General features: G+C 74.0%; 43 protein-coding genes. 16 read left to right on the forward strand and 27 right to left on the reverse strand.

Annotated elements, in window-relative coordinates; genetic code table 11:
* From KIK08_RS41685 to KIK08_RS12410, 3 genes are all read left to right on the forward strand, one after another.
* The coding region (locus KIK08_RS41685) for an ABC transporter ATP-binding protein (RefSeq protein WP_308257604.1) at positions 1-1,372 on the forward strand (1,372 nt) is incomplete at its 5' end.
* A gap of 7 nt (positions 1,373-1,379) precedes the next feature.
* Positions 1,380-3,905 (forward strand): ABC transporter permease, encoded by a 2,526-nt coding sequence (locus KIK08_RS41690; protein ID WP_214403234.1) that lies wholly within the window; start codon positions 1,380-1,382, stop codon positions 3,903-3,905.
* 441 nt (positions 3,906-4,346) lie between these two features.
* Entirely contained in the window at positions 4,347-4,586 is a 240-nt protein-coding gene (locus tag KIK08_RS12410) for a hypothetical protein (protein ID WP_214403235.1), read from the forward strand.
* Positions 4,587-4,630: 44 nt separating this feature from the next.
* On the opposite strand, the gene shbA is transcribed toward KIK08_RS12410, so the two are convergent.
* On the reverse strand, positions 4,631-5,239 hold the full coding sequence (gene shbA, locus KIK08_RS12415; protein WP_308257605.1) for an RNA polymerase sigma factor ShbA: 609 nt from the start codon (positions 5,237-5,239) through the stop codon (positions 4,631-4,633).
* Between the two features lie 261 nt (positions 5,240-5,500).
* Here shbA and KIK08_RS12420 point away from each other — a divergent pair, with 261 nt between their 5' ends.
* Entirely contained in the window at positions 5,501-7,237 is a 1,737-nt protein-coding gene (locus KIK08_RS12420; protein ID WP_214403236.1) for an nSTAND1 domain-containing NTPase, read from the forward strand.
* 9 nt (positions 7,238-7,246) lie between these two features.
* Here KIK08_RS12420 and KIK08_RS12425 read toward each other — a convergent pair whose 3' ends face one another.
* A complete protein-coding gene (locus KIK08_RS12425; RefSeq protein ID WP_214403237.1) occupies positions 7,247-7,690 on the reverse strand; it encodes a PGPGW domain-containing protein in 444 nt (147 codons plus the stop codon).
* 79 nt (positions 7,691-7,769) lie between these two features.
* Here KIK08_RS12425 and KIK08_RS12430 point away from each other — a divergent pair, with 79 nt between their 5' ends.
* Together KIK08_RS12430 and KIK08_RS12435 are read left to right on the forward strand one after the other, a co-directional pair.
* Complete coding sequence (locus KIK08_RS12430; RefSeq protein WP_214403238.1) at positions 7,770-9,134, forward strand: cystathionine beta-synthase; 1,365 nt, start codon at positions 7,770-7,772, stop codon at positions 9,132-9,134.
* Positions 9,135-9,391: 257 nt separating this feature from the next.
* Positions 9,392-10,546: a cystathionine gamma-synthase gene (locus tag KIK08_RS12435; RefSeq protein WP_214403239.1), complete on the forward strand. Its 1,155-nt coding sequence runs from the start codon at positions 9,392-9,394 to the stop codon at positions 10,544-10,546.
* A 21-nt stretch (positions 10,547-10,567) separates the two neighbouring features.
* Here the strand turns inward: KIK08_RS12435 and KIK08_RS12440 are convergent, their stop codons facing one another.
* Positions 10,568-10,795 (reverse strand): hypothetical protein, encoded by a 228-nt coding sequence (locus KIK08_RS12440; RefSeq protein WP_214403240.1) that lies wholly within the window; start codon positions 10,793-10,795, stop codon positions 10,568-10,570.
* A gap of 92 nt (positions 10,796-10,887) precedes the next feature.
* Here KIK08_RS12440 and ilvA point away from each other — a divergent pair, with 92 nt between their 5' ends.
* Positions 10,888-12,135: a threonine ammonia-lyase gene (ilvA, locus tag KIK08_RS12445; RefSeq protein WP_250556876.1), complete on the forward strand. Its 1,248-nt coding sequence runs from the start codon at positions 10,888-10,890 to the stop codon at positions 12,133-12,135.
* Between the two features lie 61 nt (positions 12,136-12,196).
* Here the strand turns inward: ilvA and greA are convergent, their stop codons facing one another.
* A complete protein-coding gene (gene greA / locus KIK08_RS12450) occupies positions 12,197-12,691 on the reverse strand; it encodes a transcription elongation factor GreA (protein WP_214403241.1) in 495 nt (164 codons plus the stop codon).
* Between the two features lie 570 nt (positions 12,692-13,261).
* On the opposite strand from greA, the gene mca reads away from it, so the two are divergent.
* The 4 genes from mca (at position 13,262) to abmR (ending at position 17,274) form a co-directional block, all read left to right on the forward strand.
* Complete coding sequence (mca, locus tag KIK08_RS12455; RefSeq protein WP_214403242.1) at positions 13,262-14,185, forward strand: mycothiol conjugate amidase Mca; 924 nt, start codon at positions 13,262-13,264, stop codon at positions 14,183-14,185.
* 20 nt (positions 14,186-14,205) lie between these two features.
* Positions 14,206-14,520 carry a hypothetical protein gene (locus KIK08_RS12460; RefSeq protein WP_214403243.1) on the forward strand — a complete coding sequence of 105 codons (315 nt, stop codon included), beginning with the start codon at positions 14,206-14,208 and terminating at the stop codon, positions 14,518-14,520.
* 38 nt (positions 14,521-14,558) lie between these two features.
* A complete protein-coding gene (locus KIK08_RS12465; protein ID WP_214403244.1) occupies positions 14,559-16,559 on the forward strand; it encodes a thioredoxin domain-containing protein in 2,001 nt (666 codons plus the stop codon).
* Positions 16,560-16,662: 103 nt separating this feature from the next.
* A complete protein-coding gene (gene abmR / locus KIK08_RS12470; RefSeq protein WP_214403270.1) occupies positions 16,663-17,274 on the forward strand; it encodes an ATP-binding transcription factor AbmR in 612 nt (203 codons plus the stop codon).
* Positions 17,275-17,281: 7 nt separating this feature from the next.
* On the opposite strand, the gene trhA is transcribed toward abmR, so the two are convergent.
* Positions 17,282-17,905, reverse strand: coding sequence for a PAQR family membrane homeostasis protein TrhA (gene trhA / locus KIK08_RS12475; protein WP_214403271.1), 624 nt, complete (start codon positions 17,903-17,905; stop codon positions 17,282-17,284).
* Between the two features lie 166 nt (positions 17,906-18,071).
* On the opposite strand from trhA, the gene KIK08_RS12480 reads away from it, so the two are divergent.
* Positions 18,072-18,842, forward strand: a complete 771-nt coding sequence (locus KIK08_RS12480) for an isoprenyl transferase (RefSeq protein ID WP_408004669.1) — start codon at positions 18,072-18,074, stop codon at positions 18,840-18,842.
* An 80-nt stretch (positions 18,843-18,922) separates the two neighbouring features.
* Here the strand turns inward: KIK08_RS12480 and KIK08_RS12485 are convergent, their stop codons facing one another.
* The 8 genes from KIK08_RS12485 to KIK08_RS12520 all read right to left on the reverse strand — a co-directional run bounded on the left by KIK08_RS12485 (position 18,923) and on the right by KIK08_RS12520 (position 23,632).
* Positions 18,923-19,273: a hypothetical protein gene (locus tag KIK08_RS12485; RefSeq protein WP_214403246.1), complete on the reverse strand. Its 351-nt coding sequence runs from the start codon at positions 19,271-19,273 to the stop codon at positions 18,923-18,925.
* Between the two features lie 125 nt (positions 19,274-19,398).
* Positions 19,399-19,809 (reverse strand): hypothetical protein, encoded by a 411-nt coding sequence (locus KIK08_RS12490; RefSeq protein WP_214403275.1) that lies wholly within the window; start codon positions 19,807-19,809, stop codon positions 19,399-19,401.
* Positions 19,810-20,059: 250 nt separating this feature from the next.
* Positions 20,060-20,446 carry a hypothetical protein gene (locus tag KIK08_RS12495; protein ID WP_214403247.1) on the reverse strand — a complete coding sequence of 129 codons (387 nt, stop codon included), beginning with the start codon at positions 20,444-20,446 and terminating at the stop codon, positions 20,060-20,062.
* A 263-nt stretch (positions 20,447-20,709) separates the two neighbouring features.
* The gene (locus KIK08_RS12500; RefSeq protein ID WP_214403248.1) at positions 20,710-21,093 is read right to left on the reverse strand and encodes a hypothetical protein; all 384 of its coding nucleotides are present in this window, start codon (positions 21,091-21,093) and stop codon (positions 20,710-20,712) included.
* Positions 21,094-21,352: 259 nt separating this feature from the next.
* Complete coding sequence (locus KIK08_RS12505) at positions 21,353-21,736, reverse strand: hypothetical protein (RefSeq protein WP_214403249.1); 384 nt, start codon at positions 21,734-21,736, stop codon at positions 21,353-21,355.
* Positions 21,737-21,995: 259 nt separating this feature from the next.
* Positions 21,996-22,373: a hypothetical protein gene (locus KIK08_RS12510; RefSeq protein WP_214403250.1), complete on the reverse strand. Its 378-nt coding sequence runs from the start codon at positions 22,371-22,373 to the stop codon at positions 21,996-21,998.
* Positions 22,374-22,632: 259 nt separating this feature from the next.
* Positions 22,633-23,025: a hypothetical protein gene (locus tag KIK08_RS12515; RefSeq protein ID WP_214403251.1), complete on the reverse strand. Its 393-nt coding sequence runs from the start codon at positions 23,023-23,025 to the stop codon at positions 22,633-22,635.
* 193 nt (positions 23,026-23,218) lie between these two features.
* Entirely contained in the window at positions 23,219-23,632 is a 414-nt protein-coding gene (locus KIK08_RS12520; RefSeq protein WP_214403276.1) for a hypothetical protein, read from the reverse strand.
* Between the two features lie 318 nt (positions 23,633-23,950).
* On the opposite strand from KIK08_RS12520, the gene KIK08_RS12525 reads away from it, so the two are divergent.
* Together KIK08_RS12525 and phoH2 are read left to right on the forward strand one after the other, a co-directional pair.
* Positions 23,951-25,171, forward strand: coding sequence for a DUF885 domain-containing protein (locus KIK08_RS12525; protein ID WP_214403252.1), 1,221 nt, complete (start codon positions 23,951-23,953; stop codon positions 25,169-25,171).
* A 386-nt stretch (positions 25,172-25,557) separates the two neighbouring features.
* Positions 25,558-26,892, forward strand: coding sequence for an RNA 5'-3' helicase PhoH2 (gene phoH2, locus KIK08_RS12530; protein WP_408004668.1), 1,335 nt, complete (start codon positions 25,558-25,560; stop codon positions 26,890-26,892).
* Positions 26,893-26,987: 95 nt separating this feature from the next.
* Here the strand turns inward: phoH2 and KIK08_RS12535 are convergent, their stop codons facing one another.
* From KIK08_RS12535 to KIK08_RS12580, 10 genes are all read right to left on the reverse strand, one after another.
* Complete coding sequence (locus KIK08_RS12535; RefSeq protein ID WP_308257606.1) at positions 26,988-28,826, reverse strand: ABC transporter ATP-binding protein; 1,839 nt, start codon at positions 28,824-28,826, stop codon at positions 26,988-26,990.
* Between the two features lie 62 nt (positions 28,827-28,888).
* Complete coding sequence (locus KIK08_RS12540) at positions 28,889-29,434, reverse strand: TlpA family protein disulfide reductase (RefSeq protein ID WP_214403253.1); 546 nt, start codon at positions 29,432-29,434, stop codon at positions 28,889-28,891.
* A gap of 22 nt (positions 29,435-29,456) precedes the next feature.
* Entirely contained in the window at positions 29,457-29,987 is a 531-nt protein-coding gene (locus KIK08_RS12545; protein WP_214403254.1) for a MauE/DoxX family redox-associated membrane protein, read from the reverse strand.
* Complete coding sequence (locus tag KIK08_RS12550) at positions 29,987-30,994, reverse strand: MvdC/MvdD family ATP grasp protein (protein WP_214403255.1); 1,008 nt, start codon at positions 30,992-30,994, stop codon at positions 29,987-29,989. The genes KIK08_RS12545 and KIK08_RS12550 overlap by 1 nt, the downstream gene beginning before the upstream one ends.
* Before the next feature lie 10 nt (positions 30,995-31,004).
* Entirely contained in the window at positions 31,005-31,295 is a 291-nt protein-coding gene (locus KIK08_RS12555; protein ID WP_214403256.1) for a hypothetical protein, read from the reverse strand.
* Complete coding sequence (locus KIK08_RS12560; protein WP_214403257.1) at positions 31,295-31,606, reverse strand: hypothetical protein; 312 nt, start codon at positions 31,604-31,606, stop codon at positions 31,295-31,297. Before KIK08_RS12560 ends, KIK08_RS12555 begins: the two co-directional genes overlap by 1 nt.
* Before the next feature lie 137 nt (positions 31,607-31,743).
* Positions 31,744-32,601, reverse strand: coding sequence for a tryptophan 2,3-dioxygenase (kynA, locus tag KIK08_RS12565; protein WP_214403258.1), 858 nt, complete (start codon positions 32,599-32,601; stop codon positions 31,744-31,746).
* Complete coding sequence (locus KIK08_RS12570; RefSeq protein ID WP_214403259.1) at positions 32,598-33,845, reverse strand: kynureninase; 1,248 nt, start codon at positions 33,843-33,845, stop codon at positions 32,598-32,600. Before KIK08_RS12570 ends, kynA begins: the two co-directional genes overlap by 4 nt.
* Complete coding sequence (locus tag KIK08_RS12575; protein ID WP_214403260.1) at positions 33,845-35,284, reverse strand: GuaB1 family IMP dehydrogenase-related protein; 1,440 nt, start codon at positions 35,282-35,284, stop codon at positions 33,845-33,847. The genes KIK08_RS12570 and KIK08_RS12575 overlap by 1 nt, the downstream gene beginning before the upstream one ends.
* A 26-nt stretch (positions 35,285-35,310) precedes the next feature.
* Positions 35,311-35,742: a MarR family winged helix-turn-helix transcriptional regulator gene (locus KIK08_RS12580; RefSeq protein WP_214403261.1), complete on the reverse strand. Its 432-nt coding sequence runs from the start codon at positions 35,740-35,742 to the stop codon at positions 35,311-35,313.
* A gap of 66 nt (positions 35,743-35,808) precedes the next feature.
* Here KIK08_RS12580 and KIK08_RS12585 point away from each other — a divergent pair, with 66 nt between their 5' ends.
* Positions 35,809-36,240 carry a PaaI family thioesterase gene (locus KIK08_RS12585; RefSeq protein WP_214403262.1) on the forward strand — a complete coding sequence of 144 codons (432 nt, stop codon included), beginning with the start codon at positions 35,809-35,811 and terminating at the stop codon, positions 36,238-36,240.
* A 67-nt stretch (positions 36,241-36,307) separates the two neighbouring features.
* On the opposite strand, the gene KIK08_RS12590 is transcribed toward KIK08_RS12585, so the two are convergent.
* Positions 36,308-37,816 (reverse strand): ATP-dependent DNA ligase, encoded by a 1,509-nt coding sequence (locus KIK08_RS12590; RefSeq protein WP_214403263.1) that lies wholly within the window; start codon positions 37,814-37,816, stop codon positions 36,308-36,310.
* Positions 37,817-37,957: 141 nt separating this feature from the next.
* The gene (locus KIK08_RS12595; protein ID WP_214403264.1) at positions 37,958-38,467 is read right to left on the reverse strand and encodes a DinB family protein; all 510 of its coding nucleotides are present in this window, start codon (positions 38,465-38,467) and stop codon (positions 37,958-37,960) included.
* A gap of 148 nt (positions 38,468-38,615) precedes the next feature.
* On the opposite strand from KIK08_RS12595, the gene KIK08_RS12600 reads away from it, so the two are divergent.
* Positions 38,616-39,644 carry a helix-turn-helix transcriptional regulator gene (locus tag KIK08_RS12600; RefSeq protein ID WP_214403265.1) on the forward strand — a complete coding sequence of 343 codons (1,029 nt, stop codon included), beginning with the start codon at positions 38,616-38,618 and terminating at the stop codon, positions 39,642-39,644.
* On the opposite strand, the gene KIK08_RS12605 is transcribed toward KIK08_RS12600, so the two are convergent.
* Positions 39,589-40,995: a class II fumarate hydratase gene (locus tag KIK08_RS12605; protein WP_214403266.1), complete on the reverse strand. Its 1,407-nt coding sequence runs from the start codon at positions 40,993-40,995 to the stop codon at positions 39,589-39,591. The genes KIK08_RS12600 and KIK08_RS12605 overlap by 56 nt on opposite strands.
* 51 nt (positions 40,996-41,046) lie before the next feature.
* A partial coding sequence (locus tag KIK08_RS12610; RefSeq protein ID WP_250556877.1) for a L,D-transpeptidase occupies positions 41,047-41,502 on the reverse strand: 456 nt, incomplete at its 5' end.

Below are 41,502 nucleotides of genomic sequence, written 5' to 3' on the forward strand. Positions count from 1 at the left end.
CCCCACGCCGATCGGCGGCGGCGATCCGCGCGCCAACCGCTACGCCCCCGGGGCGGCGCCCGCCGCGATGACCGGCTCGTACGACCCGGCCGCGGGCACCGCGCGCTACCCGCGTCCCGAGGGTGTGCCCGAGCAGGGCGGCCGCACCGGCGCCTTCCGCGCGGACGCCCCGCAGACCCCGCCCGGGTTCGGGCGCACCGACCACCCGTCGGGCGCGGCCTACCGCCAGGACGTCACCACGCCCTACCAGCCGGACGCGCGCCGCGGCCCGGCAGGCGCTCCGGCCCCCGCCCGTCCCGACCAGGACGCCACCCGCATCGACGCGGTCGTCGGCACCGACTCCGGCCCGCACCTGCAGGTCTCCGAGCTCGTCCCGGTGCAGCGCGCGCCGGAGCACTGGCCCGGCACCGGCCGGCCGATGGCCGGCCAGGAGGCGCAGTGGTCGCCCGCCCCGGAGGGCGCGGGCGGCGAGGCCGGCGGCGAGCTGGTGCCCTGGCGCGACGGCGACGCCGGGGTCCGCACCATCGACCTGGTCAAGGACTACGGCAGCGGTCCCGGCGCCGTGCGGGCGCTGGCCGGGCTCACGGTGTCCGCCGAGCGCAACCGGTTCACCGCCATCATGGGCCCGTCGGGCTCGGGCAAGTCGACGCTGCTGCACTGCATGGCCGGGCTGGACGCCCCGACCAGCGGCCGGGTGCTGCTCGGCCCGACCGACCTCACCCAGCTGCCGGAGAAGAAGCTCACCAAGCTGCGCCGCGAGCGGGTCGGGTTCGTCTTCCAGTCCTACGCCCTGCTGCCCCAGCTCAGCGTGAAGCAGAACATCACGCTGCCGCTGGAGGTCGCCGGCCGCAAGATCGACGGCGCCTGGCTGAAGACGATCGTCGAGGCGCTCGACCTGGGCAAGGTGCTCAAGCAGCGCCCGACCCGGCTCTCCGGGGGCCAGCAGCAGCGGGTGGCGATGGCCAGGGCGCTGCTGCCCCGGCCCGACGTCGTCTTCGCCGACGAGCCCACCGGCGCCCTGGACGCCTCCACCGCGCGCGAGATGCTGCAGTTCCTGCGGACGTCGGTGCACCAGTTGGGGCAGACCATCGTGATGGTCACCCACGACCCGCTGGCCGCCGAGCACACCGACCACGTGCTGCTGCTGCACCAGGGCGCGCTGGCCGCGCAGATCGCCAACCCGACGGCCCCGGTCGTGCTGGAGGCGCTGACGGTGCTCGACCGGATGCCGGCCGACGGCTGGGTGACCGGCGGCTACCGCGCCGCGGCCACCGGTGGCGGCTACCCGGGCGGCACCGGGGTCTACCCGGCCGCGCCGGCCGCCGCGCCCCGGCTGGCGCTGCCGGCCGGTCCCTCCGCAAGACCCGCGTAGGCCACCGGTGCGCGCCGCCGTCCTGCGCGCCGTGCTCACCGAGAGCTGGCGCCGCCCCGGGCGCCAGCTCCTCATCGGGCTGGTGGTCGTGGTGGCGACGGCGTTCGCGGCGGCGTCCCTGCTGCTCACCGACAGCGCGCGCAGCGCGATCGTGCGCGAGCTGGCCGGCACGCCGGAGGCGGCGGCGCTCGTGGTGACCCCACCGGCGACGGCGGGTGCGCCGTCGGTGGCGCAGGCGCCCGTCATCGGGGAGGAACCGCCGCCGGGGGTGCCGGCGGCGGTCGCACAGCGGGTCACGCGCACGCCCGGGGTGGCGGCGGTGGCCGGGTTCGGGGCGGGCGGGGTGCTGCTGTCGGCCCCGGGCGCCCCGGGCGACGGCGAGCCGTGGACGGCCATGTCGGTGGTCGACGGCCCGCTGTCGCGGTTCCCGGTGGTCGCCGGGCGGCTCCCGACGGAGTCGGACGAGGCCGCGGTCAGCGAGGAGACCGCCCGCAGGCGCAACCTGCAGCCCGGCGCCGAGGTGACGCTGGCCGGCGCCGACGGGCGGCCCATCGCGTTCACCGTCACCGGGGTGGCCACCGTGCGCCTGCAGGCGGTCAACACGGTGCTGCTGCGCCCGGACATGCTCACCCGGATGACGGGGGCCGACCCGACCCAGCTCGACGTGCTGCTCGCGCCCGGCGTCACGCCGGCCCAGGTGGGCCCGCAGCTCGCCGCGGCGGTCGGTGGCGCCGCCGTCGTGACCGACGCCGTCTCGGTGCGGGCGGCCGAGCTGAGCAGCGCGTTCGGGTCGCTGGAGGGCATCTTCGCCGCGCTCGCGGTGTTCGGCGGCACGGCGGTGCTGGCCGCCGCGCTCACCACGTCCTGCGTGTACGCGACCGTGGCCCAGAGCAGGCGGCGCACGGTGCTGCTGCTGCGCAGGGTCGGCGCGGGCCGCGGCCAGCTGCTGCGGGCCCTGCTGGTCGACGCGGCCAGCACCGGGTTGCTGGCCGGGCTGCTCGGGATCGGTCTGTCGCAGCTGCTCGTGGACGGCGTGCGGCTGGCGATCCGCCGGCTGATGGGGCAGGACCTGCCGGCGCCCGCGGTGCCGACGGGGCTGCTCGTCGGCTGCGTGGTCGGCGCCGTCGTCGTCACGGTGGTCGCGGCCGTCGGGACGGCGGTGCGGGTCAGCGGTGAGCACCCGGCGGCCCCCGACGAGGGCAGCGAGCCGGTGCACAGCCCGCTGGTGACCGCCGCGCGGCTGGTGGTGGCCGGGGTGCTGGGCACCGCGGCGGCCGCCGCGGTCGTGCTCGCCGCGGGGACGGCCGACCCGACCATCGCCCTCGTCCTGGTCTCCGGGGCCGGGATCGCCGCGTTCGGCGCGGTCGTGGCCGCCGGGCCCGTGCTGCTGCCCGTGGTTGCCTGGTCGCTGGGCACGCTGCTGTCGCCGGTCATCGGCGCGGCGGGCCGGCTCGCCGTGCGCTCCACGCGCAACGCGCCGAACCGCGCCAGCACCACCGCGGCCGCGCTCGTGCTGGCCAGCCTGCTGCTGGCGGTCGTGCTGGTCGGGCTGGAGTCGATGAGCTCCTCGGTGCAGGACCGCATCGAGTCCAAGTTCCCGGCCGACGTGACGGCCGTCGCGGCCGGCCAGCAGGCGCTGCCCGCCGACCTGCCGCAGCGCATCGCGGCGCTGCCGGAGACCGGGCAGGTGGCCGTCGTGCAGAGCGCCACGATGCGCTCGGGCGAGGCCAGCATGGACGTCACCGCCGTCGACACGGCGGCGTTCCCCGCGCTGTGCGACGGAGCCACGGACGCCGGCTCGCTGGCCGACCTGGTGCCCGGCACGATCGCGCTGGACCGGGCGCAGGCGGCGGTGTGGGGCGTGGGCCTGGGCGATCCGCTCACCTTCGACGTGCCGGGTCAGCCGGTCGAGCTGCGGGTCGTCGCGGTGTACCGCTCCAGCGGGGTGCTGGGCCCGGTCACGGTGCACCCGACCGACCTGCCGCGCATCGTGCCCGACCCCCCGACCGACCGGCAGTTGCTGGTCGACCCGGTGCTGGGGGCCGACCCGGAGGCGCTGCGCCTGGCGGTGTCCACGGCCGTCGCCGCCGACCAGGGGGTGCTCGTCCAGGTCCCCGCCGACCTGCGCACCGAGCTGTCCTCCACGATGGACCTGACCCGGGGCGTGGCGTACGGGCTGATCGCGGCGACGGTGCTGGTGGCGGTGTGCGGGGTGGCCGTGGCGCTCGCCCTGGCCGTGCGGGAGCGGCACCGCGAGTCGACGACGCTGCGCGCGCTGGGCCTCACCCCGGCCCAGGCGGTGGCCTCGATCGGCGTGGAGAGCACCCTGCTCGGGCTGGCCGGGGTGGTCATCGGCACCGGCCTGGGCATGCTCTTCGGGGTGCTGGCGGTGGCGGTGCTGCAGGAGCGCGCGGTGGTGCCGGTGGGCACGCTGCTGCTCTCGGCGGTGGCGCTGGTGGCGGTGGCGGCGCTGGCCGGCACCCTGCCCGCACTGGCCGCCGCCCGCCGTCCGCCGATCCCGGTGACCGACTGACGCAGCCGGACACGGCGATTTTCTAGCCCGTTCGCCGTATGTCGTACAGCCATTCAGTGGCTCGTACATCGGATTGTCGAGCGGGTCGCGAACCGGGGCGGTCGAGCATTTCCGCGCATCACGGCTGTGCGGATCGCCGTTCGCCACGCTCGGTCACCGCACGCGGTCGTGTCGTTCAGTACGAAGCGGGCCGAAGGGGAGGATCCGCACGTAGCGGCCGGGGCGCGCACCGACCGCCGTCGACGGTGAATGCGCCCGGGGCCAGGACGGGAAATCAGCGCGCAGTACCGGACGAGTGGTGTTCGGGCGCCCGACTTGCCTGTCCGCGGCAATTCCTGGTGGACTTCATTCCGATCGGCTGTTCGGCTGATTGGTAACGTCCGTCCGGCGGTTCGCCCCCCGGCCCGCCGGACGGACCCCACCCGATTGCGGGAGGCTGCGGTGGACGCGCTGACGCAGGTCGCCGAGCAGGGTGCCGTCCCCGTCACGCACTACCTCGCAGGCGACCGGAACGCCGAGCTGGCCGAGACGGGTCGGGCGCAGGCGGTCTGCGGGCGGATCTTCCTGCCCGCGGCGCTCGCCGCCCCGCTCGGACGTCCCTGCCCGCTCTGCGAGGCCGTGGTCGCGCTGGCCCTCGCCCAGGATCCGGCCGCCTCCGCGGCGGCCGCACGGCGTGCCTGAGGGCCGGCGCGGGGCCGTCCGGTCAGGACGGTCCGCGGGGCGGCTCAGCCCACCGGGCGGTCGGCGATCAGCTTGCGCAGCTTGGCCATCGCCCGGTGCTGCATCACCCGGACCGCGCCGGCGCTGGACCCCATGATCTTGGCCGTCTCCTCGGCCGAGTAGTGCAGCGCCACCCGCAGGACCAGCACCTCCCGGTAGTTCTCCGGGATCTCCCCGAGCAGCGTGCGCAGCTCGTCGACCTGGCTGCCCAGCACCGCGCTCAGCTCGGGGCCGGGACCGGCGTCCGGCTCGTCGGGCATCCCGTCGGTGGGGTCGGAGCGGTCGCGCCCGGCCACCCGGAACGCGTCCACGACCTTGTTGCTGGCGATGCCGAAGACGAACGCCATCACCGGCTTCTCGCCGCTGCGGTAGCGCGGCAGCGCGCCGCACAGCGCCAGCAGGACGTCCTGCGCGACGTCCTCCGCGGTCTGCAGCCCGACCGCCCGGCTGCCCATGCGGGCCCGGCAGTATCCCAGCACCGGCTGGCGGACCAGCTCCAGCAGCCGGCCCACCGAACGGCGGTCTCCCGTCGCGGCCGCCGCGGCCAGCCGGTCCAGCTCGGCCTCCCGGCGCGCGACTTCCCCTCCTGGATCGTCCTGTCTCCCGGCTCGCACCGGCACGCCCCTCCCGCGCGTGGTGGACCCCGCCCCGACGAGCCGCGGCGGGCGGAGCCGCGCCACCGCCCGATGTGCCCTTCGGGCCGGTGACGTGCTCCTCGCCGGCGAACAGTAGCCCGTCGCGGAGGGCGCCTGCGCCTCGAAGGAGCGCCTCCGGCACCATCCGTACGAATTCGTACAGGCGCCGAGTGGTAACGCTGGGTGATATGTGGAACGACTTCAGCCACGCCCGCACACCGTCGTCGCACAAGGAGCCCGATGGCACAGGACCCTCCTACCGGGGCGGACGCCGCCGACCCCGATCCGCGCGACGTCCGCGACCGCGCGGACCTCGCCGCCGCACTGCTGTCGCTCAAGGCGCGGTCGAACCTGAGCTACAGACGACTCGAACGTGTGACGGCCGAGGCACCCGGAGCCCGCTTCGGGCTGCCGTTCACGACGATCCGGGACTACGTCCAGGGCCGCTCGCTGCCGACCCCCGACCGCCTCGACCAGATCGTCTGGGCGTGCAAGGTGACCGACGCCGAGCAGCGCGCGGAGTGGGTGCGCGCGCTGCGCCGGGTCGTCGACTCCGGTGCGCAGACCCACACCGCCGACCCGTACCGCGGGCTCGCGGCCTACGTGGAGGACGACGCCGAGCGCTTCCACGGCCGCGCCGGGCTGGTCGCCGGGCTGGTCGAGCGATTATCGGAGGCCGGAGCGGCCGGCGGCGGCCTGGTCGTGGTCGTCGGCGCGTCCGGGGCCGGCACCACCTCGGTGCTGCGCGCGGGGTTGATGGCCGCGCTGCGCCGCGAGGCGCCGAACCGGCCGGTCCGCTACGGCACGCCCGGGACCGACCCGGCCGGCCAACTGGCCGAGCTGCTCGGCGCCGACCGGCCCCGACCCGGCGCGCCCGCTCCCGTCGTCGTCCTCGACCAGCTCGAACAGCTCTTCGCGGCGTCGGCCCCGGCGCGCGCGGCGTTCCTGACGATGCTCGAGGAGGCGACGACCGGCCCGCAGGGCTCCGTCGTCGTGGTCGGCATGCGCATCGACCGGGTCGAGCGGGCCCGCCGCGAACCGGTGCTGGCGGCCGCGCTCGACGCCGGCCCGGTGACCGTCGGCCCGATGGCCCCCGACGACCTGCGGCAGGCGATCGTCGGACCGGCCACCGGGGCGGGCCGGGCCGTCGGCGACGGGCTCGTCGAGCTGCTGCTGCACGAGCTGCGCGACGGCTCGGCCGGGGGAGCGCACTCCCCGGGGGCGCTGCCGCTGCTGTCGCTGGCCCTGTCGGCGACCTGGGCGAGCGCGGCGGGCGCCGAGCTGACCGTGGCCGACTACCGGGCCGGGGGCGGGCTCGACGGGGCCGCGACCAGGATCGCCGAGGCCGTCCACGCCGGGCTCTCCGTGGAGGACCAGCGGCTCCTGCGCACGGTGCTGCTGCGCCTGGTCCGCGTCGCCGACGACGCCGAGCCCGCCCGCAGGCGGGCGCCGATCGCCGAGCTCGCCGAGCTGGCCGACGCGGCCCCGGTCGTCGACCGGCTGGTGGCCGCCCGCGTGCTCACCCTCGGCGAGGGCACCGTCGAGATCACCCACGACGTGCTGCTGCACTGCTGGCCGCGGCTGGTCGGCTGGCTCGCCGAGGACCGCTCCGGGCACGCGGTGCGCGGGGCGCTGGCCGAGGCCGCGCGCCGCTGGCAGGACGGCGGCACCGACCCCGGACTGCTGCTGCGCGGCACCCCGCTGGCCGACGCCGTCGACTGGGCCGCCGGGACGGCGGGCGACGAGCTGGCCCCCAGCGAGCTGCGCTTCCTGCGCGCCAGCCTGGAGCACGACGCCACCGACCACGCCGCGCAGAGCGGCAGGGTGCGCAGGCTGCGGGTCGCCGTCGCGGTGCTCGCGGTGGTGGCGACGGCGCTCGTCGGCGTCGCCGTGCTGGCGTTCAGCGGGCCGGAACCGATCACCGAGTGCCCGGCGCCGTCGCCGGCCGCGTACGCGGTCGACGCGGTGCCGGGGTGAGCGCCGCGGCTACGCCGGGCGCGAGCGGTCGCCCGACTGCTCGCGCCTGCGGGTCGCGACCCGGCGGTAGCTGTAGACGAGCAGGCCCAGCAGGATCAGCCCGGACAGGATCAGGCTCGACCCGGTGGGCCAGCCGCCCAGCGGCACCCGCGGCCCCAGCAGCCCCCACGCCACGCCCGCGCCGACCAGCACCAGCCCGGCCAGCACCGAGCCCGCGATCCGCAGCGGCGAGGAGACGCTCTGCTCCGCCGCCAGCATCGCCCGGTCCTGCACCGGGTCGACGTACCTCTCGACCGAGGGGAACTGGTTGGACAGCACCAGCAGCCCGGACAGCACGAGCAGCAGGCCGGGACCGGGCAGCACCAGCAGCGCCAGCCCGACCACCAGCAGCACGCCGCCGGCGATCAGCGCGAGGACCCGCTTCGCCGGGTTGGTCCTTCGTCGATCCGCCATCGGAGTGTTCCCCTGTCCTGTCGGGCGGCCAACGTACGACACCCGCTCGTCGTTCCGCGGCGAGTGCGACCATGTCGGCATGCGCTACGTGGAGCACATCTCCGACCTGGTCGGCAACACGCCGTTGGTGCGGTTGGGTCCGGTCGCGGACGGCATCCGGGCCACTGTGCTCGCCAAGGTCGAGTACATGAACCCGGGCGGCAGTGTGAAGGACCGCATCGCCAAGCGCATGGTCGAGGCGGCCGAGGCGTCCGGCGAGCTGCGCCCCGGCGGCACGATCGTGGAACCCACGTCCGGCAACACCGGCGTCGGCCTCGCGATGATCGCCCAGCGCAAGGGCTACAAGTGCGTGTTCGTCTGCCCGGACAAGGTCAGCGAGGACAAGCGCAACGTGCTGCGCGCCTACGGCGCCGAGGTCGTCGTCTGCCCGACCGCGGTCGACCCCGACCACCCCGACTCCTACTACAAGGTCTCCGACCGCCTCGTCTCCGAGATCGACGGCGCCTGGAAGCCCAACCAGTACGCCAACCAGAACAACCCCCGCTCGCACTACGAGGGCACCGGCCCGGAGATCTGGGAGCAGACCGACGGGAAGATCACCCACTTCGTGGCCGGCATCGGCACCGGCGGCACCATCAGCGGCACCGGGCGCTACCTGAAGGAGGTGTCCGGGGGCCGGGTGCAGGTCGTCGGCGCCGACCCGGAGGGCTCGGTGTACTCCGGCGGCACCGGCCGCCCGTACCTGGTCGAGGGCGTCGGCGAGGACTTCTGGCCGACCACCTACGACAAGGACGTCTGCGACCGGATCATCGCCGTCTCCGACGGCGACTCCTTCGCGATGACCCGCCGCCTCGCCAACGAGGAGGCACTGCTGGTCGGCGGCTCGTGCGGCATGGCGACGGCCGCGGCCCTGCGGCTGGCCGCCGAGCTGCCCGAGGACGCGGTCGTCGTCGTCCTGCTGCCCGACGGCGGCCGCGGCTACCTCGGCAAGGTCTTCGACGACCGGTGGATGGCCGGCTACGGCTTCCTCCCGCCCGCCCAGGGCTCCACCGTCGGCGACGTGCTGCGCCGCAAGGACGGCACCATCCCCGACCTCGTGCACGCCCACCCCAACGAGACCGTCGCCGACGCCGTGCACTACCTGCGCGAGTTCCACGTCTCCCAGATGCCGGTCGTGCGCGCCGAACCCCCGGTGATGGCGGCCGAGGTGGCCGGCGCGGTCATCGAGCGCGACCTCCTCGACGCCCTGTTCACCGGCCGCGCCCAGCTGTCGGACCGCCTCGACAAGCACATGTCCGAACCGCTGCCCACGATCGGCGCGGGCGAGCCCCTCGACACCGCCATGAGCGCCTTCGCCGACGCCGACGCCGCCCTGGTCCTCGTCGACGGCAAGCCCGCAGGGGTCGTCACGCGCTCCGACGTCCTCGCCTTCCTCGGCAGCTGACCGCGCACACCCCGCCGTGGCGCCCCCTCGGCGGACGAGAGCGGCTCTCGTCCAATCTGGTTGGACGAGAGCCGCTCTCGTTCGGCCGGGTGGGCTCGCGGCGCGGGGTGCGAGGGGGAGGGAGCGGTGCAGCCGGGGGGCGACAGTGGATCTGAAGGGCAGGTCACGCGGCCGTGCGGAATCCGCCGGGCGGCTGTGGCGCTGTACCCGGTATGCCGGCCCGAAGCGACTCCGACGATGCCCGTAGCGTGACCGCCATGCGCGGCTTCTCGACCAACGCCATCCACGCTGGCCAGGATCCCGATCCCCGCACCGGTGCGGTCATCCCGCCGCTGCACCTGTCCTCCACGTTCGCGCAGGACGGCGTGGGGGGTGTGCGCGAGGGGGGTTACGAGTACGCCCGCAGCGCCAACCCCACGCGCACCGCGCTGCAGGAGGCGCTCGCCGCGCTGGAGGGCGGGCGGCACGGGCTGGTGTTCGGGTCCGGGATGGGGGCCGCCGACGTGCTGCTGCGCACCGCGCTGCGGCCCGGCGACCACATGATCCTCCCGCACGACGCGTACGGCGGCACGTTCCGGCTGGTCGACAAGGTGCTGGCGCACTGGGGCGTCGAGTACAGCACCGTCGACCTTGCCGACGTGGTCGCGCTGCGCGCCGCGCTGCGCCCGACCACGCGGCTGGTGTGGAGCGAGACGCCGACCAACCCCCTGCTCGGCATCGCCGACATCGCGATGGCGGCCGAGGAGGCGCACTCCGCGGGGGCGCGGCTGGTGGTGGACAACACGTTCGCCTCGCCGTACCTGCAGACGCCGCTGGCGCTGGGCGCCGACGTCGTCCTGCACTCGACGACCAAGTACATCGGCGGGCACTCCGACGTCGTCGGCGGCGCGCTGGTGACCGACGACGACGCGCTGGCCGAGCAGCTGGCGTTCCTGCAGAACGCGGCCGGGCAGGTGCCGGGCCCCTTCGACAACTGGCTCACGCTGCGCGGACTCAAGACGCTCGCGGTGCGGATGGAGCGCCACAGCGACAACGCCGAGCGGATCGTCGAGCTGCTGGCCGGGCACCCGGCGGTGAGCGACGTGCTCTACCCGGGACTCCCCGAGCACCCCGGCCACGAGATCGCCGAGAAGCAGATGCGCCGCTTCGGTGGGATGGTGTCGTTCCGGCTGGCCGGCGGGCGCGAGGCCGCGCTGCGAGTGTGCGCGGCGACCGAGCTGTTCACGCTGGCCGAGTCGCTGGGCGGGGTCGAGTCGCTGATCGAGCACCCGGGCGCCATGACCCACATGTCGGTGGCCGGCTCCGCGCTGGAGGTCCCGGACGACCTGGTGCGGCTGTCGGTCGGGATCGAGGACGTCTCCGACCTGGTCGACGACCTGCGTGCGGCCCTCGAGGTGGCCGGGGCGGCCTGAGCGGGCAGTGACCCTGGGGGCTCAGCCCTTGGCGGGCGCGTCGGCGGCGTCGGCGGGCCGGGCGGGGGGAGCGGGGTCGGGGACGACGAGGTCGCCGGGGGCGACGCAGCCGCCGATCAGCACGTAGCTCTCGCCCTGCAGCTCGTACCGGCCGGGGTCGTCGCAGCCAGCGCCCTTCGCGGTGACGAACGCCACGGCCGTGAGCGCGGCGGCCACCAGGAGCGGTGCGATGGCCCGCAGCCGTGTCATGCGTCCTTCCCGGGCCGGCCCCCGCGGCCGGCTCCCGCCCCGAGGCTACCGGGGTCGTCAGATCGGCGTGTGGCCGGTGCGAGGATGCCGCCATGGTCGAGCAGCTGGACGTGCGCGCCGTGCCCCCGGTGGGGATCGACGCGATCCGGGCCGCGCGGGACGTGCTGGAGGGGGTCGCGCGCCTCACCCCGGTGGTCGAGTCCCGGGTGCTGACCGAGCTGTGCTCGACGCCGGTGCTGCTCAAGTGCGAGAACCTGCAGCGCACCGGGTCGTTCAAGGTCCGGGGCGGCTACAACCGGATCAGCCGCCTCGACGCCGACGAGCGGGCCCGCGGCGTCGTCGCGGCCAGCGCCGGCAACCACGCCCAGGGCGTGGCGCTCTCCGCCCAGCTGCTGGGCATCCACGCCACCGTCTTCATGCCCGGGCGGGCCGCGCTCCCCAAGGTCGGCGCCACCCGCGGCTACGGGGCCGAGGTGCACCTGGTCGGGGAGACGATCGAGGGCAGCATCGCCGCGGCCGTCGAGCATGCGGAGCGCACCGGTGCGGTGTTCGTGCACCCCTTCGACCACGCCGACGTCATCGCCGGCCAGGGCACCGTGGGCCTGGAGGTCCTGGAGCAGGTGCCCGACGTCGCGACGGTGCTGGTGTGCACGGGCGGCGGCGGGCTGCTGGGCGGGATCGCCGCCGCGGTGAAGGCCGTCCGGCCGGACGTGCGGGTGGTGGGGGTGCAGGCCGCCGGCGCCGCCGCGTGGCCGGCTTCGCTGGAGGCGGGGGAGCCGCGCGCGCTCGCCCACATGCGCACGATCGCCGACGGCATCGCGGTGGGGCGCCCGGGCGACGTCACGTTCGCGCAGGTCTCCGCACTTGTCGACGACATCGTCACGGTCGACGACGACGCGCTGTCGCGGGCGCTGCTGCTGTGCCTGGAGCGGCAGAAGATGCTGGTCGAGCCGGCCGGCGCGGCGGCGGTGGCGGCCCTGATGGAGCAGCCGCACCGCTTCGCCGGGCCGGTCGTCGCGGTGCTGTCCGGCGGCAACATCGACCCGCTGGTGCTGCTGCACGTGATCCAGAACGGCATGGCCGCCGCGTCGCGCTACCTGTCGCTGCGGCTGCGGGTGGCCGACCTGCCGGGCGCGCTGGCCCAGCTGCTGGCGCTGGTCGGTTCGCTGGGCGCGAACGTCGTCGACGTGGCGCACTCCCGGATCACCGAGGCGCTGCCGCTCGGGCAGGTCGAGGTGGCGCTGGCGGTGGAGACGCGGGGCCGGGAGCACAGCGCGGAGATCATCGCCGCGCTGCGCGACGCGGGCCACGCCGTCCTCGACGGCACCGCGGCGAGCTGAGCCGGAAGCAGCAGAGCCACGGCCCCGGGCGGGGACGTGGCTCTGCCGCGACGACCGGTGGTCAGCCCACGAACGGCTTGGCCGAGACCAGCGTGACCTTCATCTGGCCGCCGTTGGGCAGCGGGTACTCGCGGGTGTCGCCGATGTGCGCGCCCAGCAGGGCGGCGCCCAGCGGCGAATTCGGCGAGACGACCTCCAGATCGGCGCGGCTGCCCTCCTCGCGGGAGCCCAGCAGCACGGTCTCGGTGTCGTCGTCGCCGTCGTAGCGCAGCTCGAGGACCATGCCGGGCTGGGCGACGTCGGAGCTGGTGGGCGCGGTGCCGACCTGGGCGGTGCGCAGCAGCTCCTGCAGCTGGCGGATGCGGGCCTCCTGCTGGCCCTGCTCCTCGCGGGCGGCGTGGTAGCCGCCGTTCTCCTTGAGGTCGCCCTCCTCGCGGCGGGCGTTGATCTCGGCAGCGATGACGGGGCGGTTGGCGATCAGCTCGTCCAGCTCCCCCTTGAGCCGGCCGTAGGCCTCCTGGGTCAGCCAGGTCACCTGCGTCTCCGTCACTGTCATCACTCCTCCAGCCTGTCCGGGTCCTTGCGGCCGCGGACTGCTCGCCCGCGATGGGGTGCCGCCCGTCCGGACACCCCACACCCGACGGCGGCATAGCCCCGAGTAAGGAAAAACACGACCCGCCTGCGGGCCGTGTGCATCTCACGGTAACACGGGGACTGCCGCTCGTCGCAGCCTTTCGACGAACGGTTCGGGCTCCGAGCAAGTTCCCGATCTTGGTGAATGTGCTGGTCAGTGGCGTGCGGATGCTCGGAGCGGTGCGCCGGCACGTCCGTTCGTGCGGCGTACCGACTGCACACCGTAGCGGCGGACGGCACGTCTGGGCCACCTGTGGAGCGAACTCGGGCGGCCGCTGCGCCACTCGATCGAGTGACGCGATCGCGTTGCGGTACGTGACCACCAGGTTGCGGGTGGTACGAGCGGGTGGTGCGGGCGGAGGGCGTTCACGTCGTTCCGGGCACGGTCGGGAAGCAGCCCGGCGGCCGCGGCGTTGGAGTCGTCGAGCAGAGTGTCGGACCGGCCGGGCACCATCGGGCCCGACGGCGAACCGGAAGGACAGCGACGCACCCCATGGCTGAGCCCAGCGCACCCAGAGACCCGAACGGCGGCCCGTTCCGGCTGATGGCCGTGCACGCCCACCCCGACGACGAGTCGAGCAAGGGCGCCGCGACCATGGCCCGCTACGTCGCCGAGGGCCACGACGTCATGGTCGTGACGTGCACCGGCGGTGAGGCCGGCAGCATCCTCAACCCGGCCATGGACCGCCCGGACGTCCTGGAGAACATGGCCGAGATCCGCCGCGAGGAGATGGCGCGGGCCGCCGCGATACTCGGCGTGCAGCACCGCTGGCTCGGCTTCGTCGACTCCGGCCTGCCCGAGGGCGACCCCAAGCCCCCACTGCCGGAGGGCTGTTTCGCGCTGGTCCCCCTCGAGGAGGCCACCGAGCCGCTGGTCAGGGCGATCCGGGAGTTCCGCCCGCACGTCGTGATCACCTACGACGAGAACGGCGGCTACCCCCACCCCGACCACATCAAGACCCACGAGATCTCGATGGCGGCGTTCGACGCCGCCGGCGACCCCGACCGCTACCCGGGCACCGGCGACCCGTGGCAGCCGCTGAAGCTGTACTACTCGCACGGCTTCTCCCGGGCGCGCATCGTGGCGATCCACGAGGCGCTGCTGGCCCGGGACCTGGAGTCGCCCTACGGGGAGATGCTGGAGCAGTGGCCTGCCGACCGGGGCGACCCCGGCCAGCGCGTCACCACCCGCGTCGAGTGCGCCGAGTACTTCCCGGTCCGCGACGAGGCGCTCAAGGCGCACGCCACCCAGATCGACCCGACGAGCCGGTGGTTCCTGCTGCCGCCGGGGATGCTGGGCGAGATCTGGCCCACCGAGGACTACGAGCTCGTCCGCTCGCTCGCCGACACCTCCACCCCGGAGGACGACCTGTTCGCGGGCCTGGACGCGCAGGTGGCGGTGCGCCCGGCGAGCTGACCGGTGGGTACCGTTGAGGTGTGAGTACGGCATCGATCGTCCCTGGTGGCGGCCCGGTCGCCGGTGCGGTGGCCGTGGTCGCCGTCCCGGCGCAGGACCCTGCGCCGCCGGGGCAGGGCCCGGAGTTCGGCAAGGCCTCGCCGGTCGCGCTGGTGGTGATCCTGCTGCTGGCGCTGGCGACGGTGTTCCTGATCCGGTCGATGACCAAGCGCATCCGCAGGCTGCCGGCCAGCTTCGACGACCCGGCGGCCACGGGGGACGCCGACGGCGACGCGGCGCCGTCGTCCGCGGAGTCCGACGTCGCCGAGCCCCGGGGCGGCGACCGCCCGAGCTGACCGGAGCGGGGTCCGTCCCACCCTGACACGCTGGGCCCATGCCCAACCGGCTCGCCGACGCGACCAGCCCCTACCTGCTCCAGCACGCCGACAACCCCATCGACTGGTGGGAGTGGTCCGACGAGGCGTTCGCCGAGGCCGCGGAGCGCGACGTCCCGGTGCTGCTGTCGGTCGGCTACGCCGCCTGCCACTGGTGCCACGTCATGGCGCACGAGTCGTTCGCGGACCCGGCGACCGCGGCCCAGGTCAACGCCGACTACGTGGCCATCAAGGTCGACCGCGAGGAACGGCCCGACATCGACGCCGTCTACATGGCGGCGACCCAGGCGATGACCGGGCAGGGCGGCTGGCCGATGACCTGCTTCCTCACCCCGGCAGGCGAGCCGTTCCACTGCGGCACGTACTACCCGCGCGAGCCCCGCCAGGGCATGCCCGGGTTCCGCCAGCTGCTCGACGCCGTCACGAAGGCCTGGCGCGAGGACGGTGCGCGGGTGCGCAGCTCGGCGGGCCAGATCGCGTCCCGGCTGGCCGACGGGGCGGCCGCGCTGCTGCCGCCGGCCGGCGTCGACGCCGACGCGCTCGACAGCGCCGCGGTCGTCACCATCGAGGCGTTCGACGAGCGCTTCGGGGGCTTCGGCGCGGCGCCGAAGTTCCCGCCGTCGATGGCGCTGGAGTTCCTGCTGCGCCACCACGAGCGCACCGGGTCGGCCGAGTCGCTGCGGGTGGTGGCGACCACCGCCGACCGGATGGCCCGCGGCGGCATCCACGACCAGCTCGCCGGCGGGTTCGCCCGCTACAGCGTCGACGCGCGGTGGGTGGTGCCGCACTTCGAGAAGATGCTCTACGACAACGCCCTGCTGCTGCGGGTCTACGGGCACCTGGCCCGCCTGTCCGACGATCCGCTGCCGCGCCGCGTCGCCGAGGAGACGGCCGCCTTCCTGGTGCGCGACCTGGGCACCGCCGAGGGCGGGTTCGCCTCGGCGCTGGACGCCGACACCGACGGCGTGGAGGGCCTCACCTACGCCTGGACGCCAGACCAGCTGCGCGAGGTCCTCGGCGCCGACGACGCCGCCTGGGCGGCGGACCTGCTGCTCGTGACGCCGGAGGGCACCTTCGAGCACGGCGCGTCGACGTTGCAGCTCCCGCGCGACCCGGACGACCCGCGGCGCTGGGCCGAGGTGCGCGCGAGGTTGTACGCCGCCAGGGCGGAGCGCCCCCAGCCGGCGCGCGACGACAAGGTGGTCACCGCCTGGAACGGGCTGGCGATCACCGCGCTGGCCGAGGCGGGTGCCGCGCTCGACCACCCGGAGTGGGTCGGAGCCGCCGCGCGGGCCGCCGACCTGCTGCTCGACCTGCACGTCGTGGACGGGCGGTTGCGCCGGTCGTCGCGCGCCGGGCGGGTCGGCGCCGCGGCCGGGGTGCTGGAGGACCACGCCTGCCTGGCCGACGGGCTGCTGGCGCTGCACCAGGCCACCGGGGAGCGCCGCTGGCTCGACGTCGCGACCCGGCTGCTCGACCTCGCCCTGGAGCACTTCGCCGACCCGGCCCACGAGGGCCACTTCTTCGACACCGCCGACGACGCCGAGGCGCTGCTGCACCGCCCGCGCGAACTCACCGACAACGCGACGCCGTGCGGCAGCTCAGCGCTGGCCTCGGCGCTGCTGACGGCCTCGGTGCTGGGCGTCGACCCGGCCCGCTACCGCACGGCCGCCGAGGCCGCCCTGCGCGCCGCCGGCACGCTGGCCGTGCGGCACCCGCGCTTCGCCGGGCATTGGCTGACCGCGGCCGAGGCGATGGAGCGCGGTCCGCTGCAGGTGGCGGTGGTGGGCGGGACCGAGCTGCTCGGGCACGCCCGGCGCATCGCCCCGGGCGGCACGGTGGTCGTCGGCGGGGAGCCGGACGCGCCGGGGGTGCCGCTGCTGGCCGGGCGCCCGCTGGTCGACGGCGGGCCGGCCGCGTACGTGTGCCGCGGCTTCGTCTGCGACCGCCCGGTCACCACGGCCGCCGAGCTGACCGCGGCGCTCCTGCTGCAGCCCTGAGGGCGCGGCGGTTCGCCGGGGGAGAACGTCACGCCGCTCACACGATTGCGGTGTAATCTCGTAATCGTAAAGCGACACGGAGGTGGCGATGATGTCGGGACGGATGCACCGCGGGTGGCACGGAGCCGGGCGCGGCGGACGCGGACCGGGCCGGGGCGGCTGGCAGCAGGCCGACCTGCCCGGCGCCGACGACGCGTCGGCCTGGTTGCAGGGCAGGCTGCCCGACGACTGGTTCACCGGGGCGCCCGAGGTGACGATCGACCGCGAGGAGATCGTCATCGTGGGGGAGCTGCCCCCGGTCGAGGGTGAGTTCGCCGACACCGAGTCCGGCCGGGCCGACCGGGCCGCCGCGGTGGCCGGGCGGATCTCCCGGTTCCGGGAGAGCACCCGCGAGGAGCGGATCGAGATCGCCCGCCAGGCCGAGCACCGCTACCAGCGCAAGGTCGCCTGGGGCGCGCGGATCGGCGACGCGGTCGAGCTGTTCACGGTGGCCTCGGTGCCGGTGATGACCCGGCTGCGCCAGCCGGAGCGGATCGTGCTGGACACCCTGGTCGACTCCGGCGTCGCCCGGTCGCGGTCGGACGCGCTGGCCTGGGCGGTGCGCCTGGTCGGCCAGCACGCCGACGAGTGGCTCGGGGAGCTGCGCGAGGCGATGGCCCGCGTGGACGAGCTGCGGACGAAGGGCCCGACGGCGGGCCCGTCGTCCGAGGGCTGAGCCCGGCTCAGAACAGCAGCAGCCAGATCGCGATGTGGTGGCAGATGGCCGCGACGACCGTGGCCGCGTGGAAGAACTCGTGGTACCCGAAGGTGCGGGGCCACGGGTTCGGCCAGTGGGTGGCGTAGAACACCCCACCCACGGTGTAGAGCAGGCCGCCGGTGAGCAGCAGCACCAGGGCCGCGACGCCGCCCACCGCGAGCATGTCCGGGATCACGAACACCGCGACCCAGCCCAGCGCGATGTAGATGGGCACGCCGACCCAGGCCGGGGCGTGCGGCCACAGCATCTTGAGCACGACCCCGGCCAGCGCGCCGGACCACACCACGATGAGCACCCACCGCGTGGTCGCCGACTCCATGGCCAGCGCGGCGACCGGCGTGTAGGTGCCGGCGATGAACAGGAAGATCATCGAGTGGTCGAGCCTGCGCATGATGATGCGGCCGCGGTCGGTCGCCCACGTGCGCCGGTGGTAGAGCGCGCTGGTGCCGAACAGGCCGAGCGTCGTCACGCTGTAGACCGACGCGGCGAGAGCGGCCATGCCGCCGACCAGCGCGGCGGACACGGCGATGAGGGTGGCGCAGGCGGCGATCGAGCCGGCGAACGACCAGAAGTGCAGCCAGCCGCGCATCCGCGGCTTGATGTGCGTCGGGCCGCTCGGGGGTGTCGCCACAGTCCCGGTAGACACGGGGAAGAGCGTACGGGACGAAGCCGTGGGGAGCGTGTCCGTCGGGTGAAGCCTGCCGGCGGGTGGGCGGGGCCGCACCGGGGCGCGCGTAGGCTGTCCGCCCGTGGGCGTGCGCGACCTGCTGTACTCGCTCTACGAGCGGCGGCTGAGCTGGAAGCTCGCCCGCACGCCGGTGGAGATGCGGCCGCGGCACGTGGCCCTCATGCTCGACGGCAACCGCCGCTGGGCCCGTGACGCCGGCTTCGTCGACGTCAACGACGGGCACCGGGTCGGCGCCGCCAAGATCGCGCACCTGCTCGACTGGTGCGAGGAGGCCGGTGTCGAGGTCGTCACGCTGTGGCTGCTGTCCACGGACAACCTGCTGCGCCCGTCGGCCGAGCTGGAGCCGCTGCTCAAGATCATCACCGATGTCGTCGACGAGCTGAGCGGCCCGGCGGCCCGCTGGCGGCTGCGCCTGGTCGGGGCGATGGAGCTGCTGCCGCCGCCGATGGCAGAGCGGCTCTCCGCCGCCGCGGCCCGCACCGTCGACCGCCCCGGGCTGGAGCTGAACATCGCCGTCGGCTACGGCGGGCGCCAGGAGATCGCCGACGCCGTGCGCAAGCTGCTGCTCCAGCACGCCGAGTCGGGCACGACGATCGAGGAGCTCGCCGAGGTGCTCGACGTCGACCACATCGCCGCGCACCTCTACACGTCCGGGCAGCCCGACCCCGACCTGGTGATCCGGACGTCGGGCGAGCAGCGGCTGTCGGGGTTCCTGATGTGGCAGTCGGCGCACTCGGAGTTCTGGTTCTGCGAGGCGTACTGGCCGGCGTTCCGCCGGGTCGACTTCCTGCGCGCGCTGCGCGACTACGCCGCCCGGCACCGCCGCTTCGGCTCCTGACGCCGCTCGCGCGCCGACCCCAGGACACGGCGGAGGGCCCGGACCGCGTCGGTCCGGGCCCTCCGTGGGTCAGCGCGGGATCAGCCGCTGAAGGACTCGTTGTACGAGTCCTCGACCTCGGTCCGCGTGAAGGACTCGTCGACGTTGCCCGACTCCGAGTCGAGCACGTCGGAGACGTTGACGTTGGTGCAGTTGGCCGCCTGGGTCTGCGTGGTGACCGGCGCCACGGCCCCGGTCACCAGCCCGGCCGCACCCAGCACGCTGCTGCCACCGGTCAGGTCCTGGGCGATCGCCGGGCCCTCCTGGGTGGCGGTGCAGTCGTTGGTGACGTTCCCGGTCTCGGTGTTGGTGACGTCGGCGAACGCGACCGCCGAGACGCCGAGCACGCCGGCGGCGACGACGGAGGCGATGATTCCGGCCTTCTTGAGCATTCTGCTGAACTCCTGTGGGAAGCCCCGGCCGAGCGGGGCGGGATGGGGAGCGTCGGCCGGGGCCGACGGGGTGGAGGAGCCGGACGGGTGCCCGGCCCCTCCACGGGGCCGTCAGACGACCGGGATCAGTCGTTGAACGGGAAGCCCGGGCCGAACGGGTCGTCGTCGTCGTCACCGGCGGCCGGGAGGTCGAAGGACTCGTTGAACGAGTCCTCGATCTCGGTCCGGGTGAAGGTCTCCGTGGTGTTGTTCGAGTCGGAGTCGAGCACGTCGGAAACGTTGACGTTGGTGCAGTTCGCCGCCTGGGTCTGCGTGGTGACGGGGGCGACGGCGCCGGTGACCAGGCCGGCCACCCCGAGCAGGCTCGAGCCGCCGGTCAGGTTCTGGGCGATCTCCGGCCCGGCCTGGCCGAACGCGCAGTCGTTGGAGACGTTGCCCGACTCGACGTTGGTGAAGTCGTCGGCGAACGCCAGCGGGCTCACTGCGAGCAGACCGGTCGCCGCGATCGCGACGACGATGCCAGCCTTCTTCAGCACAGTTTCTCCTGATGAGTTCACAGGCCCGGTCGTAGCCGGGCCCATTCCGAGTCGGCGCTGGTTCTGGGGAGCACCCGCCGACTGCGAGGAAACTATCCGCCCGGCCGGCCTCGGGCCAATTCCGTACCACTATCAGGTGGTCCGGAAAATCGGGCCGGGGTTACGTTATCCGATCGGGTGATCTCGGGTGTCGCCGGCGAAACGGGAAGGGCCCGGACCGAAGCGGTCCGGGCCCTTCCGCCGTTCGACGTCAGCCGCCGAGCGTGGTGTCCGAGTTGTAGGAGTCCTCGACCTCGGTCACGTCGAGGGTGCGGGTCTCGTTGCCCGAGCCGGAGTCCACCAGGTCGGTCAGGCTGACGTTGGTGCAGTTGAGCAGCTGCGTCTGGGTGTCGGCCGGGGTCACCGCACCGGTGACGGCGCCGGCGGCGGCGACCAGGCTGCTGCCGCCCACGAGGTTCTGGTCGACCTGCGAGCCGGCCTGGCCGAACTCGCAGTCGTTGCCCACGTTGCCGGACTCGACGTTGCTGTAGTTCACCTCGGAGGAGGACTCGTGGTGGTCCCCGGCGAAGGCGAAGGGGGTGATGGCGATGACGCCGGCGGCGACGACGCCGACGAGGATGCCAGCCTTCTTCAGCACAGATGTCTCCTGATGAATTGCGGGGATCGGCCGGAGCCGATTCCGTTCCGAGTCGACGTTCGATGTGGGGAGCACCCGCCGACTGCGCAGAAATCTATCGGCCCGGTCTGCGGAGTTCCAAATCCGGTACCACGATCGGGTGCCCGAGGATTCCGGTCCCGGGGTTACGCATTCGATCGGGTGATCGTCGTCGGGCCGCCGGGCGGGGACGACGGAGGGCCCGGACCGAAGCGGTCCGGGCCCTCGCGGGGACGTCGAGGTGATCAGCCGTCGATGTCGGTGTTGTAGGAGTCCTCGACCTCGGTGCGGGTCGCGGTGCGGGTCTCGTTGTTCGAGCCGCTGTCGATGACGTCGTCCAGGTTCACGTTGGTGCAGTTCGCGGCCTGGGTCTGGGTGTCGACGGGGGCGACCGCACCGGTCACCGCGCCGGCGACGCCGAGCAGGCTGTCACCACCGGTCAGGTCCTGGGCGACGAGCGCCCCGGCCTGGCCGAACTCGCAGTCGTTGGAGACGTTGCCCTCCTCGACGTTGCTGTAGGTGACCTCGGAGGACTCCTCGTGGTGCCCGTTGTCGGCGAACGCGAACGGGGTGATCGCGACGACGCCGGCGGCGGCGACGGCGACGAGGATGCCAGCCTTCTTCAGCACAGATGTCTCCTGGTGAATTGCGGGGACCGGGCGGAGCCGATCCCGTTCCGAGTCGGCGTTCGAAGCGGGGAGCACGCGCCGACTGCCGAGAAATTTATCGACCCGCCCGTTTTCGGTCCAATCGCAGGCCACCATCGGGTGAGCGGCGATCTCCGGCCCGGGGTTACGCATTCGATCGGGTGTATCCGTACCCGGCGATCCGTTGGGAACGACGGAGGGCCCGGACCGCAGCGGTCCGGGCCCTCCGGGGCGAGCTGGATCAGCCGTCCACGTCGGTGTTGTAGGAGTCCTCGACCTCGGTGCGGGTCGCGGTGCGGGTCTCGTTGTTCGAGTCCAGGTCGACGAGGTCGTCGAGGTTGACGTTGGTGCAGTTCGCGGCCTGCGTCTGGGTGGTCACCGGGGCGACCGCGCCGGTCACCAGGCCGGCCGCGCCGACCAGGCTGTCGCCGCCGGTCAGGTCCTGGGCGATGGCCGGGCCCGCCTGGCCGAACTCGCACTCGTTGCCGACGTTGCCGTCCTGCACGTTGCTGTAGGTGGTCTCGCCCGACTCGTGGTGGTGGTCGTTGTCGGCGAACGCGAACGGGGTGAGCGCGACGAGCCCGGCGGCCGCCGCGGCCACGATGATCCCGGCCTTCTTCATCATGGTGTTCTCCTTGGTTGGCCCGGCCGCGCCGGGACCTTTTCTTCGAAGTCGGCGGATAGTCCGGAGGGGAGCATCCGGAGGCCGACCACGAGCAATTTATCGGCGCATTTCGCGGTCGGTCCAACCCGGATCCGCTATCGGGTGACGCCGCGCTGCGGTTCGGGGTTACGATCTCGATCGGGTGGTTCGGCGGGCGGGCGGAAAACGGAACGGGGCCCCGGCCGGACGGCCGGGGCCCCGTTCCGCGGGGTGTGGCGGATCAGCCGCCGCTGACCGTGGTGTTGCCGGAGTCCTCGACCTCGGTCTCGGTGCTGGTGGCCGTGTCGTTGTTCGAGTCGAAGTCGATCACGTCGGACACGTTGAGGTTGGTGCAGTTCAGCGCCTGGGTCTGGGTGGTGACCGGGGCGATGACGTCGGTGACGGCACCGGCGACGGCGGCGAGGCTGGAGCCACCGGTGGCCGTGCTGTCGATGGCGGGGCCCTGCTGGCCGAACTCGCAGTCGTTCGACAGGTTGCCGGACTCGACGTTGCTGTAGTTCACGTCGCTCGAGCCGCCGTCGTGCGCGAACGCGAACGGGGTGAGCGCGATGGCGCCGGCGGCGACGGCGGCGATGATGATTCCAGTCTTCTTCAGCACAGCTTCTCCTTGCGTGTTCCGGAGTGTTTCCGGATCAGATGCTTCCGAGTCGGCGTCGGACCGGGGGAGCCCGCCGACCACATTCAACGTATCGCGCTCGTCGATCGCGCCAAAACCGCTGACACGATCGGGTGCGGTGACCGGGATGCGAAAGGTGACGCATTCGATCGGGTGTAGCGGAATCGGCGCCTGCGGCGTCGGGAGAACCGCAGGGCCCGGGCGCGTGGGCTCCGGGCCCTGCGGGATCGAGCGGGGTGGATCAGCCGCCGACGGTCGTCGTCGAGTTGTTGGAGTCCTCGACCTCGGTCTCGGTCTCGGTGCGGGTGGTGTTGCCCGAGTCGATGTCGGCGACGTCGCTGACGTTGATGTTGGTGCAGTTCAGCGCCTGGGTGGCCGTCTGGACCGGGGCCACGGCACCGGTCACCGCGCCGCCGACGCCGAGCAGTCCGCCGCTGCCGCCGGTCAGGTCCTGGTCGACGAGCGCGCCCTGCTGGCCGAACGCGCAGTCGTTGCCGAGGTTGCCCTCCTCGACGTTGCTGTAGTTGGCGCGGGTGGGCTCGTCGTGGTGCGGCGTGGTGGCGAACGCGAACCCACCCACGGCCAGCAGGCCCGCGGCCGCGGTGGCGACGATGATCCCGGTCTTCTTCAGCACTGCTACTCCCGATGAGTTCACTGGACCGCGGACGGTCCGATTACGAGTGGAGTCGGATCCGAGGACCCGCACCACTGCCCGGTCAACGAGGGGTTCGGCGAGGAGGTCACGCACTCGATCCGGTGAACGCCCCGGGAACGGCGGAGGGCGCGGACCGGGGCGGTCCGCGCCCTCCGCCGGGTGCCGGTGTGGGTCAGCCGTTGAACGAGCGGTTGAACGAGCCCTCGACCTCGGTGCGCTGGCGCTGCACGTCGGTGTTGTTCGAGCCGAGGTCGATCACGTCGGAGACGTTGATGTTGTTGCAGTTCAGCAGCTGCGTCTGGGCGGTGATCGGGGCGACGATGTCGGTCACCAGGTTCGCGACGCCCAGCAGGCTGCTGCCGCCGGACGCGCTCGAACGGACCTGCGGGCCGGCCTGGCCGAACGCGCAGTCGTTGCGCAGGTTGCCCTCTTCGACGTTCGTGTAGTCGATGTCGCGGGGGGCGGAGTGGTGGTGGCCGTGACCACGGTCGTGGTCGTCGTGGCCCTCGGTCGCGAAAGCCAGCGGCGACACCGAGACCAGCCCCGCGATGGCCACGGCGACAACGATTCCAGCCTTCTTCAGCATTTCTTCTCCTGTGTGGTGCAGCGGCGGGACCACTGTCCTCGCCGTTGTGCGGGTCGGCGTTGCGATTGGGGAGCGCCCGCCGATGGGAAGAAAGCTAGCGATTCTCCGAGCCATACCACAAACCCCGCAACACGATCGGGTGACCGCATTACCGTGGGTGTGGTGACGCGGACGATCAGGTCAATTCCGGAGGTCGGTGCACTCCCGGGGCGCAGCAGTGCCGGTGACGGGCGGTGATCGCATCGCGCCTGATCGGCGCAGTATCCTCCGGCGCCGACACGCACGGTGATCGCCGCCCTTGCGGGGTACCGTGCAGCGATGTCCCAAGGCGCCCGCGAGGCGCGCCAGTTCGTCCGCCTCGCGCTGCGGCTCGACCGGCTCGCACCGGGCCTGGTGGGTGCGTACCTCGGCGATCCCGGCCTGCGCCGCGCCGTCGACGACGAGCCCGTCACCGCCCCGGCCGAGCTCGCCGCGCGAGCCCGTGCACTGGCCGTCGACGTACGCGCGGCCGGCCTGCCGCCCCACCGCCGCGAGGTGCTGCTGGCGCAGTTGGCCGCTGCGGAGTGCACGGCGCGGCGGCTGGCCGGCGAGGCCGTGCCGTTCCGCCGGGAGGTCGAGCTGTGCCTCGGGGTCGCGGTCGGGCCCGGCGACGAGGACGGTTACCGCGCGGCCCACCGCGACCTGGACGCCCTGCTGCCCGGCCGGGGCCCGCTGGCCGACCGGCTCGCCACCTACCGCCGGGCCGACGAGCTCGCCCCCGACCGCCTCCTGCCGGGTGCGCGGGCGCTCGCCGCCGCGCTGCGGGCGCGCGTCGCCACCGGGTACGGGCTCGCGCCTGACGAGTCGGTCGCGTTCGAGGTCGTGCCGGACGCGCCGTGGGCCGCGCTGCACCAGCACCGCGGGCCGCACCGCTCGGCCGTCCTGCTCAACGCGGCGGCCAGGGCCCGGGCCGGCCAGTTGGCCCCGCTCGTGGCGCACGAGACCTACCCCGGCCACCACACCGAGCTGTGCCGCACGCAGGACGGTCCGCTCGCCTCCGGCGAGGCCGAGCACGCCGTGGCGCTGGTGCTGTCGCCGTGCAGCACGGTCTCCGAAGGTCTCGCCGACACCGCGCTGGACGCCGCGGTCGGCCCCGGATGGGGCACCTGGGCGGAGGGAGTGCTGCGGGAGGTGGGCGTCGTGCGCACGGACGGTGAGCTCGCCGAGCGGGTCGACCGGGCGATGCAGGGCCTGCTGCGGGTCCGGCAGGACGCCGCGCTGCTGCTGCACGACCGGCGGGCGGGGGTGGACGCCGCCCGCCGGCACCTGCGGCGCTGGCTGCTGGTCGACGACCGGCGCGCCGACCGGATGCTGGCGTTCCTGACCCACCCGGTCTGGCGCGCGTACACGACCGCGTACGTGGAGGGGTTCCGGCTGGTCGGGGACCACATGGGCGGCGCGGCGCCGGTGGCGCGAGCGCGGCACGCCGCGCTCGTCGGGCGGCCCACGATCCCGGCGCTGCTGGGGGCGGACCGCGCCGCGGTGGCCCGCGCGGGCTGAGCCCTGACAGCTCCGACATTGCGCCGATGGGCGGCAGCGAGAGCGCCGAGCGGTCGAACACGCAGAGTGTGGCGACTCGCCGGATCGGCGACGGAAGGTCAACTCCGGGCGCCGAACGGTCGGCATTCGTGTTAATTCTCGGCGAGTCGGACCCCCGCGACCGCGCGTCGCTGTTGACCGCACCGGGGTGACCGCCGGTAGCGTGATCCGCGGTTGGTTCGTATCCGATGCGAACCACCCGGGGAGGCCCTGGTCGTGGTGAATGCACCCGAGGGGGCCGGCACCCGGCCCTCGCGGGCGTCCGCGGCGGTGTCGCGGAGGTCCGAGCCAGGGCCGGCCGGCCCACCAGAGTGTGGGCGCGGTGCCGCGCCCACGAGGGAGCACCCGTGACCGTAGGTCGTTTGGCCCCCGATTCGGACGCCACCCGCTGCTACGTGCTCGACACCTCTGTACTCCTGTCGGACCCGTGGTCGATGACCCGGTTCGACGAGCACGAGGTCGTCCTGCCGCTGGTGGTCATCTCCGAGCTCGAGGGCAAGCGGCACCACCCCGAGCTGGGGTGGTTCGCCCGCACGGCGCTGCGCATGCTCGACGAGCTCCGCGTCGAACACGGCCGGCTGGACGCCCCGGTGCCGATCGGCACCGCGGGTGGCACGTTGCACGTCGAGCTCAACCACACCGACCCGGAGGTGCTCCCCGCCGGTTTCCGCACCGACTCGAACGACAGCCGCATCCTCGCCTGCGCGCTCAACCTGGCCGCCGAGCGGCGCCAGGGCGGCCGCGGCGAGGTCGTGCTGGTCACCAAGGACATCCCGCTGCGGGTGAAGGCGGCCGCGGTCGGGCTGAACGCCGAGGAGTACACCGCGCTCGACGCGGTGTCCTCCGGCTGGTCCGGGATGACCGACCTGGAGGTCACCCAGGCCGACGTCGACACCCTCTTCCGGGAGGGCGTCATCGACCACGACCTGGCCCGCGAGCTGCCGTGCAACACCGGCCTGCGGCTCACCGGGCCGGCGTCGGCGCTGGGCCGGGTGACCGCGGACAAGCGGGTGCGGCTGGTCCGCGGCGACCGCGAGGCCTTCGGGCTGCACGGCCGCTCCGCCGAGCAGCGCGTGGCGCTCGACCTGCTGCTCGACCCGGACGTCGGGATCATCTCGCTGGGCGGGCGGGCCGGCACCGGCAAGTCGGCGCTCGCGCTGTGCGCGGGGCTGGAGGCCGTGCTGGAGCGCCAGCAGCACCGCAAGGTCGTGGTGTTCCGGCCGCTGTACGCCGTCGGCGGCCAGGAGCTCGGCTACCTGCCCGGCAGCGAGTCGGAGAAGATGGGGCCCTGGGCGCAGGCCGTCTTCGACACGCTCGGTGCCGTGGTCAGCCAGGACGTGATGGACGAGGTCCTGGCCAGGGGGATGCTGGAGGTGCTCCCGCTCACCCACATCCGCGGCCGCTCCCTGCACGACTCGTTCGTCATCGTCGACGAGGCGCAGTCGCTGGAGCGCAACGTGCTGCTCACCGTGCTCTCCCGGTTGGGCACGGCGTCGCGGGTGGTCCTCACCCACGACGTGGCCCAGCGCGACAACCTGCGCGTCGGCCGGCACGACGGCGTGGCCGCGGTGATCGAGAAGCTCAAGGGCCACCCGCTGTTCGCCCACGTCACGCTGACCCGCAGCGAGCGCAGCCCGATCGCCGCGCTGGTCACCGAGATGCTGGAGGGCCCCGCCGCCTGACCACCCGCGGCGAGCCCGGTCTCGTCGAGAACGAAGTTACGGTGATCAACAGGGCCTGTTGATCACGACAACTTCGTTCTCGACGGGAGGGCGGGTCAGGCGTAGCCGCTTGCTTGGAGGCGGAACAGGGTCGCGTAGCGGCCGCCCAGGGCCATCAGCTCGTCGTGCGCGCCGGACTCGGCGACGGCGCCGTCGGCGAGCACGACGATCAGGTCGGCGTCGCGCACGGTGCTGAGCCGGTGGGAGATGAGCAGGCTGGTGCGCCCGGTCCGCAGCTCCCGCAACCGCTCGTGCACCTCGTGCTCGGCGGCCGCGTCGAGCCCCGAGCTCGGCTCGTCGAGGACGACGACCGCGGCGTCGCGGCGGAACACGGCGCGGGCCAGGGCCAGCCGCTGCCACTGGCCGCCGGACAGCACGACCCCGGTCACCGGGTCGTCGCCGACGTCGGCGGACATGTAGATGCGGGTCAGCATGGTGTCGTAGGAGCGCGGCAGCGCCTCCACGGCCGGCGCGACGCCGGCCCACGCCGCGGCCCGCGCCACGCGCTCGCGGTCGTCGAGCGCGGCCACGTCGCCGACGGCGATGTTCTCCGCCGCGGACAGCTCGTAGTGCATGAAGTCCTGGAACACCGCGCCGATGCGGCTGCGCAACTCGTCGAGGTCGAGCTCGCGCAGGTCGACCCCGTCCCACAGGATGGCGCCCGCCGTCGGGTCGTAGAACCGGCACAGCAGCTTGACCAGGGTGCTCTTGCCCGCCCCGTTGCTGCCGACGAGCGCGGTGGCCGCCCCGGCGCGCAACGTGAACGACGCCCCGCGCAGGATCCACGGCAGGTCGTCGGCGTAGCGGAACCAGACGTCGCGGAACTCGATGCCGCTGCCCAGCACGGGCACCGCGCAGCCGTCGCCGCGCACCGGCAGGTCCGGCTCGGCCCGCACGATGTGCTGGTAGTGCCCGAACAGCAGCAGCGCGTGGTGCGCCTGCGCCCACGCGCTGATCGCCACGCCGAGCCCGCCCTGCACCCCGGCGACGGCGGCCGCGAACACCGACACGTCGCCCACGCTGAGCTCCCCGCGGCTCGCCGCGGCCACCGCCCAGGCCAACCCGCCCCCGGCGACGAGCGCGCCGAGCCCGCCCAGCAGGGCCTGCGCGCGCAGCTCGCGGCGGTCGGCGGCCCGGTAGCCGGCGTCGACCCGACGCAGCTCGGTGACCATGCGCGCGGCGAACAGCCCGTCCAGGCCGTAGAGGCGCACCTCCTTGGCCGCCTCCACACTGGCGATGAGCTGGGCGTAGAAGTGCTCGCGGCGGGCCGCGTGCCCGAGCTGGGTGATCATGGCGGCGCGGTGGCGGCTGAGCGCCAGCTCGGCCCGCAGCGACGGAGCCGCCGCGGCCAGCACCACCACCAACATCCACGGGTTGACCACGGCCAGCGCGGACAGGAACCCCGCGGCCATCACCGCGCCCTGCACGACGGCGATGGAGCTGGTCAGCACCTCGGCGGGGCCCGTCGGACCGACCTCGGTGGCCAACGACAGCCGGGTCTGGAAGTCCGGGTCCTCGTGCCGGGCCAGCCCGCGCAGCCGGCCGACGGCGCTGTAGAGCCGCTGGCGGGTGGCCAGCGCGAAGGCCCGGCGCAGCTCCGCGTCGAGGTACTCCACCAGCTGGGGCAGCGCGGCCACCGCCACCCCGCCCAGCGCGAGCCCGGCCACCGGCAGCGCCAACTCGCCGCCGTCGACCAGCCGGTCGAGCACGACCTTCGTCAGCCACGCGACGCCGGCCGGGACGAGCGCGGCCACCAGCCCCACCGCGAGCCGCACCGCCAGCAGCGGCGCGGCCACCTCCCGGGCCAGCGCCAGCGCGGGGCGCAGCAGCCGCTCGGGGTCCGGCTCGGCAGCCGCGCTCACCGTGCCGGGTGGCTCGCTCGCACGCTCGCTCACGGTGTCGGGTGGTTCGCTCGCACGCTCGCTCACGGTGTCGGACGGTTCGCGCGCAGGCTCGCTCACGCAGCCGCGGTGTCCGGGAGGCGCTCCAGCGCGAAGTCGCTGGCCGCGACGGTGTGGTCGTCCAGCACGGCGAAGGCCGGGAAGCCGAGCACGCCGAAGGCCGCGGCCACCGGCCCGGACGGCGGCTCGACGACCACCCGGGCCACCGGTTCGAGCCGCTCGCGCAGTTCGGTGGTCTCCTCCTCGTGGCCCACGACGACGGCCAGCACCTGCTCCGGCCCGCCCGGGGTCAGCTGGGCGCGCGCGGTGAACAGCGGCAGCGAGTCGATGCACGCGGGGCAGGTCGGCGACAGGAACGCGACCAGCGTGCGGCCGTGCAGGTCGGCGGACCCGACCGGTTTGCCGGCAGCCGTCGTCGAGTTGAAGTCCCGGATCTCCTCCCCGGCCGTCAGCATGATCGGCTCGGGGTTGGCCACCCCGTCGATCATCGTCTGCATCAGCGCGTCGTGCCGGCGCAGGCGTCGCAGCAGGCCCACCACCAGCACGAGGTTGGCCAGCCCGAGCGGGCCCAGCACGGCCAGTACGACAGCGGACTCCGACACCGTTCGTTCGACCTCCTCGTCGTCAGCCGGAGCCGGGCAGCACCGGCGAGAGCATCCAGCGCAGGTCGTCGAGCCGCACCACCAGCAACGCAGCGGCCACCCCGAGCAGCGCCCCGCCGGCCACCTCGATCCCGGGCGCCGCGAAGGCCGGCCCGGCGACCAGGAACCCGGTGGCCGCGAACGCCAGCAGCAGCCCGTTGCGGACGAGGTCGAGCCGACCGGGGGGTGAGTCCTGGGCGCCGAAGCAGTGGCAGGGCTCGGTGACCCCGCGCCGGATCATCGAGGCCAGGGCCGCGGTGAACGCGACCAGCAGCGCGCCGGCCAGCGCGAACCCGACCAGCGCCGCGGGTGCCCACCACAGCCCGACCACCAGGGGCGGCAGCACGGCCAGTTCGGCGGCCACGACCACGGGGGCGAGCCGGGTCGCGCGCAGCGGCGGTATGCCCAGCGTGGCCGGCAGCGAGCGGCGGAACGCCCCCGGGTCGGCGAGCTTGGCCGCGGCGGACATCCCGAAGGCGACCAGCAGCGCGGCCGTCGTCGCGGACGCCAGCATCAGTAGCCGATCTGGGTCACGTCGCCGCGCCGGAACGCCCGCCCGGACATCAGCAGCTCGGCCAGGCAGGTGCCCATCGGCAGGCCGAGGTCGTGTTCCATCCAGATGAACTGGCCGTTCGGGTTGACTTCCAGGAACACGTGGTCGCCGTCCGGGGTGACGATGAAGTCGACCGCGCCGTAGACCAGTCCGAGTTCGTCCATCAGCGCGTGCACGTTCTTGACGATGTGGTCGGGCAAGGGGACGTAATCACCGTAGGGCAGTTCATCGGCGCCGCGCCAGTCGACCGCCGTGGAATCCTCGGACTGCGACGTGATGACGACCGGGAAGTAGGTGTTGCCGATGACCGTCAGCCGGACCTCGTAGGCCTTCTCGATGTATTCCTGGAACGTGCAGATGGTGTGCCGCACGCGGTCGACGTGCTCGTTCATCTCCTCGCCGACCACGGTGGTGAGCAGGCCGTTCGGGAACGCGCCGGGGTAGTGCACCACCCCGCCGCTGAGCGCCTTGTAGACGATCTTGCCGCCGCTCTCCCGCAACAGCGCGGTGACCTCGGCCGGGTCGTTGGTCATCAGCGTGCGCGGCGTGCGGAAGCCCAGCCGCTTGGCCAGCTGCGAGTGGTAGGGCTTGAGCTCGGCGGTGCCGTCGAGGTCGGGGCGGTTGACCCAGAGGCAGTCGGTGGCGCGCAGGATGCCGCCGACGCCGTGCAGGGCCTCGCTGCGGGCGAACTGCACCTCCGCCTCGCCCATGGCCGGGTCGAACGCGAACGTGGTGGGGCGCCGGTACCAGACGCCGTCGAGCGCGTCGAGGTCGACGGCGCGGTCGCGGTGGCGCAGCACCCGCCGCTCGGCCCCGAAGTCGGACGCGGTGAGGCTGAGCTGCTGCGGGAAGTAGCTCAGGTCGACGCGCACGATCTCGGCGTCCCGCTCGCGCAGCGCGTGCACGACCGGGTCGGCGGTGGGGTCGAACTCCTGGGTGAGGATCAGGACGGTCGGGTGCTGCGCCATCGTCGTCGGCTCAGGCGCAGGCGTCGTCGGTGACGCAGTCGCCGCAGTTCGAGCCGCTGGTGCGGGTCTTGGTCGCGACGCCCATGGTGGGCACGCCGTCCGGCACGACCCAGACCTGCAGGTCGGGGTCGTAGTGGCCGAGGCCGAGGAAGGGCTGCTCGCCCTCCACGCGGAACTCGGAGTAGAGGTAGCCCAGCGGCAGGCCGTCCTCGGTGGGCGTGGCGCCGTCGGGCACCACGTGGCCGTTGAGCATCGACCGGGACGTGCGGAGCGGGTTCCTCGTCAGAACGGGTGCGGACATCACGGACCTCCATCCGTCGGCCGGGGACGGTCGTCCCCGGGGCCCAGTGGCTCGGTGAGGCCGACGATCGCGGTCACCTCACCGGAGAACGACCAGACCAGGTTGGTCCGGTCGTAGTGCCCGGCATTCAGCTCGACATCACTGTCCGGTTCGTACGGGGAAACGGTTTCGAACAGGTAGGCCAAGGGGGCCGACGAACTCGTCCGTCGGCGTTGCCGGTCGGCGGGGGGTACTGCGCGCACGATCATGACGTTGTCCGCCGTCAATTCCGGGCGATCCATCCGCAGGAATGTCGGCGACGTTCCGGTCATGCGGATCAATGCTGCCCGATCGCGTTCTCGCGGACAATCGACCGAACGGCCCCGATCGGGATGCGCCGATCGAGCCCGGCGCTCCGCGATCGAACGCATGCCATTGTTTGCGCAACCGGCGGCGGCCGCGCTCGGCGTCAGTCGCCCAGTTCGGTCCGGACCGCGTAGAGCTCGGGGAAGAACGTCAGCTCGAGCGCGCGGGCCAGGAAGCCGGTGCCCGACGAGCCGCCGGTGCCGCGGCGGAAGCCGATGGTGCGCTGCACCGTGCGCAGGTGGCGGAACCGCCACACCTGGAAGCTGTCCTCCAGGTCGACCAGGTCCTCGCAGGCCTCGTAGACCTCCCAGTGCTCCTCCACGTCGCGGTAGACGCCCCGGAACACCTCGACGACGCCCTCGTGCAGCACGTGCGTCTTCGTGACGTCGCGGTCGAGCACGTCCCGGGGGACCGGCCAGCCCCGCCGGGCCAGGTGGCGCAGGAACTCGTCGTAGAGGCTGGGCGCCGCCAGCAGTTCGGCCAGCTCCCGGCGGCGTGCCTCGTCGTGGCGGAAGACCTCCAGCATGGCGGCGTTCTTGTTGCCCAGCGCGAACTCCACCGCCCGGTACTGCTGGCTCTGGAACCCCGACGAGCTGGCCAGCGCGCCGCGGAACTCCAGGTACTCGGCCGGGGTCAGGGTGGCCAGCACCGACCACTGCTCGATCAACGTGCGCTGCACGTGCTTGACCCGGGCGAGGTTCTTCATCGCCAGCTTGAGCTCGTCGGCGGAAAGGTGGCGCATGGCCGCGCGCAGCTCGTGCAGCACCAGCTTGAGCCACAGCTCGGTGGTCTGGTGCTGGATGATGAACAGCATCTCGTCGTGGTGCGGGGGGCGGCTGACCGGGTGCTGGGCGGCCAGCAGCTCGTCGAGGTGCAGGTAGTCCGAGTAGGACATGGTCGCGCTGAAATCGCGCACGACCTCCTCCTCGACCGGCCGCGTGCCGCGTTCCTCGGTGGTCATCGGGTCGCCTCCTTCGCCAGCACGAGCATCCCGTCGAGGACCTCGGTGAAGCTGGTGCTCAGCGGGGCCAGCCCGAGCCGGATGCCGTCCGGGGCGCGGAAGTCCCCGATCACCCCGGCATCCCACAGCCTGTCGTTGACCGCGCGGAAGTCGGGTCGGCGCAGCGTGACGTGCCCGCCGCGGGTGGTGTCGTCGCGCGGGCTGGCGACGGTGACGCCCGCGCCGGCCAGCAGCTCGTCGGCGAGGTCGAGTGCGAAGCGGGTGAGCAGCACCGACTTGGCCCGGATCGCCGCCATCCCGACGCGCTCGACGAGGTCGAGCCCGCAGCGCACCGGCACCATCGCCACGATCGGCGGGGTGCCGCTGAGCAGCGCCCGCGCCCCGGTGGCGGCCGCGTAGCCGGGGCCCATCGTGAACGGCTCGGCGTGGCCCATCCAGCCCTGCACCGGCTGGCGCAGCACGCCATGGTGACGGGCGGCGAGGTAGCCGAACGCCGGCGCGCCGGGGCCGCCGCACAGGTACTTGTAGGTGCAGCCGACGGCCAGGTCGACGCCCCAGCCGTCCAGGTCGAGCTCGACCGAGCCGACGGAGTGGCTGAGGTCCCACAGCACGAGCCCGCCGGCGTCGTGCACGGCGCGGGTGATGCCGGGGGCGTCGGCGAGGTGCGCCGACCGGTAGGCGACGTGGCTGAACAGGGCCAGCGCCGTGCGCGACCCGACGGCCGCGCGCACCTGGTCGAGGGTGACGCCCGCGTCCGGGTCGGTCTCGATCCAGCGCACCCGGCAGCCGCGCTCGGCGGCGATGCCCTCGACGACGTAGCGGTCGGTGGGGAAGTTGTCGGTGTCGCAGACGATCTCGTCGCGGCCGTCGGGTGCCGCGTCGACGGCGGCCCTCGCGAGCTTGTAGAGCATCACCGTCGTCGAGTCGGCGACGACGGTCTGCCCGGGTGCGGCGCCGAGCACCGCCCGGCCCAGCTGGTCGCCGAGCTGGGTCGGCCAGTCCATCCAGCCGTCGGTCCAGCCCCGGATGAGCCGCCCGCCCCACTCCTGCGCGATGAAGGCGGCCATCCGCTCGCCGGTGACGCGCAGCGGCCGGCCCAGCGAGTTGCCGTCCAGGTAGGAGACGACGCGGGGGGCGGCGTCGAGCAGGAACTCGTCGCGGACGGCGGCCAGCGGGTCGGCCGCGTCCAGCTCGGCGGCGCGCTCGCGCCAGGTGTCCACGGTGCCCTGCCTCTGCGCGGTCATCAGAGGCCGTGCGGGGTGCCCTCGGCGAACCCCGCGGTCGTCTGGGTGCCCACGACGGCGCGCTCGTGCAGCTCGTCGAGCGTGCGGGCACCGGCGTAGGTGCAGGTGGAGCGCACCCCGGAGCAGATCTCGTCGAGCACGTCCTCCACGCCGGGGCGGCGCGGGTCGAGCCACTGCCGGGAGCTGGAGATGCCCTCCTCGAACAGGGCCTTGCGGGCCTGGTCGAAGGCGCCGTCGCCGCGGGTGCGGGCCCCGACGGCGCGCTTGGACGCCATCCCGAAGCACTCCTTGTACAGCCGGCCGGACTCGTCGCGCAGCAGGTCGCCCGGCGACTCGTAGGTGCCGGCCAGCCACGACCCGATCATCACCGCGGACGCGCCCGCGGCCAGCGCCAGGGCCACGTCGCGCGGGTGGCGCACGCCGCCGTCGGCCCAGATGCGCACGCCGTGCTGTCGCCCGGCTTCGGCGCACTCCAGCACCGCGGAGAACTGCGGCCGCCCGACGCCGGTGGCCATCCGGGTGGTGCACATCGCGCCCGGCCCGACCCCGACCTTGACGATGTCGGCGCCGGCCTCGGCCAGGTCGGCGACGCCCTCGGCGGTGACCACGTTGCCCGCCACCACCGGCACCGCGGCGCCGGCGTCGGTGACCACGCCGCGCACCGCCCGCAGCGCCTCCAGCATCTTGTCCTGGTGGCCGTGCGCGGTGTCCACCACGAGCACGTCGACGCCCGCGTCGAGCAGCGCCTTCGCCTTGACCGCCACGTCGCCGTTGATGCCGACCGCGGCCGCCGTGCGCAGCCGGCCGTCGGCGTCGAGCGAGGGGCGGTAGATGCCGGCGCGCAGCGCGCCGAGAGAGGTGAGCAGGCCAGCCAGCTGGCCGTCGCCGTCGACGCCCAGGGCGACGCCGCGCCCGCCGAGCGCGTCGAAGACCTCGCGCGGCGAGGTGTCCAGCGGCAGCGTCAACGGGGAGGGCTCCAGCACGTCCGCGAGCCGGGTGAAGCGGTCGACGCCGGTGCAGGCGGCCTCGTCGACGGTGCCGACCGGGCGCCCGCCGTCGTCGACCACGACGACGGCGCCGTGCGCGCGCTTGGCCAGCAGGTTGACCGCGTCGGCCACGGCGTCGCCGGGGGACAGCACGAGCGGGGTGTCCCACACCGCGTGCCGCGACTTGATGAACCGGACGATGTCGGCCACCGCCTCGGGCGCGACGTCCTGGGGGAGCACCGTGAGCGCGCCGCGGCGGGCCAGCGTCTCGGCCATCCGGCGGCCGGCGACGGCGGTCATGTTGGCGGCGACGACGGGCACCGTCGCACCTGAACCGTCGGCGGTGGCGAGGTCGACGTCGAACCGGGAGGCCACCGACGACCGGCCGGGGACGAGGAAGACGTCGTCGTAGGTGAGGTCGTGACCGGGCCGTTGGCCGTCGAGAAAGCGCACGGTATCGGGATACTACGCCCGCTGGGCTAGGTCGGCCCGGTGTCGCGGTGGGCGAGGCGGTGCAGGGCCTGCGCGGTGGCGGCGAAGTCGTCGCCGAGGACGGCGTGCAGCTCGGCGTTGAACCGGTCGATCTCGGGCCGGGCGGACCGCAGCACCTCCTCGCCCCGCTCCGAAAGCTCCAGCACGACGGCCCGGTGCTCGCTCGGGTGCGGCTGCCGCCGGATCAGGCCGGCCGCGACCAGCCGCCCGACCAGCCCGGTGACCGCCGACTCCCGCAGGCCGAGCGCCCGGGCCAGCTCCCGCTGGGTGAGCCCGGGCTCGTCGTGCACCGCGAACAGCGCCCCGAGCTGCGCGGTCGTGATGCCGGCCGCGGCGAGGCAGCGCCGGTCGGCGTCCAGGCGCAGGGAGTGGGCCGCGCGCTGGAGCAGGAAGTACAGGCGCTGGTCGGGGTCGGCCACGCCACGATCTTGACAGCCGGCGGGCCGGTTGGCGATCCTCACTTCACATACGAAGTGAGGTGCGGGATGACGACACCGCTGGAGTACGCCCAGGGCGTGCTGGACGCCCAGCCGTTCAGCCGGCTGCTGGGGGCGCGGCTGACCGAGTTCGGCGACGGGGCGGCCGTGCTGGAGCTGGACATTCGCGACGAGCTGCGCCAGCAGATGGGCTTCGTGCACGGCGGCGTGCTCAGCTACGCCGCCGACAACGCGCTCACCTTCGCCGCCGGGGCGGCCATCGGCCCGGGCCTGGTGACGGCCGGCCTCACCATCGACTACCTGCGCCCGGCGACGGGTCGGACGCTGCGGGCCCGGGCGAGGGTGGTCCGGGCCGGGCGGGCGCGGGTGGTGTGCCGCTGCGACGTCGAGGCGCTGGACGAGGCGGGGGAGCCCACGCTGTGCGCCGTCGCCCAGGGCACCATCGCGACCCTCACGACGCCGTCGCCGACCGGGTCCTGACTCCGACGAGAGCGGCTCTCGTCCAACCATGGTGGACGCGAGCCGCTCTCGCTCGGTCGGCGGCGGGTCAGTCGCGGAGGAGGGCTCGGACCGCGTCGATGGTGTCGGCTTCGGCGGGGGTCTTGTCGGGGCGGTAGCGCAGGACCCGGGCGAAGCGCAGCGCGACGCCACCGGGGTAGCGGGTGCTGCGCTGGACGCCGTCGAGCTCGATCTCGACGACGAGCTCCGGGTGCAGGAGCACCGCGCCCGGCACCTCCTCGCGCGTGAACTGCGGGAACGTGGCCGTCTGCCAGGCCAGGAGCTCGTCGGTCATGCCCTTGAACGTCTTGCCGACCATGATCGGATCGTTGCCGTCGGGGTCGCGGGCGCCGAGGTGGATGTTGGACAGCGAGCCCGTGCGGCGGCCGTAGCCCCACTCGGCGCCGATGACGACGAGGTCGAGGGTGTGCACCGGCTTGACCTTCTGCCAGGCCTTGCCGCGCCGGCCGGCGGCGTAGGGGCTGGTCAGCGACTTGACCATGACGCCCTCGTGGCCGGCGTCCAGCGCGTCGGCCAGGACCTGGGCGGCCTCGTCGGGGGTGGGGCGGACGGTGCCGGGCATGCGGTGCGGGCCGGCCACCTTCTCCAGGGCCTCCAGCCGGACGGCGAGGGGCTCGTCGAGCAGGTCGGTGCCGTCGAGGGCGAGGCAGTCGAAGAAGAAGGGCCGCAGCAGCTCTTCCCCGGCGGCGGCGCCGAAGCGGCTCATCGTCTCCTGGAAGGGGCGGGGGCGGCCGTCGTCGGTGAGCGCGAGCGTCTCGCCGTCGAGCACGACCGACGTGCACGGCAGGTCGCGGGCGAACTCGACCAGCTCGGGCACCGACGCGGTGATCTCGCGCAGCGTCCTGGTCCAGATGCGGACGTCGTCGCCGTCGCGGTGGACCTGGATGCGGGCGCCGTCGAGCTTGTGCTCGACGCTCACCTCGGAGCCGAGGTCGGCCAGCGCGGAGTCGAGCGTGTCGGCGGGGGAGGCCAGCATCGGGCGGACCGGCGTGCCGACCCGCAGCGCGACCGCCTGGAGGGCCTCGACCCCGCCGGACAGCGCCAGCGCTGCCGTGCCGGGCAGCCGACCGGACAGCATGAACGCCCGCCGGACGACGGCGGCCGGCACCGCGGCGGCGCCGGCGATCGCCTCCAGCATCACGCCTTCGAGCGCGCCCTGGCGCAGCTCGCCGGTGATCAGCCGGCGCAGGAAGGCCTGCTCGTCGGCCGTTGCCGCGCCGAACAGCTCGCCGAGCAGCGCGGCCCGACGGGCGACCGAGCCGCTGCCGGTGGTGGCGGCCAGCTCGTCGAGCAGCCGGTCGACCACCTCGACCCGCAGGGTCGGCCGGTCGGCCGGGGCGTGGTCGAGGGCGGCGAGGGTGCGCCACCCGGCGCCGATGCGGCCCTGCCGCGCCTCGCCCGACAGCCACGCGGTGACCGCCTCGACCTCCTCCGGCGCGGCCGCGCGCAGGGCGTCGGCGAGCGCGGTGGCCTTGGCGGTGCGGGAGCGGGTGGCCCCGACCGCCGCCGAGGTGGCGACCACGTCGCTGAGCAGCATGGACCCCATCCTGGCAGCCCACACCGACAGCCCGCGCGGCGTCAACGTCTCGGCGGCTCGCCCGCGGCGGCGAGTTCGACCACCCGGTCCGACACCCGGCGGCGTCGCAGGCATCGCGATCCTGCGACGCCACCCGGTGGCTCAGCCCATCGACTTCCGGCCGTCGATGGCCTCGCGGATGATGTCGGCGTGCCCGGCGTGCTGGGAGATCTCGCCGACGAGGTGGGTGAAGACGCGCCGGGCCGAGCGGCGCGCGCCCGGCGCGAACCACGGCGCCGTCGGCAGCGCGTGCGAGATGTCGAGGTCGGGCAGCGTGATCAGCACCTCGTCGGTGCGCCGGGCGATCTCCTCGTAGCGGTCGAGCAGGACCTGCAGCGTCTCGCCATCCAGCATCGCGAAGCCGTTCGCGAACTCCGTCCAGTCGTCGGGGTCGCTCTCGATGGCCGAGGTGCCCTGCTCGATGAAGTCGACCCACTGTGACTCCATGGCCGCCACGTGCTTGATCAGCCCGCCGATCGTCAGCTCGCTGACGGTGCTGCGGGTGGCGGCCTGCTCGTCGGTGAGGCCGTCGGCGGTGCCGCGCAGGAACTGCCGGTGCACGCGCAGGGTCTCCAGCAGGTCGGCGCGCTCACCGGTGAGGGTCTGCTCCATGGTGGTCATCTCCTGGCCTTTCGGTCGTCCGACCGGGTCTTCCGACCCGCTCACTGGAACCAGATTAGGAGGGCCAGCGGTCAGTTCCTGACCTCAATCCCGACGCAGCGGCCACTTTCTGACCGGAGATGGGCGCAGGATGGGGGTCATGGCGAACACGAGCTCCCGCACCCTGCGGCTGCTGTCGCTGCTGCAGACGCGCCGGTACTGGCCGGGGCCGGTGCTCGCCGAGCGGCTCGGGGTCTCGCCGCGCACGCTGCGCCGCGACGTCGACCGGCTGCGCGAGCTGGGCTACCCCGTCGAGGCCAGCCGCGGTGTCGACGGCGGCTACCAGCTGGCCGCCGGGGCGACGCTGCCGCCGCTGATCCTCGACGACGAGGAGGCGGTGGCGCTGGCCGTCGGCATGCAGGCCGCCACCCAGGGCGCGGCGTCGGGCATCCAGGACGCGGCCGTGCGGGCGCTGGCCAAGGTCGTGCAGGTGATGCCGGCGCGGCTGCGCCGGCGGGTGGACGCCGTCCGCACGGCCACGGTGCCGGGCTCGTGGGGCGGCGCGCCCGGGCCCGCGGTCGACGCCGACGTGCTCGCCGTGCTGGCCCAGGCCTGCCGCGACGCCGAGCGGGTGCGGTTCCGCTACACCGCCCAGGACGGCGCCGAGACCTCCCGCCACGCCGAACCGCTGCGGCTGGTCTCGCTCGGGCGGCGCTGGTACGTCGTGGCCTACGACCTCGACCGCAACGACTGGCGCAGCTTCCGCCTCGACCGGGTCACCGGGCCGCGGGGGACCGGCGCCCGGTTCCGCCCGCGCGAGCTGCCGGCCGCGGACGCGGCGGCGTTCGTGCTGGCCGGGATCACCCGCATCCCCGCTTCGCACGCGGTGGAGGCGGTGGTCGAGGCGCCGGCGGAGCGCGTGCGGGAGCGGATGGGCCGCTGGTTCGTCACCGAGGAGCTGGGCGCCGACCGCTGCCGCGTCACCATGACCACCGACGACCTGCTGTGGCCTGCGATGGCGCTGGGCGTGCTCGGTGAGGAGTTCGAGGTCGTCTCACCACCGGAGCTGCGCACCGTCCTGGCGGAGCTGTCGACCCGGCTGGCCCGCGCCGCCGACGGGGAAGCCGGGGCGATCAGCCGCGCGTCATGCGGAGCACGTCCAGGGCGGAGTCCAGCTGCTCCTCGGTGAGCTTGCCGTCGCGCACGTGCCCCCGCTCGACCACGACCTCGCGGATCGTCTTGCGCTCCTTGAGCGACTGCTTCGCGATCGACGCCGCCTCCTCGTAGCCGAGGTAGCGGTTCAGCGGCGTCACCACCGACGGCGACGACTCGGCGTACTCGCGGGTGCGCTCCTCGTCGGCCTCCATGCCGTCGACGACCTTGTCGGCCAGCAGCCGCGACACGGCGGCGAGCAGCCGCACCGACTCCAGCAGGTTGCGGGCCATCACCGGCATCATCACGTTGAGCTCGAGGTTGCCCTGGGCGCCGGCGAACGCGACGGTGGCGTCGTTGCCGATCACCTGCGAGGCCACCATCATGGTCGCCTCGCAGATCACCGGGTTGACCTTGCCGGGCATGATCGAGCTGCCCGGCTGCAGGTCGGGCAGGCGCAGCTCGGCCAGACCGGTGCGCGGGCCCGAGCCCAGCCAGCGGATGTCGTTGGCGATCTTGAACAGGGACACCGCGATCGTGCGCAGCGCCCCGGACGCCTCGACCAGCCCGTCGCGCGCGCCCTGGGCCTCGAAGTGGTCCTCGGCCTCGGTCAGCTCCCGGCGGCCGGTGGCCGCGCGCAGCTCGTCGACGACCATCGCGCCGAAGCCGTCGGGCGCGTTGATCCCGGTGCCGACCGCGGTGCCGCCGATCGGCAGCTGGGCGAGGCGGGGGATCGCGCTGCGGACCCGGTCGGCGCCGTACCCGACCTGGGTGGCCCACCCGCCGGCCTCCTGGCCGAGGGTGACCGGGACGGCGTCCATCAGGTGCGTGCGACCGGACTTGACGACCTCGGCCCAGTCGGCGGCGCGCCGGCGCAGGGAGCCGGCGAGGTGGTCGAGCGCGTCGACCAGGTCGACGGCCATGGCCTCGGTCGCGGCGAGGTGGATCGTCGTCGGGAAGACGTCGTTGGACGACTGCGACGCGTTGACGTGGTCGTTCGGGTGCACCTCGACGCCGGCCGCCGCGGCCACCGAGGCGATCACCTCGTTGGCGTTCATGTTCGAGCTGGTGCCCGACCCGGTCTGGAACACGTCGATCGGGAAGTGGTCGTCGAACTCGCCGGCGGCGACCCGGTCGGCCGCGGCCGCGATCGCCTCCGCCTTCTCCGCGTCGAGCACACCGATCTTGCCGTTGACCCGGGCCGCGGCCGCCTTCACCAGGCCGAGCGCGCGGATCTGGGAGCGCTCCAGGCCCCGCCCGGAGATCGGGAAGTTCTCGACGGCGCGCTGGGTCTGGGCCCGCCACAGGGCGTCGGCGGGTACCCGGACCTCGCCCATCGTGTCGTGCTCGATGCGGAACCCGGAAGCGGCGGCGTCGTCGGTGGCCATGCGCCGAGTCTTCCCCCCGGTGCGCGGGCGCGCACCCGGGCGTGACGCCGCTTACCGCACGACCTGCACCACGTCGCCGCGGCTGAGCGAGCCGAAGAACTCCCGCGCCGCCGAGCGCGACAGGTGGATGCAGCCGTGCGACTTCTCCCGCAGGCTGCCCTGGTGGAAGGCGATGCCGCCGTTGAAGAACACCGAGTACGGCATCGGGGCGTCGTAGATCGAGCTGACGTGGTGCCTGTTCTTGAAGGTGACGGTGAACGTGCCCGGCGGGGTGCGGAAGCCCTTGCGGCCGTGGGTGATCGGCACCGGGCCGTAGGAGATGGCGCCGTCGCGGATCAGCCAGGCCTGGTTGGCGGAGAGGTCGACGCAGGCGCGGGCGCTGGACAGGCACGGCGTGCCGGGCACCGCGACCGGGGCGGGCGGGGTGACCGGGAGCTCGGCGGGGCGGGCCGGCGCCTCCTGCGGGACGACGACGGGGGCCGCTGGCGCGGCCGGCGCCGCCGGCGC

The organism is Pseudonocardia lacus, assembly GCF_018531445.1.
Classification (GTDB): Bacteria; Actinomycetota; Actinomycetes; order Mycobacteriales; family Pseudonocardiaceae; genus Pseudonocardia; species Pseudonocardia lacus.

Coding starts and splice junctions, on each gene's coding strand:
- KIK08_RS12600 (WP_214403265.1), top strand. CDS start 38,616: ATGGCGAACACGAGCTCCCGCACCCTGCGGCTGCTGTCGCTGCTGCAG.
- KIK08_RS12545 (WP_214403254.1), bottom strand. CDS start 29,987: ATGCTGGCGTCCGCGACGACGGCCGCGCTGCTGGTCGCCTTCGGGATG.
- KIK08_RS12590 (WP_214403263.1), bottom strand. CDS start 37,816: ATGCTGCTCAGCGACGTGGTCGCCACCTCGGCGGCGGTCGGGGCCACC.
- KIK08_RS12585 (WP_214403262.1), top strand. CDS start 35,809: ATGACGACACCGCTGGAGTACGCCCAGGGCGTGCTGGACGCCCAGCCG.
- trhA (WP_214403271.1), bottom strand. CDS start 17,905: ATGCGCGGCTGGCTGCACTTCTGGTCGTTCGCCGGCTCGATCGCCGCC.
- KIK08_RS12595 (WP_214403264.1), bottom strand. CDS start 38,467: ATGGAGCAGACCCTCACCGGTGAGCGCGCCGACCTGCTGGAGACCCTG.
- KIK08_RS12605 (WP_214403266.1), bottom strand. CDS start 40,995: ATGGCCACCGACGACGCCGCCGCTTCCGGGTTCCGCATCGAGCACGAC.
- KIK08_RS12425 (WP_214403237.1), bottom strand. CDS start 7,690: ATGGCGGATCGACGAAGGACCAACCCGGCGAAGCGGGTCCTCGCGCTG.
- KIK08_RS12560 (WP_214403257.1), bottom strand. CDS start 31,606: ATGACCGGAACGTCGCCGACATTCCTGCGGATGGATCGCCCGGAATTG.
- KIK08_RS12435 (WP_214403239.1), top strand. CDS start 9,392: ATGCGCGGCTTCTCGACCAACGCCATCCACGCTGGCCAGGATCCCGAT.
- KIK08_RS12525 (WP_214403252.1), top strand. CDS start 23,951: ATGTCCCAAGGCGCCCGCGAGGCGCGCCAGTTCGTCCGCCTCGCGCTG.
- KIK08_RS12440 (WP_214403240.1), bottom strand. CDS start 10,795: ATGACACGGCTGCGGGCCATCGCACCGCTCCTGGTGGCCGCCGCGCTC.
- KIK08_RS12555 (WP_214403256.1), bottom strand. CDS start 31,295: ATGTCCGCACCCGTTCTGACGAGGAACCCGCTCCGCACGTCCCGGTCG.
- KIK08_RS12505 (WP_214403249.1), bottom strand. CDS start 21,736: ATGATGAAGAAGGCCGGGATCATCGTGGCCGCGGCGGCCGCCGGGCTC.
- ilvA (WP_250556876.1), top strand. CDS start 10,888: ATGGTCGAGCAGCTGGACGTGCGCGCCGTGCCCCCGGTGGGGATCGAC.
- abmR (WP_214403270.1), top strand. CDS start 16,663: ATGCACCGCGGGTGGCACGGAGCCGGGCGCGGCGGACGCGGACCGGGC.
- KIK08_RS12420 (WP_214403236.1), top strand. CDS start 5,501: ATGGCACAGGACCCTCCTACCGGGGCGGACGCCGCCGACCCCGATCCG.
- KIK08_RS12485 (WP_214403246.1), bottom strand. CDS start 19,273: ATGCTCAAGAAGGCCGGAATCATCGCCTCCGTCGTCGCCGCCGGCGTG.
- greA (WP_214403241.1), bottom strand. CDS start 12,691: ATGACAGTGACGGAGACGCAGGTGACCTGGCTGACCCAGGAGGCCTAC.
- KIK08_RS12430 (WP_214403238.1), top strand. CDS start 7,770: ATGCGCTACGTGGAGCACATCTCCGACCTGGTCGGCAACACGCCGTTG.
- KIK08_RS12520 (WP_214403276.1), bottom strand. CDS start 23,632: ATGCTGAAGAAGGCTGGAATCGTTGTCGCCGTGGCCATCGCGGGGCTG.
- KIK08_RS12550 (WP_214403255.1), bottom strand. CDS start 30,994: ATGGCGCAGCACCCGACCGTCCTGATCCTCACCCAGGAGTTCGACCCC.
- KIK08_RS12465 (WP_214403244.1), top strand. CDS start 14,559: ATGCCCAACCGGCTCGCCGACGCGACCAGCCCCTACCTGCTCCAGCAC.
- kynA (WP_214403258.1), bottom strand. CDS start 32,601: ATGACCACCGAGGAACGCGGCACGCGGCCGGTCGAGGAGGAGGTCGTG.
- mca (WP_214403242.1), top strand. CDS start 13,262: ATGGCTGAGCCCAGCGCACCCAGAGACCCGAACGGCGGCCCGTTCCGG.
- KIK08_RS12570 (WP_214403259.1), bottom strand. CDS start 33,845: ATGACCGCGCAGAGGCAGGGCACCGTGGACACCTGGCGCGAGCGCGCC.